Annotated in this window: 44 protein-coding genes and 1 pseudogene (1 of these 45 running past the window's edge); 34 read left to right on the top strand and 11 right to left on the bottom strand. The window is 45.8% G+C overall.

The annotated features are described in order from the left end of the window. From motB to cheZ, 11 genes are all read left to right on the top strand, one after another. On the top strand, window positions 1–237 hold the 3' portion of the coding sequence (gene motB / locus BM100_RS00215; RefSeq protein ID WP_092507045.1) for a flagellar motor protein MotB. The gene continues 777 nt to the left of window position 1, outside the view; the window shows 237 of its 1014 coding nt (coding positions 778–1014); its start codon lies beyond the left edge, outside the window; its stop codon occupies window positions 235–237. 6 nt (window positions 238–243) lie between these two features. Beyond that, complete coding sequence (gene cheA, locus BM100_RS00210; RefSeq protein ID WP_092507044.1) at window positions 244–2520, top strand: chemotaxis protein CheA; 2277 nt, start codon at window positions 244–246, stop codon at window positions 2518–2520. A gap of 105 nt (window positions 2521–2625) precedes the next feature. Next, a complete protein-coding gene (gene cheW, locus BM100_RS00205) occupies window positions 2626–3123 on the top strand; it encodes a chemotaxis protein CheW (protein WP_092507043.1) in 498 nt (165 codons plus the stop codon). A 334-nt stretch (window positions 3124–3457) separates the two neighbouring features. Further along, window positions 3458–4162: a tyrosine-type DNA invertase gene (locus BM100_RS00200; protein ID WP_280521795.1), complete on the top strand. Its 705-nt coding sequence runs from the start codon at window positions 3458–3460 to the stop codon at window positions 4160–4162. Window positions 4163–4487: 325 nt separating this feature from the next. Then, on the top strand, window positions 4488–10244 hold the full coding sequence (locus BM100_RS00195) for an inverse autotransporter beta domain-containing protein (protein WP_092507042.1): 5757 nt from the start codon (window positions 4488–4490) through the stop codon (window positions 10242–10244). A 413-nt stretch (window positions 10245–10657) separates the two neighbouring features. Continuing rightward, entirely contained in the window at window positions 10658–12361 is a 1704-nt protein-coding gene (locus BM100_RS00190) for a methyl-accepting chemotaxis protein (protein WP_092507041.1), read from the top strand. A 57-nt stretch (window positions 12362–12418) separates the two neighbouring features. Then, complete coding sequence (locus BM100_RS00185; RefSeq protein ID WP_092507040.1) at window positions 12419–14035, top strand: methyl-accepting chemotaxis protein; 1617 nt, start codon at window positions 12419–12421, stop codon at window positions 14033–14035. Between the two features lie 15 nt (window positions 14036–14050). After that, window positions 14051–14938, top strand: a complete 888-nt coding sequence (gene cheR, locus BM100_RS00180) for a protein-glutamate O-methyltransferase CheR (protein ID WP_092507039.1) — start codon at window positions 14051–14053, stop codon at window positions 14936–14938. Continuing rightward, complete coding sequence (locus tag BM100_RS00175) at window positions 14931–15983, top strand: protein-glutamate methylesterase/protein-glutamine glutaminase (RefSeq protein WP_092507038.1); 1053 nt, start codon at window positions 14931–14933, stop codon at window positions 15981–15983. The genes cheR and BM100_RS00175 overlap by 8 nt, the downstream gene beginning before the upstream one ends. Window positions 15984–16153: 170 nt before the next feature. Continuing rightward, complete coding sequence (cheY, locus tag BM100_RS00170) at window positions 16154–16543, top strand: chemotaxis response regulator CheY (RefSeq protein WP_092507037.1); 390 nt, start codon at window positions 16154–16156, stop codon at window positions 16541–16543. A gap of 9 nt (window positions 16544–16552) precedes the next feature. Beyond that, a complete protein-coding gene (gene cheZ, locus BM100_RS00165) occupies window positions 16553–17209 on the top strand; it encodes a protein phosphatase CheZ (protein ID WP_092507036.1) in 657 nt (218 codons plus the stop codon). Window positions 17210–17436: 227 nt separating this feature from the next. On the opposite strand, the gene BM100_RS00160 is transcribed toward cheZ, so the two are convergent. Beyond that, entirely contained in the window at window positions 17437–17997 is a 561-nt protein-coding gene (locus BM100_RS00160) for a recombinase family protein (protein ID WP_092507035.1), read from the bottom strand. 454 nt (window positions 17998–18451) lie between these two features. Here BM100_RS00160 and BM100_RS00155 point away from each other — a divergent pair, with 454 nt between their 5' ends. Then, entirely contained in the window at window positions 18452–19828 is a 1377-nt protein-coding gene (locus BM100_RS00155; RefSeq protein ID WP_092507034.1) for an alanine/glycine:cation symporter family protein, read from the top strand. Window positions 19829–19978: 150 nt separating this feature from the next. Here the strand turns inward: BM100_RS00155 and BM100_RS22860 are convergent, their stop codons facing one another. Next, entirely contained in the window at window positions 19979–20143 is a 165-nt protein-coding gene (locus BM100_RS22860) for a hypothetical protein (protein ID WP_169924694.1), read from the bottom strand. Between BM100_RS22860 and BM100_RS22855 the strand changes: the two genes are divergently transcribed. From BM100_RS22855 to BM100_RS00135, 5 genes are all read left to right on the top strand, one after another. After that, a complete protein-coding gene (locus BM100_RS22855; RefSeq protein ID WP_169924695.1) occupies window positions 20142–20300 on the top strand; it encodes a hypothetical protein in 159 nt (52 codons plus the stop codon). The genes BM100_RS22860 and BM100_RS22855 overlap by 2 nt on opposite strands. Before the next feature lie 125 nt (window positions 20301–20425). Beyond that, window positions 20426–21577 (top strand): flagellar biosynthesis protein FlhB, encoded by a 1152-nt coding sequence (gene flhB, locus BM100_RS00150; protein WP_092507033.1) that lies wholly within the window; start codon window positions 20426–20428, stop codon window positions 21575–21577. Next, window positions 21570–23672 (top strand): flagellar biosynthesis protein FlhA, encoded by a 2103-nt coding sequence (gene flhA, locus BM100_RS00145; protein ID WP_092507032.1) that lies wholly within the window; start codon window positions 21570–21572, stop codon window positions 23670–23672. The genes flhB and flhA overlap by 8 nt, the downstream gene beginning before the upstream one ends. A 340-nt stretch (window positions 23673–24012) precedes the next feature. Beyond that, on the top strand, window positions 24013–24702 hold the full coding sequence (locus tag BM100_RS00140; protein WP_092507031.1) for a hypothetical protein: 690 nt from the start codon (window positions 24013–24015) through the stop codon (window positions 24700–24702). After that, entirely contained in the window at window positions 24695–25102 is a 408-nt protein-coding gene (locus tag BM100_RS00135; protein WP_244590615.1) for a hypothetical protein, read from the top strand. The genes BM100_RS00140 and BM100_RS00135 overlap by 8 nt, the downstream gene beginning before the upstream one ends. On the opposite strand, the gene BM100_RS00130 is transcribed toward BM100_RS00135, so the two are convergent. The 5 genes from BM100_RS00130 to flgA form a co-directional block, all read right to left on the bottom strand. Beyond that, entirely contained in the window at window positions 25099–25578 is a 480-nt protein-coding gene (locus tag BM100_RS00130) for an Hcp family type VI secretion system effector (protein ID WP_092507029.1), read from the bottom strand. The two genes, BM100_RS00135 and BM100_RS00130, sit on opposite strands and share 4 nt — an antisense overlap. A 226-nt stretch (window positions 25579–25804) precedes the next feature. Further along, complete coding sequence (locus tag BM100_RS00125; protein ID WP_092507028.1) at window positions 25805–26002, bottom strand: hypothetical protein; 198 nt, start codon at window positions 26000–26002, stop codon at window positions 25805–25807. Window positions 26003–26171: 169 nt separating this feature from the next. After that, window positions 26172–26612 carry a flagella synthesis protein FlgN gene (locus tag BM100_RS00120; protein ID WP_092507027.1) on the bottom strand — a complete coding sequence of 147 codons (441 nt, stop codon included), beginning with the start codon at window positions 26610–26612 and terminating at the stop codon, window positions 26172–26174. Window positions 26613–26638: 26 nt separating this feature from the next. Continuing rightward, a complete protein-coding gene (flgM, locus tag BM100_RS00115; protein WP_092507026.1) occupies window positions 26639–26938 on the bottom strand; it encodes a flagellar biosynthesis anti-sigma factor FlgM in 300 nt (99 codons plus the stop codon). A 245-nt stretch (window positions 26939–27183) separates the two neighbouring features. After that, on the bottom strand, window positions 27184–27855 hold the full coding sequence (flgA, locus tag BM100_RS00110; RefSeq protein ID WP_092507025.1) for a flagellar basal body P-ring formation chaperone FlgA: 672 nt from the start codon (window positions 27853–27855) through the stop codon (window positions 27184–27186). Between the two features lie 227 nt (window positions 27856–28082). On the opposite strand from flgA, the gene flgB reads away from it, so the two are divergent. From flgB to flgL, 11 genes are all read left to right on the top strand, one after another. Further along, window positions 28083–28499: a flagellar basal body rod protein FlgB gene (flgB, locus tag BM100_RS00105; protein WP_092507024.1), complete on the top strand. Its 417-nt coding sequence runs from the start codon at window positions 28083–28085 to the stop codon at window positions 28497–28499. A 5-nt stretch (window positions 28500–28504) separates the two neighbouring features. Then, window positions 28505–28909 carry a flagellar basal body rod protein FlgC gene (flgC, locus tag BM100_RS00100; RefSeq protein ID WP_092507023.1) on the top strand — a complete coding sequence of 135 codons (405 nt, stop codon included), beginning with the start codon at window positions 28505–28507 and terminating at the stop codon, window positions 28907–28909. 13 nt (window positions 28910–28922) lie between these two features. Beyond that, entirely contained in the window at window positions 28923–29618 is a 696-nt protein-coding gene (gene flgD, locus BM100_RS00095; protein ID WP_092507022.1) for a flagellar hook assembly protein FlgD, read from the top strand. 15 nt (window positions 29619–29633) lie between these two features. Further along, a complete protein-coding gene (gene flgE, locus BM100_RS00090) occupies window positions 29634–30836 on the top strand; it encodes a flagellar hook protein FlgE (protein ID WP_092507021.1) in 1203 nt (400 codons plus the stop codon). 36 nt (window positions 30837–30872) lie between these two features. Beyond that, window positions 30873–31628 carry a flagellar basal body rod protein FlgF gene (locus BM100_RS00085; protein WP_092507020.1) on the top strand — a complete coding sequence of 252 codons (756 nt, stop codon included), beginning with the start codon at window positions 30873–30875 and terminating at the stop codon, window positions 31626–31628. A gap of 22 nt (window positions 31629–31650) precedes the next feature. Continuing rightward, complete coding sequence (gene flgG, locus BM100_RS00080) at window positions 31651–32433, top strand: flagellar basal-body rod protein FlgG (protein WP_092507019.1); 783 nt, start codon at window positions 31651–31653, stop codon at window positions 32431–32433. Window positions 32434–32635: 202 nt separating this feature from the next. After that, the gene (locus BM100_RS00075) at window positions 32636–33310 is read left to right on the top strand and encodes a flagellar basal body L-ring protein FlgH (RefSeq protein WP_175494892.1); all 675 of its coding nucleotides are present in this window, start codon (window positions 32636–32638) and stop codon (window positions 33308–33310) included. Between the two features lie 15 nt (window positions 33311–33325). Next, complete coding sequence (locus BM100_RS00070; RefSeq protein WP_169924696.1) at window positions 33326–34444, top strand: flagellar basal body P-ring protein FlgI; 1119 nt, start codon at window positions 33326–33328, stop codon at window positions 34442–34444. Further along, entirely contained in the window at window positions 34444–35409 is a 966-nt protein-coding gene (flgJ, locus tag BM100_RS00065) for a flagellar assembly peptidoglycan hydrolase FlgJ (RefSeq protein WP_092507017.1), read from the top strand. Before BM100_RS00070 ends, flgJ begins: the two co-directional genes overlap by 1 nt. 154 nt (window positions 35410–35563) lie before the next feature. Continuing rightward, window positions 35564–37204, top strand: a complete 1641-nt coding sequence (flgK, locus tag BM100_RS00060) for a flagellar hook-associated protein FlgK (RefSeq protein ID WP_092507016.1) — start codon at window positions 35564–35566, stop codon at window positions 37202–37204. 95 nt (window positions 37205–37299) lie between these two features. Further along, on the top strand, window positions 37300–38262 hold the full coding sequence (gene flgL, locus BM100_RS00055; protein ID WP_092507015.1) for a flagellar hook-associated protein FlgL: 963 nt from the start codon (window positions 37300–37302) through the stop codon (window positions 38260–38262). A 574-nt stretch (window positions 38263–38836) separates the two neighbouring features. On the opposite strand, the gene BM100_RS00050 is transcribed toward flgL, so the two are convergent. Further along, the gene (locus tag BM100_RS00050; protein ID WP_092507014.1) at window positions 38837–39025 is read right to left on the bottom strand and encodes a hypothetical protein; all 189 of its coding nucleotides are present in this window, start codon (window positions 39023–39025) and stop codon (window positions 38837–38839) included. An 835-nt stretch (window positions 39026–39860) separates the two neighbouring features. On the opposite strand from BM100_RS00050, the gene BM100_RS00045 reads away from it, so the two are divergent. Together BM100_RS00045 and BM100_RS00040 are read left to right on the top strand one after the other, a co-directional pair. After that, complete coding sequence (locus BM100_RS00045) at window positions 39861–40811, top strand: hypothetical protein (RefSeq protein ID WP_092507013.1); 951 nt, start codon at window positions 39861–39863, stop codon at window positions 40809–40811. Continuing rightward, a pseudogene (locus tag BM100_RS00040) lies at window positions 40812–41701 on the top strand (IS256 family transposase); the annotation flags it as partial. It abuts the gene before it with no gap. 84 nt (window positions 41702–41785) lie between these two features. On the opposite strand, the gene BM100_RS00035 reads toward BM100_RS00040, so the two are convergent. Beyond that, window positions 41786–42109: an antibiotic biosynthesis monooxygenase family protein gene (locus BM100_RS00035; protein WP_092507012.1), complete on the bottom strand. Its 324-nt coding sequence runs from the start codon at window positions 42107–42109 to the stop codon at window positions 41786–41788. A gap of 74 nt (window positions 42110–42183) precedes the next feature. Here BM100_RS00035 and BM100_RS00030 point away from each other — a divergent pair, with 74 nt between their 5' ends. Both BM100_RS00030 and BM100_RS00025 read left to right on the top strand, forming a co-directional pair. Further along, window positions 42184–42876, top strand: a complete 693-nt coding sequence (locus BM100_RS00030; RefSeq protein WP_092507011.1) for a winged helix-turn-helix domain-containing protein — start codon at window positions 42184–42186, stop codon at window positions 42874–42876. Further along, the gene (locus BM100_RS00025; protein WP_092507010.1) at window positions 42877–43335 is read left to right on the top strand and encodes a GNAT family N-acetyltransferase; all 459 of its coding nucleotides are present in this window, start codon (window positions 42877–42879) and stop codon (window positions 43333–43335) included. It begins immediately after the preceding gene. Between the two features lie 159 nt (window positions 43336–43494). Here BM100_RS00025 and BM100_RS00020 read toward each other — a convergent pair whose 3' ends face one another. Continuing rightward, window positions 43495–44421 carry a hypothetical protein gene (locus tag BM100_RS00020; RefSeq protein ID WP_092507009.1) on the bottom strand — a complete coding sequence of 309 codons (927 nt, stop codon included), beginning with the start codon at window positions 44419–44421 and terminating at the stop codon, window positions 43495–43497. A gap of 288 nt (window positions 44422–44709) precedes the next feature. Further along, entirely contained in the window at window positions 44710–45489 is a 780-nt protein-coding gene (locus tag BM100_RS00015) for a hypothetical protein (protein ID WP_092507008.1), read from the bottom strand. Window positions 45490–45853: 364 nt separating this feature from the next. Between BM100_RS00015 and BM100_RS00010 the strand changes: the two genes are divergently transcribed. Together BM100_RS00010 and BM100_RS00005 are read left to right on the top strand one after the other, a co-directional pair. Then, window positions 45854–47653 carry a ShlB/FhaC/HecB family hemolysin secretion/activation protein gene (locus BM100_RS00010; RefSeq protein WP_092507007.1) on the top strand — a complete coding sequence of 600 codons (1800 nt, stop codon included), beginning with the start codon at window positions 45854–45856 and terminating at the stop codon, window positions 47651–47653. 61 nt (window positions 47654–47714) lie between these two features. After that, window positions 47715–57671, top strand: a 9957-nt coding sequence (locus tag BM100_RS00005) for a two-partner secretion domain-containing protein (RefSeq protein ID WP_092507006.1), incomplete at its 3' end; no start/stop codon positions are given.

The raw sequence follows: 57671 nt of genomic DNA, 5'->3' as shown, positions 1-57671 counted from the left end.
AGTATCATTGTGCTGAATAAAGATGCAGAAAAAAGAATTGAGCAGGAAAACAGTGGCGGCAACGCCATGACAGCTAACGACAGTATGGATATGAAAGAAGTCATCAGAATGGATTCGAATGAGGGAACGCCTGCTCAGCAACCCGCCGAACAATCCCATGTGATCATAAAACATGAAATCACAGAACTGGAACAGCCGATGGTTGAACCGCAAAGTGATACTAAGATGACAGAGTAAGTAACGATGGATATGACCGCGTTTTATCAGACCTTCTTTGATGAAGCAGATGAACTGTTGGCAGATATGGAGCAGCATTTATTGCTGCTCAACGCTGATGAACCTGAGCATGAACAATTAAACGCAATATTTCGCAGCGCCCACTCCATTAAGGGGGGCGCTGCAACTTTTGGTTTCACTAAGCTGCAACAAACAACGCATGTTTTGGAGAATCTACTCGACAGTGCCAGACGTGACGAAATACGCCTGACCATTGACATTATCAACCTGTTTTTAGAAGCGAAAGACATTATGCAGCAACAATTGGATGCCTATAAAAGTTCTCAGGAGCCGGATGAAGATACATTCAATTATATCTGCGAGACATTGCGTCAACTTGCACTAGAACTACAGGAGGAAGGGCAAGAAGCAAAGCAGGCAGGAAATATCACTGAAACATCTGCAGCACCAACCGAACCCGTAATGGATGAAGTGGCAGGTGGTGTCGCAAATAAGTGTGGAAGTGATGCTGGCAGCAATATTGAAAGTGATATTAAAAGTAATATTGAGAGTGACGCTGAAAATAATGCCACGCAAGAACAGGCCGCAACAGCGCTTTCATCTACTGCCACAGAAAATGCCTCGAATGGGCGGATCCGTGTTCATTTATCTGGATTGAAAGAGCGCGAAGTTGCTTTGATGAAAGATGAATTAGCACATCTGGGGGATATTTATGATGTCGAACAAACTTCAGACAGTATTGAAGCCTCATTAATCACATCAGCGACAGAAGATGATATTACGGCAGTCTTGTGTTTTGTGGTCGAACCTGAACAGATAACATTTTTGCCGACAAATGAATCTCAGGCAGGCAGCAAGGGCACTAAAACAGAAGAAAACACGGCACCGGAACATACCGCTGCCGAAAATAAGACAGAAAGAGAAGAAGTAGCAAAAGACACCGCAAACGAGCTTTCTGCAACAAACAGCACAGAAACCCCCAATAAACCACAAACGACAGACGCTCCGAAAAAAACTGAACCACGTGAAATCGGGCGTCCGGCACCTCGCCCGGCCGCTGGATCACCGCGTCAACGGGTAGAATCATCCAGCATTCGTGTTGCTGTTGAAAAAGTTGATCAGCTTATCAATTTGGTCGGTGAATTGGTTATCACCCAATCTATGCTGGCGCAGCACTGTAATGGTCTTGAACCCACAAAACACAGCGAATTGCTGAGTTGTATGGCGCAATTGCAGCGAAATTCACGAGATTTGCAGGAATCCGTGATGTCCATTCGTATGATGCCGATGGAATATGTTTTTAGCCGTTATCCGCGTTTAGTTCGGGATTTAGCCGGAAAGCTGAATAAAAAGGTAGAACTGACATTGATAGGCAGTTCTACAGAACTGGATAAGAGTCTGATTGAACGGATTATTGACCCACTGACACACTTGGTGCGAAACAGCCTCGATCACGGTATTGAAAGCCCGGAAAAACGTCTTGCGGCCGGAAAATCGGAAACCGGTAACTTGACTCTGGCGGCTGAACATCAAGGGGGAAATATTTGCATAGAAGTGATTGATGATGGTGCAGGGTTAAATCGCGAGAAAATTCTGGCGAAAGCACAATCTCAGGGCTTGAACGTCAGTGAAAACATGAGCAATGAAGAAGTTGCCATGTTGATTTTTGCCCCTGGTTTTTCTACCGCGGAAGTTGTCACGGATGTTTCTGGTCGTGGCGTTGGCATGGATGTGGTCAAACGCAATATTCAGGATATGGGTGGACAGATCCAGATCAATTTTCAGGAAGGAAAGGGAACCGTTATCCGCATTCTGCTTCCACTGACATTGGCGATTTTGGACGGCATGTCTGTCAGGGTTAATAACGAAGTTTTCATCCTGCCATTGGGAGCTGTCGTCAGTTCGTTACAACCACAAGAAGAAGATATTTATCCGTTGGCCGGTGACGAAAAACTGTTGCAGGTGCGTGGTGAATATTTACCGCTGCTTGAACTGTATCGCATATTCGATATCCCGAATGGGGAAACCGATCCGACAAAAGGCATTGCTGTCATCGTGCAAAGTGCAGGGCGCCGTTATGCATTGCTGGTGGATAAATTGGTAGGGCAGCATCAAGTTGTGGTTAAAAATATTGAGAGCAATTACCGCAAAGTACCGGGTATTTCGGCGGCCACCATTATGGGGGATGGAAGTGTTGCGCTCATCATAGACATACCTGCTTTGCAAAAGCTCAATCATGAACAGTTGGCTATGCACAAAACGGAATCTGTGAATAACAAATAAAAGAGACCCATCGATTTCAAGCTGTCGCTCTGCCAGTATTTCTGTCGGACAGCAACAGCTTGAAAGATGAAGGGAATAGTCATCTCAAAGTAAAAAGGTAACATCATGTCAGCCGTAGAAGAATTCAATAAATTATCGGGGGAAACGACCGGAAAGGAATATCTGGTTTTCACCTTGGGTGACGAAGAATATGGAATTGAAATACTGAAAGTGCAGGAAATCCGTGGTTATGACCAAGTGACCCGGATTGCGAATACGCCGAATTTTATTAAGGGAATCACCAACTTGCGTGGGGTGATTGTACCTATTATTGATTTGAGAATTAAATTTTCACAGGAAGATGTGACATACAATGACAACACGGTTGTTATTGTCCTGAATCTGCTCAATCGAATCGTCGGAATTGTGGTTGATGGCGTATCTGATGTACTGTCCCTGAAAGAAAATCAGATTTGCCCTGCACCTGAATTTGCCGTCACTTTATCAACAGAATATTTGACGGGGCTGGGCTCTATTGATGACCGCATGCTGATTCTGGTTGATATAGAAAAACTTCTCAGCAGTGAAGAAATGGCATTGGTAGATTCCGTAGCCAAAGGCTGATTTATTGGTGCTGTTTTTGGTACCGTAGCTGCCTTGTTATAAAAACAGCAGTGCAACTCATTGATAAAGTGTCGGTTTCCTGAACGGCACTTTTTTTAGTCAGATTACGTTCATCCAGCGGAGTTTCCTGTCAAGTAATTGAGCCGGTCATATTGATTAATATGAAGTTATTGGCGTCCTTATTTTGTATCCCGATAAATGCAGAAGGGTAAAAGATCCGCTTACTCACCTTGCACTCTGCAAATAATCAACAACACTAATGAATGATTCATTACATTTTTCTATCGCTAAAGCCTGATAGAACAGGCTTCCACTACTTTCTGGAGATGAGACCATGTCTGGAGATGAAACTATGCTAAAACGCAAGTATCTGACCCAACCTGAAATCGAAATCCTGTTGCAGGAGCTGGGCAAGCAAGCGCATGCGGAAAGAAACATCTGCATGATATTTATGGGATTTATTCACGGATTTCGTGTATCTGAACTATTGAACCTGAAACTGTCAGATGTGGATTTGAATAGCCGCAGCCTGCGTGTTCAGCGCCTGAAAAACGGTTTTTCCACCATTCACCCGATGGTACAGCGTGAAATCCAATTGATTCGCCACTGGCTGGTGGAGCGGCAGCGCTATTTATCCAAGGCTCCGCCACATAAGCAAACTGATGACAATACCGAGTGGCTGTTTCTGTCCCGTAATGGGCAACGGATGTCACGTCAACAAGTCTATAAAATCATCAAGCATGCCAGCTTGAAGGCAAAATTATCGATATGCGCGAATCCGCACATGTTAAGGCATGCCTGTGGTTACGCTCTGGCGGACAATGGTGTCGATACCCGCCTGATTCAGGACTATTTGGGCCATCGAAATATTCGTCATACCGTCCGCTACACCGCGAGTAATGCGGGCCGATTTGAAACTGTCTGGGCACCAAATGAAAAACGCGCACAGTTGACAATTAGTACCCAACTGTCAACTCGATTAAAACAGCTCGCTGCAACCCTGTTTTATTTTTTCTTTCCTTTGCCAAATTCAATCTAGTACATTGATTTATATCTGTAAAATTTAGCTTATATTCAACCTCCTCAGTGTCGCCTTTCATAATTAATTTCTCCTTGATTTTTCTAATTATTTTTTTGCAATTTTCAATGCGCGATTTCGAAAGTGAAATTTACTGAATCAATCGATTCATGTTGGTCATTTTGTCTACTTTAGGTGTTTTTCTCAGTCAGATTCTCTCCAGTTGACAGTTGGGTACTAATTGTCAACTCAGCATGAGGGGAGCAACACACTCCGGGATGAGTCAATGGCACCGGAATTCATTGGATTTTGGTGAAAATAATGTTGATTCTGAAGGTAGATAAACATGCTAAAGAAACAAAACAGGCAGTGGACAGAAAAGCAGCGCCACCACCTCAAATGGGTCGCATGGGCGAATATTTTTGCCCAAGTGGCCTTTCCTGTCGCGGCGGCGTTTACTCCTGCTGTGGCAAGCGCCAAAAGTGAACATCATTCCCGGACAGACCATCGGCAGAGTGGGCAGACGCGCCCTTACCAGTTAAGTGCCGGTGAAAACGTCAAAACTGTGGCAAAGCGCCATGGCCTGACCGTCACGGAGCTAAAAAAGCTCAATCAGCAGCGGAGATTTCATAAACCGTTTGCGAAGCTGGGTGCCGGTGATGAGATTGACGTGCCGCATTCCACATCTGATCAGTTACTGGCCAACAGCCTGAAAGCGGCGTCCGATGCTTCTGCTACAGAAACGCCCAATACAGAAAACAGCACAGAGCGCTGGCTGGCAAGCACCACAACCCGAGCTGTGGGGATGCTGAAAAGCGGTAATGTGGTAGAAAACACCAAAAACCAACTGCGTGGCATGGCGGTTAGTGAAGCCAACCAAGCCGTGCAAAACTGGCTGCAACGCTACGGTAACGTCAAAATTCAGGCTAATGTGGATGATCGGGGACGGTTGGACGGCAGCCAGTTCGACATGCTGTTGCCGTTATATGATACCGCGAAGCACCTGACGTTTACCCAGTTTGGCTTGCGCCATATCGACAGCCGTACAACGGCAAACGTTGGATTGGGTCAGCGTCATTTCTTTGACGATGGCATGTTTGGTTATAACGCCTTCCTTGACCACGATATTACCCGCGACCATACCCGTTTCGGTATCGGGGCAGAATACGCCCGTGATTTTATGAAATTCGCGGCTAACGGCTATTTCCGCGCCAGTGGCTGGAAAGACGGCAAGAAATTGACTGATTATGAAGAGCGCCCGGCCAACGGTTTTGACCTGCGGGCAGAGGGCTATATGCCGACCTATCCGCAGTTGGGCGGCAAACTGACTTACGAACAGTATTTCGGCAATGAAGTCGGTTTGCTGAGTGAAGAACGACGGCAGAAAAACCCGGCCGCCTTTACCCTCGGTGTCAATTACACCCCGATTCCGCTGGTGACACTGGGACTTGATCGTCGCCAGAGCGCTTCCGGTGGCGGAGAAACCCTGTTTAATCTCGGCCTCAATTATGAAATCGGCACACCGTGGTCAAAACAGGTTGATCCAGCTGCGGTTGCCTTCAAGCGCACCCTGCAAGGCGGGCGCTATGATTTGGTCGATCGTAATAACCAGATTGTGCTGGAATACCGCAAGAAAAATCTGATCCGCCTGATGATGGAAACTCGGATTAGCGGACGCGGCGGGGCTATTATTCCGTTGAACGTGACGGTCAGTACCAAACACGGTCTGAAAGAAATTATCTGGGATACTGCCAGTTTGTTGGAGGGGGGCGGTAAACTGATCAATGCCGGTGCGCCCGTACTGGCGGATAATGCTGTAGCCAAAGCAGTCAGCGGGAGCACCCATTACCTGCTGATCCTGCCACCCTATAAGGATAAAGGGAACAACACCTATAGCCTGTCCGGTGTGGCCTATGACACGCAGGGCAATGCCTCTGAGCGGATGGAAGCCCAGATATTGGTTACGGCTTCCGCTGTTAATCCGGCGGGTTCTGGTTTTGAACCGGCTCATAAGTCTATGGTGGCGGATGGCAAAACCCAGACCGTTATCCGGTTGAAATTGACGGACAAGGATGGAAAGCCGGTCAGCGGAGCCGCAGGCAGCATTGTTCTGACAGATGACAAATCTAAACTGACCGGTGATGGCAAAGATCCGATGCTGGGCACTGAAATCAGAGAAGTGCCGGAAGGCAGCGGTATCTATGAAGCCACTGTCACTGCCGGTAATAAACACGGTAAATGGACTATCAGCCCGAAAGTCGACGGGCATGAACTGCCATCGACCGTGATTGATTTCGGCGATTCTTTAGCCAACATGATTGATACGGACAAGAGCGAATTCAAACCTGACAATGGCAATCTGAGTAAAAAAGATGACAGCACCGATATTGTCTTGCACCTGAAAGATAAAAACGGCAATCCGATTGCCGGGGCAGCAGACAAAATCAAGCTTGTGAAAGACCAGAGTGGGTTGTATGGACAGGGTGCCAACCCGACCGTAACTGACATCAAAGAAGATCCGGCCGGCAGTGGGATCTACAGGGCTAAGGTCACGGCTGAAGACAATAAAGGCACCCTGAAAATTACACCAGTGGTGGATGGCAAAGAGCTGAAACCGGCTGAGGTGACCATTGGTCAGTCACTGGCGGCGATTGTGGACCCCAAAGGCTCGGCCTTTATCCCGGCGACAAACATACTGTCGGCTGACAATGAAGACAGCACCATCATGACGCTGAAACTGAAGGACAAGAATGGGGATCCTATCAAGTATGCCAAAGACAGTATTACGTTTGAGGATAACGGGACCCAGCTGGGCGGAGGCGGGAAAAAAACACCGACCATCGGTAAAGTGTGGGAAGAGCCGGAAGGCAGTGGAATATACAAAGTGAAGGTCACGGCGGGGGATAAAACCGGTAAGTGGGAAATCACCACCAAAGTTGACGGTATACCGCTGGAGGCTCCGGCAGTCATTAACTTTGCGACCAACAAAGCCGAACTGATTGATCCGAATAAGTCTACATTTACTGCCAAAGACAGTGAGCTGCATAAAGCAGGTGACACCACGGTGATTGAAGTGGAATTGAAAGACCAGGAAGGCAACCCCATCAGTGGCATGGAAAAAGAGATCAACCTGACGCCGGATAACCGTGAACTGTATGGCACTGGTCGTATGCCGCATTACGGCGACTTCAAAGAAACTTCACCGGGCAGTGGTAAATATGTAGCGCCAGTTACCGCTGAGGATAAGAAAGGCAAATGGACATTAACACCGGACGTGTTTGGTAAACCGATAGGAAAACCGGCGACCATCACGTTTGGTAAACCACTGGCAGAGATCTTAAACCAGAATAGCCCCAAAATTGAATCGGTTGATGGCAGTTATGCTTTGCCGGCAGATGGCAACTCCAAGAAAACGCTGAAAATCACACTGGAAGATATAAATGAACAGCCCATTACTGGTGCCAAGGACAGTATTAAGGTGCATGGAAGTGGGCAGTTACAAGGAGACGGTAACGAACCGCAGATTGAGGCAGTGAAAGAAATCGGCAATGGTGAGTATGAAGTGGTGATCAAAGCGGGTCAGAAAACCGGTCCCTGGACAGTGACCACATCAATTGAAGGAACGAACAGGGCACAACCAACCAAGCTGGAGTTTGATGAAAATACTGCACCTAGCATTAACATCCAGTATCTGGAGGGGGATTTAAACATCGGAAAAACCCTGACACTCAACTATCAATTCAACAGTAATGGCAGTAATGCCACAGACCGTTCGTTTTATGTCTGGGGGGAAAGAGGTACAACCGCCGCCCGAGTCATGGAACTGGCGAAAACGGCTGGCGTGAAAGAGCCGATAACGCTGGCGCAGATAAACGGGGAAGGTCGGGTTAATGGCGACAAACCGTTAACCTACATTATTCAAGAAAGTGACCGCAATAAGGTACTGGAAGTCTCTATATTAGCAGCTAATGGTGCTAATTTACGGGCGAAAGGCCCGGAAACCCGCGTGGCAGTCTATGACCCGCAAAACCCCGGAAGGATAACCGGTGGTAACCGCAACGGGGGAGTTTCCGATCCGAATGCCATTCCAAGCATCGATAATATTGTCCTGACCGGGGAGTTAGAACTCAATAAATCGCTGATAGCGAACTATAAATTCAATGATAACGGTGGGGATGGGAGAGATAATTCTCTGTTTGTCTGGTATGACAAGGGCACGACACCCAATCCTAAGGATTTTCAGCAAGTCCCCGATGCTTTGGCAACCCTGAAGAGAGATCTGGTGAATGGAGATGCTGGGAAAACCATCGCCATTACCATTAAGCCCGTTAATGGTAAGCAAAAAGAAGGTGAAGCTAAAACCGTGGATATCAGTATGGCCGATACCAGTATCAACCAAACAACGCCCAAAGGAGGAAAACCGGGGACTATCCTTGACCCTAAAGCTGCACCCTCCATTGATAACCTCAAATTAACAGGTTTTCTATACGACTCTGGGTTCTTGAAAGCCGAATACGAATTTAAGCCTAATAACGGGCATGTGGAGGATAATTCCAGTTATTTCTGGACACGTTCTAAATCAAAAGAAGATCCTGATGGGCCAAAAGAAAATGTTCATAAGCCGGGAGCCGAAGGAGATGTGGGTAAAAACAGCATTTCAAGTGGCTCAATCTCCTCTTATGAATTAAGCGCGGAGGATAGTGGCAAGCTGTTGGAGTTTACCATCACGCCCATAAATGGTTTGGGGATAACCGGAGAGATTAAAACCCTTAATACGAAGCAGAGTGAAAATACACTGAGTGGAGGGATTAACGGTACAGTGATTGATCCGGAAAGGGGGCCCAGCATTGAGGAATTAAAAATAAAGGGTGTGCTGGAAATGGGACAAAAATTGGAAGGTTCATATAAATTTCAGCCGCATGGTAAGGATGATATGGATAAATCCATCTTCCTTTGGGGCATTAAGTATCCGGAAGATAACGTTAATTCAGTGAGGAATAGGATTAGCTCACTGGGTGGTGAACCCAAGAACCAAATCACCGACTCTGGAAATGTTCCTTCTCACACGCTGACACAAGAAGATAGCGGCCATGTTATCGAGCTTGCCGTGGAGCCACGTACCCCGCGTATGGTGAAAGGCGAAGTAAAAACTATATTGGGAAAAATGGAGGTAACAGATACGTTTGAGCAGAAAGAGCAAGGCAATGTTACTGGCGGGCATCCAGATGGTCGTATCAAAGGCATTGCCACTAGTTTCAAAATAACGCCGAGTAAAGAAGCAGAGCTTGCCGATGGTACGCTAGCGATTTTCGCTAAGAAAACGGACACTGACCCGATTAAGTTCACCATCCATACCACAGACGGTGAAAAATCCGTTGGGGGTGTACCTGTCACCATTGATATGTCTGCCCTGAACCGTCAAAAGGAAAAGCAGGAAAACGTGACGGTAAAACTGAATGGACAAGTCGGTACCTACAGTGGCCATACGGACGAGAACGGTAATCTTGTTATTAATGTTACTGATCCTGATGGTATTGGGACACGAACGAAATTGTCGATAACGGTCAACGACAGTGAAAGTAAACTTATAAAGAAATCAAAGGATGTTATCTTTACTGTGCTTACCAGTCCAAATACGGATAAAGCCAAATATTGGGGGCATATGGAACCATATATTACACTTGACGGGAAAAAATACTCGCGCCCTCAGTTAGCTACTGAGTTAGATACTGAGTTAGATACTGGAGGGTTTAGGATTATAAACCATGAAAAATGGAGTTTTGTAAAATGGAGTAAAGTAGAAAATTACTGTAGTGATAGCAGCAATAGTAGTAATAAATTTTGGAAATTACCTGTTGCAGAGGAGGTGGTAGCTATAAGTAACGCTAATCCAACTACAACCCTTTATACAGTTAACGGTTGGCCTGTTAATTGGGATCCTAAGGGTCTTCCTGTGTGGACATCTACTCTGTGGAATAAAAACGGAGGGGATAATAATAGAGAAATAGTGTCTATACCCTCTCTCGATGGGGGAAGCGCCAGTAATAATGAACCGACCGGGGGGGGGGAGTTTGCAGTCATCTGCCGGCTTCATGATGACTAAGACGGTAATGTATATTTAATTCACTTTCTGCTAATAAAATTCCCTTTTATGAAGGGAATTCATATTAATGAAAAAGTGCTGGTTTTTTTCAGCACTTTTTTAATCAAATTCCGTTCATCAAATGAAGATTACAGCCATATCAAGAACATCTTTTTCCCAGGCTCTTTCATCTGAAATCCCCCCATTTGGTTAACTGGTTTTTACTGGCAATCCTCACTTGAAACCCAACTCCCCATCCTCCATCAACCAAAAAACCTCATGCGTTCCGCTCAAACAGCCGTTTTACAATTCCGCATAAAAATTGTCCCAGATCAAAAACCCACCACATAAAATCAATTTTTATAATTACGCATAAAGTTCCCTTTAAGCCTGCCGATAACACTGGCATAGCAATCTATTACAAAAGGGAAGTCATGTTTAACCGAATGAAAATAGTGACGGGACTTATTGCAGTCATCGTACTATTTGGTGCTTTGCAGTTTATCTCCGGAGGCCTGTTCTTCAGTAACTTGAAGAAGGATACAGAAGCCTTTGATATGATGGATCAAATTCGCGAGCAGCAAAAATTACTGGACGAAAGCTGGATTAACATGCTGCAGGCCCGTAATAACCTGAACCGCATTGCTATCGTCATGATCTCAAAAGTTCAGAATGTTGAGAATGATCAGGATATGGACGATATCTGGGTAGAGGCCAGAGCCAATATTACTCGTGCGGAGCGCCGTTTTGAAAAATTTGAGAAGTTGCCAGTGTTGGCTCTCCATGATTTAGAGCGTTTCCAGCAATTGAAACAAACTCACCGTGACTACCTTAAGGCCTTGAAAGATCTGGATAGCATGCTTTCAAAGGGAAATTTCAAAGGCTTTTTTGACCAGCCAACCACTGTTTTACAGAATGCGTTTGATGCGGAATATATTTCCTATCTGAGCACGAATGACAAACTTTATGGTGAAGTCTCCGATGCGGCTGATGTCGCTTATCGCAATGTTATCATCAGCCTGATTACCATATTTGTGCTGTTGGTTGGTGTGATTACAGTAAGCTGGATCGGGTTGCGTAAGGCGTTGATTGAGCCATTGAATCATTTGCTGGACAGCATCAAGGCCTTCTCTAAAGGTGATTTGACCCAGACCATTCGCATTTCTTCTGGCAATGAAATGGGCATGTTGGCTGTCGGCCTGAGACATATGCAGGAAGAACTGATCAACACCGTCAGAAGCGTCCATCAAAGCACTGAAACCATCTATACCGGTACCAGCGAAATTGCCGCAGGTAACAATGACCTCTCTTCACGCACTGAACAGCAAGTGGCTTCATTGGAAGAAACGGCGGCCAGCATGGAAGAGCTGACGGCGACAGTAAAACAAAATGCTGATAATGCCCGCCAAGCCAGCAACCTGGCTGACAACGCCTCTGATATCGCCCGTCAGGGAGGTAAAGTGGTAGCTAATGTTGTTCAGACCATGCATGACATCGCTGACAGTTCTCGCAAAATTTCTGATATCACCGGTGTGATTGATGCCATTGCGTTCCAGACCAATATCCTTGCACTGAATGCGGCGGTAGAAGCAGCCCGTGCTGGTGAGCATGGCCGTGGTTTTGCCGTTGTAGCGGGTGAAGTACGTAATTTGGCGCAACGCAGTGCTGAAGCAGCAAAAGAAATCAAAGCGCTGATTGAAGATTCTGTCAATCGCACTGATACCGGCTCCATGCAGGTAGAAAGCGCGGGCGAAACGATGAATAAAATCGTCGATTCAGTGACTCGTGTGACCGATATCATGGGAGAAATTGCATCGGCTTCGGATGAGCAAAGTCGAGGAATTACTCAGGTCGGCGTCGCTATTTCAGAAATGGATAGAGTGACTCAACAAAACGCGTCATTGGTTGAACAGTCTGCGGCTGCGGCTGCGGCATTGGAAGAGCAGGCCAAGATACTGACCAAAGCCGTTTCGTTGTTTCAGCTACCGGAGCAGGCAGAAAGGACACAGCCTGAAAAAAGAAAACATGAAGTTTTCTTGACTAAAAAGACGTCAAATCCTCCAGCTAATAAAACGAATTCTCCTGCACTGAAAAAAAGCAGTGATGTGGAAGACCCATCCAATTGGGAAACATTCTAAAAAAATAATAGCGATAACCACGGCTGCGTTATGCAGCCGTTTAAACGAGGTGATTACATGTTAGGCAAGCTTCGCATATCAACCAGCCTGTATCTGTTATTGATGATGTTTTGTGTAATGCAAATTATTTCGAGTGGTTTGTCATTGGGAATAATTCATACTGACCAGACATATATTGAGAGAATTGATCTGGGAACGCAACGGAGAGATACCCTTGGGTTGAGCTGGGCTGCATTGTTACAAACACGTAACACTCTGAACAAAATCGCACTTGCCCAAAAAGTGGGGCAACCGAAAGATAGAATCGAAGTAATGGAAGCATTACTTAAAAGTTCTTTTAATGAAGCAGAACGAAATTTCTCCAAGTTTATTTCATTGCCTCAGGTTGGCGAAAATCAACAAAGAGATGCTTTATTGGCTGAAATAGAACGTTCTTACCAAGAATATTTTAATGCATTAAAAGAGCTGAATGATTATCTCTACAGCGGAAACTTTCCGGCTTTTCATGACCAACCTACAGAAACGTATCAGAGCCGAATGGAAGTTGCCTATAACAACTACATGAAGTACCTCAATAATAATATTGCGGATGTGGTAGCAGACGCGGCGCTTTATTACAAAACCGCTATAGCGATGTTCTTCGGCTCAATTTTAATGGTATTCATTGTTGCCCTGGCGGCTCACTGGTGGCTGAAACGCAATCTTCTCAGACCCTTCGCCAATATGAGAGCGTGTTTTCAGGATGTGGCAGATGGACGCCTGAATAAAGAAATTGCTGTCACGACCAATGATGAAATTGGGGATATATTTAAGCAGCTACGTGATATGCAAAATTCACTGATCACTTCAATTGGTGCAGTGCGTGACAATACCAACCAAATGTATGTCGGTATTCAGGAAATCACACAAGGCAATACCGACCTCTCGTCACGTACAGAAGAGCAGGCGGCCTCACTGGAAGAAACTGCGGCCAGTATGGAAGAGCTGACCGTAACGGTTAAGCAAAACGCAGAAAATGCGCGTCAGGCGAGTGAACTGGCGGTATCAGCTTCTCAGGTTGCGTCAAAAGGCGGAGAGCTGACAACCAGCGTTGTCGCCACTATGGATGAAATTACCAATAGTTCGAAAAAAATCAGCGCCATCATCAGCGTGATTGATGGTATTGCATTCCAGACCAATATTCTGGCATTGAATGCCGCAGTTGAAGCAGCCCGAGCTGGCGAACAGGGACGCGGATTCTCTGTCGTGGCCGGTGAAGTGCGCGACTTGGCACAAAGAAGTGCTGAAGCAGCAAAAGAGATAAAAGTGCTTATCGACGAATCCGTCCACCGTGTGAACCAAGGCTCAGAGCTGGTCAATCATGCAGGGCAAACGATGGATGAACTCGTTATATCAGTTAATCGAGTCACCGATCTCATGGCTGAAATTGCTGCGGCTTCTGATGAACAAAGCCGAGGGATCCACCAAGTTGCTCAGGCTGTTAGCCAAATGGATCAAGTTACGCAACAGAATGCGGCCTTGGTCGAACAATCTGCGGCGGCTGCCTCCGCACTTGAAGATAAAGCCGATATGCTAGTGAAAACAGTGACACAATTTGAACTGCCTGAAAACGCGTCACACCGGCGTCAAGGGTCTTCTGCATCAAACATGACCAATGAGTATGTTGTAGATTAAGTACACTGAGGTCAGATGAAATCCAATTTAATAGCTTCAGATACTGATGCTACAGCGCCGCTGAACTTTATGCTCCAGCGGCATGCTTTGTCAGATGCGCAATTTGAGCGCATCTGCCAGTTTATCTATCAACGAGCTGGCATTGTACTGGCAAAAAATAAACGTGAAATGGTCTATAACCGCTTAGTCAGGCGGTTACGTGTATTAGGGTTAGATAACTTTGGTCAATATTTGTCAATTCTGGAACACGATATCCATAGCGAAGAGTGGGAATTGTTCATCAACTCATTGACCACCAATCTCACGGCATTTTTCAGGGAAGCACATCATTTTCCTATTCTGGCAGCCCATGCCAGCCGGAAAAATGGTGGAACATACCGTGTTTGGAGCGCAGCCGCTTCAACAGGGGAGGAGCCATACTCAATTGCAATGACTCTGTGTGATTCACTGGGGCATAGATCAAATAGGATAAAAATCATTGGCAGCGATATTGATACCAGTGTGCTGGAAAAAGCCCGGCAAGGTGTCTATCGGCTGGAAGAATTGCAAACACTCAGCGAGAGCCAAAAGAAAAAATATTTTTTCAAAGGGGTAGGGCTTTTTGAGGGTTACGCACGCGTGCGCCCTGTGTTGGCTGATCTGGTCAGTTTTCAACATTTAAACCTGTTGGATTCTGATTGGGCGCTCGATGAGAAATTTGATGCGATATTCTGCCGCAATGTCATGATTTATTTTGACAAAAAGACGCAGGAAAGGATCTTGCGCCGTTTCGTCAACTTCTTAAAACCAGACGGTTTGCTCTTTGCGGGGCATTCCGAAAACGTCACTCAAATTAGCCGAGAGTTCTACTTGCAAGGACAGACCGTTTACGGTGTAGGTCGGGCAAGGAGGGGTCATGAATAAAATAACTGTTCTTTGTGTGGATGATTCGGCGCTGATGCGCCAAATCATGCGGGAAATTATCAATAGTCATCCTGATATGGAAGTGGTGGATTGTGCACCGGATCCATTTGTTGCCCGTGATTTAATCAAAAAACACAACCCGCAGGTATTAACGTTGGATGTTGAAATGCCTCGCATGGATGGCATTGATTTTCTTGAAAAATTAATGCGATTGCGCCCCATGCCAGTTGTGATGGTTTCTTCCCTGACAGGAAAAGGTTCAGAAATCACACTGAAAGCACTGGAATTGGGGGCGGTGGATTTTGTCACTAAACCACAGCTTGGTATCCGTGATGGCATGCTGGCTTACAGTGAATTGATTGCTGAAAAGATTCGGGCAGCGGCGCAGGCAAAAATCAGCACCATCAAAGCCGACTCTGGGGTTTCAGCTCCACTGAATTTCAAGCCACTGCTGTCCAGTGAGAAACTGATAGCCGTTGGTGCTTCGACGGGGGGAACAGAGGCAATCAAAAACCTGCTGCAACCCTTGCCGGTTACCAGTCCGGCCTTGCTGATAACACAGCATATGCCCCCAGGTTTCACACGCTCATTTGCTGAAAGACTCAATAAATTGAGCCAAATTACCGTGAAAGAAGCTGAGGATGGCGAACGTGTTTTGCCGGGCCATGCATACATTGCACCGGGCGATCGCCATATGGAACTTTGCCGCAGTGGGGCGAATTATCAAATCATGATAACTGACACCTTGCCGGTTAACCGGCATCGTCCTTCCGTTGATGTTTTATTCCGCTCTGTTGCCAGATATGCGGGGCGTAATGCCGTGGGAGTCATTCTGACCGGAATGGGCAGTGATGGTGCCGCGGGATTATTGGAAATGAAACAAGCGGGAGCCTATACCTTGGCACAAGATGAAGCCAGTTGTGTGGTCTTTGGAATGCCGCGTGCGGCTATCCAGCTAGGGGCAGTGGATGATGTGATGGATCTCCAAAAAATCAGTAAAGCGATGCTGGCCAAAATCAGCATGGGCCAATCGGTTCGTATTTAGCAGTTGTATTTGATGTTAATTTTTGCAGCACTATTTTTTTATACGTTTCGTAATGCGTTTTTGTAATCCGTTTTTATGGCGTACTTTTATAACGTATTGTTATAGCGTGTTTTTTATAACGTATTTTTATAAAAAGTGCTGCCGGACAAGTGAAATTCCAAGGAGTTTTTATGGCAAGTAAGGATCTGAGATTTTTGGTAGTCGATGACTTTTCAACTATGCGTCGAATTGTACGTAATCTACTGAAAGAGTTGGGGTTCAATAATGTAGACGAAGCGCAGGACGGTGCAGAAGCATTGACTAAACTTCGTACTGCTGAATTTGATTTCGTTATTTCTGACTGGAATATGCCAAATATTGATGGACTCGAATTGCTGAAAACAATTCGTAGTGAAGAAAAATTGGCAGCGCTGCCTGTTTTGATGGTCACGGCAGAAGCGAAAAAAGAAAACATTATTGCAGCCGCACAGGCTGGTGCCAGTGGTTATGTCGTGAAACCATTTACCGCCGCTATTTTAGAAGAGAAACTCGATAAAATATTTGAAAAATTGGGGCTCTAAGGAGACAAAATGAGTGAAAATCCAGTCATGCCGAGAGATGAGGCGATCCCAACCAGTGAAATAATCAGTCGTATCGGGCAATTAACGAGAATGTTGCGTGATAGCCTGCGTGAACTGGGATTGGATCAAACTATTGCTCAGGCGGCTGAGGCGATCCCAGATGCAAGGGAGCGATTGAATTACGTTGTCCAAATGACGGCACAGGCGGCTGAAAGAGTGCTGAACTGCGTTGAAGCAGCGCAGCCTCGTCAGAACGAATTGGAAGCATCTGCAAAATCCTTGACCGAACGTTGGGATGAGTGGTTTGCCAACCCAAAAAATGTGGATCTGACAGATGCCCGTTCACTGGTAACGGACACAAGGAATTATCTAAACCTTGTGCCTGACTATGCCTCATTTACCAATGCCCAATTACTTGAGATCATGATGGCTCAAGACTTTCAGGATCTGACTGGGCAGGTAATCAAACGGATGATGGAAGTCATTCAGGAACTGGAAAAACAATTGGTTATGGTATTAATGGAAAATATGCCCTCTGACCAGATAGCTAAAGCGAAAAAAGAGAACGATAGTCTTCTTAATGGCCCTCAAGTCAACCAAAATGGTGCAGGTGTTATTGCCAACCAAGAACAAGTTGATGATTTGCTGGATAGTTTGGGATTTTGATAACGAGTGCGAGTATTTAACGAGCTGTAGTTAGCAAGTTGTAATTAACAAATAATATTTTAATCGTAACTTTTTTATAAATAGAATATTAAAGAACAAAACTTAAAAGTTTTGTTCTCGTTTGGGTGAGTCTGGTGGCTGGCCCAAACGCCAGCCTCAATACTGTTTATTTCTCATCCTTTTGTCTCATTTTTATTTTTTATTTCTCACTTTTCATTTATCACTGTTCACTTTAATAAATTCACGGGTAAGTATTTATAAATCGTAGAAAGTGACACATTGTAAAGAATCGATAACTGCTTGCGGCTATGTCCCTTATCCAGCAATCGGGCGGCCTGTTGCCTGTCTTCTTCGGTAAATATCACTGGGCGCCCGCCAATCCGGCCTTGTTCCCGCGCTGCGGCCAAGCCGGCATTGGTTCTTTCCACAATCAACTCGCGTTCCATTTCTGCCAGTGCACTCATTACGTGGAAAAAAAATCGCCCCATTGCAGTACTGGTATCAATACTGTCAGTCAGGCTTTGAAAGTGGATCCCCCGTTCATGCAACTCAGAAATGAGGGTTACCAGATTTTTTACACTTCGCCCCAACCTATCCAATTTCCAAACAACCAAAGTATCACCGGTATGAAGATGTTTTAAGGCACGCTTCAAACCCGGACGATTAGCGGTTCTTCCGCTGATTTTATCTTCAAAAATAAATTCACAATTAATGCCGTTGAGTGCATTTCTTTGTAAATCACTATTTTGGTCATTTGTTGACACTCTGATGTAACCCACTTTTGCCACTGATAATCCTTTAATTACGTTATACATTTCGTCTTTCAAACTGCCTTTTTGTTAACTTCGCTCGCTTATCTCGGTCACCGTTTTTATAAACATACGGCTATCGATGCTCATGGGGATGTTCTCCCTTGCCGTCGCGATGCAATTTGAAATCCATTGAGTATGGAGACTATTTATTATGTAGATAATACCTATTTAATCGATACAAAAAACCATTAATTGATATTATTTCGAGATAAAAGTTTGCTGTGTGACGGCCGCAGCATAGCAAGTGATGAAATAATTATGCTTATCAACTAACTCGCTGGAACATGACCAAATCGAGTGATTTAACTCACAGTATTAATTTTTCCTGCCAGTAATAGCGAATAAGTTCTCGCTTATTTTTCAAAAATACTCTTTATTTAATTGAAATAATTTTGTTGCTAACTTGTTACGTTAAATGCCGAGGGTGTATATGGAACAGATTACACAATGGTTAGGTGCAATAAACGGGGTAGTATGGGGCATTCCAATGCTAATTGGGCTGTTGGGCATCGGTATTTTCATGCAGATCCGTCTATCCTTCTTACCCATCCGTAAATTGGGAATGGGCTTCAAACTACTTTTCCAAAAAAATGAAAAACGGGGCGAAGGCCAGATTTCACCTTTCAATGCGTTGATGACAGCGCTGTCAGCGACAATTGGAACAGGAAATATAGCGGGTGTCGCGACAGCCATTGTCATGGGCGGCCCGGGAGCACTGTTCTGGATGTGGATGACAGCCTTGGTGGGTATGGCCACAAAATATTCAGAAGCAGTGCTGGCGGTACGTTTCCGTGAAACCGACAAAAAAGGCAATTATGTTGGCGGCCCAATGTACTACATCAAGAATGGCCTTGGGAAAAAGTGGGTTTGGCTGGGAACACTGTTTGCCTTTTTCGGCAGTATTGCTGGCTTTGGCATTGGCAATACGGTACAGGCCAACTCAGTTGCAGATGTGCTGGAAAGTAATTTTGGCATTGAAAAAGCCATAACAGCGGGCATCTTGGTTATCTTGGTTGGGGCAGTGTTGATTGGTGGCATTAAGCGTATTTCTGATGTGGCCGGAAAATTAGTGCCGATTATGACCGTCGGTTACTTCGGTGCCGGGATCATTGTGCTGGCTATGAATCTTTCTGCCATTCCTGATGCCCTTGCTTTAATCATCAAATCTGCTTTCACGCCTGTCGCGGCTCAGGGTGGATTTGCGGGTGCTGCGGTCTGGGCGGCGATCCGCTTTGGTATTGCCCGTGGCATATTCTCTAACGAAGCAGGTATGGGAAGCGCCCCTATCGCTCACGCCGCAGCCAAAACCCAAAACCCGATCCGTCAGGGTTTGATTGCCATGTTGGGAACTTTCATTGACACCATTATTGTCTGCTCCGTAACCGGCTTGACCATCGTCATTACGGGTGGCTGGCTGACAGGTCAGACAGGGGCAACATTGACTGCGGCTTCTTTCTCAGCAGCGATCCCGGGAGGTAACTATATTGTTGCCGTTGCCTTGGCGATTTTCGCCTTTACAACCATTTTGGGTTGGAGCTTCTACGGTGAAAAATGTATCCAGTATTTACTGGGGCCAAAAGCCGTCGTGCCTTTCCGTATCGCCTGGATTATTGCATTGCCGATTGGTGCCACTCAGTCCTTGACTTTTGTCTGGTTGCTGGCGGATACCCTCAACGCAATGATGGCAATTCCCAACCTAATCGCAATCGCGTTGCTCAGCCCGATTGTTTACAGATTGACGAAAGACCATATTAAGGATGTCAACGCGGATAGCATTGATATTAAGCCGGTGATAAAGGCGGATTGATGTTTTTAAAAGTAATTCCTTAATATTGTAAAAACGATACATAATTTTTAAAAAACCGAGCATCAATGGCAGTAAGTGAAAGCAAGAAGTGAAAACAAAAAATAAAAAATAAGAAATGAAAAATAGGGAGTGGTGATTTCAAGCCACTTCCTATCTTTCTTTCGCGCTTTCTTTCATGCTTCCTTTCTTTCGTACTTCCTCTTTTTCACAGCTAACATAATGCAATTGGATTTTTTGCCGTTGTAACCATAATTCCCCAAATACCCCCGCAAAATTTGCAGTGTTCCCGCTATTGAATTTTTGGGCTTTTGTCATGCTTATACCCGTCGTCTTTCAAGTTACAGCTTTGTTGGCTGCGCCCACTCACCCCGGTCACCGTTCAGACAGACGGTTATCAATGCGCCCGGGGATAACTGAGAGGCTCCAGTCTCTCACCGGAGGCCAGCCTTTGGCAGAGCAAATTCGTTCCTGACGAATTTGTCATTCTCTTGCCGTCGCGCTGTATCTTGAAATCCATAGGGTTTAGCACAATTTCATTTGCACTTTTCTAAAGGCAAATTTTTTGCATGCAATAACAAATGCTCACCAAGGAAAGTCGTGGCTGAAGATAGCGATCTCGAAAAAACCGAAGAACCCACGCCCCATAAACGGGAAAAAGCCCGTAAAGAGGGGCAGATTGCGCGTTCCAAGGAACTCACCTCAATCCTGATGTTGGCGGGAGGGGTAAGCCTGCTCTGGATGAGCGGGCAGTCGATCACCCATGAACTTTCATTGATGGTGTTTGAAGGATTCAACTTCGACCACAATATGGTCAGCAACGATAAACAGATGGTGCAACAAGTCGGCCGATTGCTGAAACAGGCAGTATGGGCCTTGCTGCCCGTTTTTGCCGGGTTGGTCTTGATTGCCCTCAGTGCCCCGACTTTGATGGGAGGACTGTTATTTAGCTCCAAATCCGTCAAATTTGACCTGAAAAAACTGAATCCAATTTCAGGCCTGAAAAAGATATTCTCCATGAATGCATTGGCTGAACTATTTAAAGCCATTCTGAAAGCATCAATGGTCGGTTGCGGGGCTGCTCTGTTTATCTGGCTGAATTGGCCGGCCATGCTTAATCTGATTGCTCAACCGCCGTTGATGGCGTTGAGCGATGCCATGATGATGCTGATTTTTGCCAGCTATATTGTCTTGTTTATGTTGATACCGATGGTGGCATTTGATGTGTTGTATCAAATCCGCAGCCATCTGAAAAAATTGAGAATGACCCGTCAGGAGATCAAGGATGAATTTAAGGAGCAAGAAGGGGATCCCCATGTAAAGGCAAGAATTCGTCAACAACAGCGAGCGGCCGCGCGCAAGCGCATGATGGCGGATGTGCCGAAGGCAGATGTCATTGTCACTAACCCGACCCATTACGCCGTTGCCTTACAGTATGACAGTAAAAAAATGGGCGCCCCCAAAGTACTGGCAAAAGGGGCCGGGCTGATTGCCTTGCGCATAAAAGAAATTGGTGCGGAAAATCGTATTCCGTTACTGGAAGCGCCACCTTTGGCGAGGGCGTTGTATCGCCATGCTGAAGTCGGGGGCTTTATTCCTGCTGCGCTCTATGCTGCTGTCGCAGAAGTGCTTGCCTGGGTTTACCAATTAAAACGTTGGAAACAGGAAGGTGGCCTAAAACCGAAAACACCTGAAAATCTGCCAGTGCCGCCAGCACTGGATTTTGCTGGAGAAAATAATCGTCATGGCTAATCTGGCTTCATTACTACGTTTAACGGGAAGTCGTTTACCGGGAAACATGAAAGGTTCCGAATGGCAAATGCTTGCTGGGCCTGTTTTGATCCTTATGATCTTGTCGATGATGGTACTACCGCTGCCACCATTTCTGCTTGATCTACTCTTTACCTTCAACATTGCACTTTCCATCATGGTATTGCTGGTGGCAATGTTCACCCGCCGGACGCTGGATTTCGCTGCATTCCCGACTATTCTGCTATTTTCAACCTTATTGCGTCTGTCCCTGAACGTTGCTTCCACGCGAATTATCCTGATGGAAGGTCATACCGGTTCGGCGGCAGCCGGGCAAGTGGTGGAAGCCTTTGGTCACTTTCTTGTCGGCGGTAACTTTGCGATTGGTATCGTCGTTTTCGTCATTCTGATCCTGATTAACTTCATGGTTATCACCAAAGGTGCGGGGCGTATTGCAGAAGTGGGCGCACGCTTCGTACTGGATGGCATGCCCGGTAAACAGATGGCGATTGATGCTGACTTGAATGCCGGATTGATCGGCGAGGATGAAGCCAAGAAACGTCGTGCCGAGGTTACTCAGGAAGCTGATTTCTACGGCTCAATGGACGGTGCGAGTAAATTTGTGCGTGGTGATGCCATCGCTGGCTTAATGATACTGGTGATTAATGTCATTGGTGGATTAATCGTCGGTGTTGCCCAACATGGCCTGACTCTGGGAGATGCGGCGGAAGCTTACACATTGCTGACCATTGGTGATGGATTGGTTGCCCAGTTGCCTGCATTAATTATCTCCACTGCGGCGGGCGTTATCGTTACCCGCGTGGCGACGGATGAAGATGTCGGCCAACAAATGGTGACCCAGCTTTTCAACAACCCCAAAGTCATGATGTTGAGTGCTGGCGTACTTGGGTTGCTCGGTCTGGTGCCGGGAATGCCTAACTTTGTTTTTCTGCTGTTCACGGCGGCATTGGCGGGATTGGGCTGGTTCCTGCTGCGTAAAGATAAAAATCCGTTGATGGCGCAACATGAAGAGATGAAAGCGGTGGAAGAGCAACAACAAACCGCAGAAGCTTCATGGTCTGATGTGCAGTTGGAAGATCCACTGGGAATGGAAGTGGGCTACCGCTTGATCCCGATGGTCGATTTCCGTCAAAACGGGGAATTGCTTGGCCGTATCAGCGGCATTCGCAAGAAATTTGCGCAAGAAGTAGGGTACCTGCCTCCTGTTGTACATATTCGTGACAATTTGGAATTAGCACCGGCCAGTTACCGCATCATGATGAAAGGGGTAGAAATTGGCCGTGGTGAAGCACATCCGGGGCGTTGGCTGGCAATCAACCCGGGTGGTGCCGTGGGTGAATTGCAGGGTGATTTGACAACTGATCCGGCCTTTGGTCTGGCTGCGGTGTGGATTGATGACAGCTTAAGAGAACAGGCGCAAGTGCAGGGATACACCGTCGTTGCAGCCAGCACCGTTGTTGCAACTCACTTGAACCATTTGCTGTCCCAACACTCCAGTGAACTGTTCGGCAGACAAGAAGCCCAACAATTGTTTGAACGCGTTAGTCAGGAAATGCCAAAACTAACGGAAGATTTCATTCCTGACGTTGTCAGCCTGACAACCTTGCATAAGGTTCTGCAAAACCTGCTGGCAGAGCAAGTGCCGATCCGTGACATGCGTTCCATTATTGAAACATTGGCGGAGCATGCGCCGGTACAGAAAGATCCATATGAGTTAACCGCCATGATCCGAATCTCACTCGGCCGAGCCATCGCCCAGCAATGGTTCCCGGGAGTGGATGAAATAAAAGTCATTGGCTTGGATACCAGCCTGGAAAGATTGCTGCTTCAGGCATTGCAAAATGGCGGCGGATTAGAACCGGGCTTGGCGGAAAGCCTGGAACGTCAGGCAGCAGAGGCCTTGGAACGCCAAGAGATGCTGGGAGCGCCACCAGTATTGTTGGTCAACCATGCACTGCGCCCATTATTATCCCGTTTCCTGCGTCGCGTATTGCCACGGTTGGTGGTATTGTCCAACCTTGAAATCACTGATAATCGCCAAATCAGAATGACAGCAACGATTGGCGGGGCGAGATAATATTGGATCACGTTGTATTTTAATTCGGAATAATAAATTACAGAAAGGTGATCGATTTAATGATCACCTTTTATATTTTCAAATGACCAGATTTTCAATTTACCGGCTTCAACCTGAAATATATCTAAAAAACTCTTCATACCACGCACAGAAAACGCTAAAGAAAAAACAACGGGTTTGACATAAACTATGACAAGCTCAAAATCGTGTCTTATCGCCCAGTTCCTGATAGATGAGATTTACGCAGACCAGAGATAATTCTATGCTACTGGAAGTGATTTTCACCCGCTGCACGAAACCGTCCCTTGGCCAACGTTTTTAATCAATGGCAGGAATTATAATGACAACAAGGTCTGATATAGAAAAGGGCAGATTGATTTATACAGAGAAGTTAGGCTGGGTAGATCTGGGACATGCTAAAGGTGATGACGCCAGATTGCTTATTGCTGCAATAAATGAAGGTTCAAATAAATGTACCAGAGATGGATATTTTACAATTCGCTATGTCCAATATATGGGGAAAGGGCGTAGATATGGGACATCAATAAAAACAAGATGGCGAGTCAGGGAGGGTTTATCTACGCGCGATCAGGAAAGGGTTGCGCTGACTATTATGATGTATACAACCCATTCATTTGAATCCTATCAAGATTCATTCCTTTTTAACTGGGTAACGGACAGTGGCTATAGTGGAGAAGATTTAGTGTCTAATTTACTGGGGTTTTATCAAGCCATATATAACACGAATTATTTACCCCAGTTAGGCGCCGTTAGTAAAGAAGAGGCATTGAAACGATGGGATTACTATGGCCCTATAGGCAAATTCAAAAATAAAATATTCAAACCGTTATTATTCCCTGATCCTGAAAAATACCCCAATAATGCAAGGCCTTATCATGGTTATCTGCCTAGCTTTTTAAATCTTATATCGCCCTTTAGTGACATTAAAAAAGGTCCGGATATAATACTTCTTAGAGATAATGTGTATGTTAACATAGGTAAAGAATATGCGGGGATTGCGATTGAGTAACTTTATACGTATAGGCGTAGTTATATCTGCTCTAATTATTGGTGTTATTTTTTTTATTGCATCATTAGCGAATGTCAATTTGTCATATACAAAAAGAAATTTTATTTATTATCATGCTTTTACCTTTGATGAAATTAAGAATGTACCTTTAATTTCAAATGATTATATTATACATTATGACTCCCCTGATGGTAATAATACAATGATGAACGAAATTGTTTTTTCAAATGTAAATTTAAATAACCTAACAAAATTAATAGAATATACTGAAAGTATGGGGTTTAAAAAATACTTCGATAAGTATTGGGGTGAAGATCGCTGGTGCAAAAATGACACAACCATAAGTATAAAACAAAATGATACAGAGCATACCATTTTGTTTTTAGTTGAAAAAAATTAGAACACATTATCTTCCCTTATGCTGTAACCTGTAGTTCCGGCCGTATGATGTGTCCAGGTTATGCTATTATATGAAATGGTTATATTTTCATATGGTTGCATATCATTGTGATTAAGTGAGTTAGGATAGTGAATGGAGATATTTTTTATGGTGGCGTTGGTTAGTTTTATCGAATAAAACTTTTCCAGTCCACCAGATGCGCTGTTCCTGTATATCTCAATTTCGCATTGAAGGCTTTCGTTATTTGATATTGCAACACCTAATAATGGAGAGGATTTATCAATGGGCTTTGTGATTATTATAGGCTGATGGTTGACATTTTGTTCTCGGCTTATATCGTGATCTACAGCATAAACCAATATCTTGTCTTTATACGCTTCCTGATATTTATTCCCTATTGAATCATGAGTTGAGCATCCGGCTGATATTAGTCCCTGTTTTTTTCCATTGATGGTCATATAAATAATATTCGCCATTACTTATTTCCTTTTTCTGAAAATTTATCAGATAAAAATAAAGTATAACGATTTGTTATATCAATGCATCGATTAAATTTTAGAATACTATTAAATTAGTCTACTCATTGATCCAGTTGAATAAGGCTCCCAGTTGGGCATTAAGACGACCGATAGCATGCAGTATTTTCGTAATGGTATGCCGACATGGTATCTTATTGAGGAATAGGGGGACATTTTCAGCCAGTTAATTTTTACCGGCTTTAAGTTTCGATGCATTGGCAGACTTGGGGCGAGTTATTGTGGATCTGATGACAAGGAAAATCACATCAATCAGATTGTGTTGACGATTAATATCAGTGTGTGCTTCTTCAACAATGGATGAATGTTCAATCAGAGCGATATGTAAACTATTAGAAGAGAAATAAGGCATGCCATTAGCCATTATTTCTCATTCAATAGGTGTTAAAAACGTATGCTCGTGTTTCGATGTAATTCGAGGCTTATAGGGGACAAGCCAAACAGAACTGTCAATATTGCTTTACACAATACAAGTCCTGCACAACACGAATCTTACATAACACAATAAAAACCTGTCCAGCACGATAAAAAAATCAAACGCTTACTTTATGGCCAGATAACGCCGAGTTGCGGTGTGCCTGACCATCTGCTCCATAAAGAGAAGGGCTGTGGTGGCTTTTCAGAAAAGCAATTGCTTTACTGTTCAACTCTACATGCTGATCCAGCAGAAGGCCGTTATGCGCATTTAAATCACGGATGCGCTCAATCGTTTGGCTCATTTGCTCCCATAATACAGCCAATCTTTCATAGGCAGCATAAGGCGCATTAATTTTTAGCGTTTCATTTAAGTACTGACGTTTTCGTTCTGCGTGATCAAGCGCCGAAAGCAAAAATGTCTTTTGTTCCGTCACTCGATGTAAATGATTCGCTTCAATAAAGCCTTCACTTAATATGCGCTGCTCTTCTGCCATAGTATGAGAAAGCGAGTTTAAATGTGCGCTTTGCTGCTCGAGCAAGAGTTGAAGTTCTTCCATTTATGGCTCTTTATGATTCTGATGGTTTATTTATCATATTCCATGTTTTCAAGGGCTTCTCTGAACAGGGCATCGGCAATTTTACCGCTGTCCATTGTCAGTGTTCCCTGTGCAATGGCTTCTTTCAATTGTTGTACTTTTTGGATATCAATATCCTGACTGCTTGGCTGAACAAGCTTCTTCTGTGCTTCACTCAGTTTAACCTGTGTATCGGCGCTTTTTTCTGCGACAGCCACAGTTCTGCGAGTGCTTTGAGCACCTTCATTGGCATTCCGTTGCTGTAAAGCAGCAATAGCCAGTAGAGGTTGAGTGCGTTCAATACTCATAATCGTAATCCTTTAATCAGGCATTATTTATTTGTCTTATACCTGTCGTCTTTCAAGTTGCAGCTTTGTTGGCTACGCTCACACACCAGTCACATAGTTATCCATGCTTCAGGTGATGCCTTTCCTTGCCGTCGCGCTGCATCTTGAAATCCATCGGGTATAGGTAGCAGGCGATATACCGCTGGCATGCCTGTAAATCATGGTCTGTTGGTTATATCGGCTGGAAGAAATAAAACTTTAGCCATTTATAACATCATTTTTACACTACCATTCTCTTGAGCTTCACCAGTAATAACCTGTCCGGAGTTCAGGCGAACACGAATATTATCAAAACTCGCGGCGTTGTTAATCGCTTTTCCTTCGTAACGTACCTGAAAATGGTGCCCATCTACGGTAACGACCACATTTTGTCCGGCTTTTATTGCCCACGGACGCCGGATCATATTGCGTGTGATAAGTTGCCCGGCAGGGATATGACGAAGTGCAATACCATGTTGTATGGCCTTTTTGTTACGAATTATGTCGTTTGGCAGCTTGTCTAAAGCCCCCGTTTTAACTTGAAAATCTTTTTCTGTCAGGGTTGCATTACGATTAATTACACGCTTGGAAACCAAATAAGGGCCGGTGACGTTGACATGAACCTGAATAAAGCGTCGTTGCTGATCACATGTCACAGGAACGGAAAGATTGCCCCAATTTTTGTTACCCATTGGTGGTTGTATTTCAGGACGTTCACAAACCGGCCACTGCTGCTCAGGCGTTTTTATCTCCACTTTGACTTTATTGCCCGATGTGTGGTGGATCTGGCTGAAATAGTCATTGATCAATTGCGGTAAATTGTTCCCCCAAGCGACAGAACTGACAAAAAATAAATTAAGGAAAAAGGTAAGAAACCCGATAATTTTTAATGCCGGCATTTAACCACCTTAATCCTGTTAGCAAACCATGATTTCAAAACTTATTCAGTACCTGTTGGATGTTATTAGTGTAACGCGATTGATTATTCGTTAATGGGATAAATAGCAATCCAATTTGTTTCTATTCTTCGAATCAGCTTTTTCTTCTCCGTTTATTCTGTTAGCTGCTTGGAGCTTATCCCGGCACTGTTTTACCAATAAGTAGTCAGCAAAAACGAGGAAGGAATATGCTCGATAAATTAGATGCCGCCTTTCAATTTCGACAAGAAGCGCTGGCACTCCGCAATCAGCGGCAGGAAATTTTGTCCGCCAATATTGCCAATGCGGATACCCCTGGCTATCAGGCGCGTGATATCGATTTTGCAGCTCAGCTGAAAAAAACGATGGCACATGGCCGTGTAACGGGAAATGGAATTGGGCTGACTCTGACTTCCGATCGGCATATTCCCGTCCAACCTCAAAAGCGTCTGGAGATGGATCTGCTGTATCGGGTGCCATATCAGACGGCAATGGATGGAAATACCGTTGACATGGATATGGAACGCAGCAATTTCGCAGATAACAGTCTGAAATACCAGGCTGAACTTACTATGACGAATGCGCAGATCAAAAGCATGATGTCAGTTCTACAGTCACAAGGATAATGGGAATGTCTTTACTCAGTATTTTTGATATTGCCAGCTCTGCGCTTTCCGCTCAGTCTCAGCGGCTGAACGTCAGCGCCAGCAATATGGCGAATGCCGATAGCATTGTCGGGCCGGATGGTGAGCCTTATCGTGCCAAGCAAGTGGTTTTCCGCGTTGCCGCACCAGCGGGGCAGGAAATAGGTGGGGTTCGAGTCAGCGAAGTCGTGGATGATCCTACGCCTTTCCGTCTTGAATATAAGCCGGGTAACCCATTGGCCGATGAAAAAGGTTATGTACGTATGCCGAATGTGGATGTAGTCGGGGAAATGGTCAATACCATCTCTGCTTCCCGCAGTTATCAGGCAAACGTTGAAGTGCTTAACACCACTAAGTCCATCATGTTGAAAACGCTGACGCTGGGTCAGTAACAGGAATTCCATTATGGGTGTGACCGCTTCAATCAATGATGTATTGGATAATACTACGGTAGGCGAACTTGCTTCCCCGACAAAATCCAAGCCACAAAGCAGCGACGATATTAAAGATAATTTCTTGAATTTATTGGTCGCGCAGCTCAAGAACCAAGACCCAACCAATCCGATGCAAAATAATGAGTTAACGACTCAGCTTGCACAGATCAGCACCGTTCAGGGTGTCGAAAAACTCAATAAAACACTGGGAGCTGTTGTCGGACAGATGGACAACAATCAGGCGATGCAGACGACATTGCTGATTAACCGCGGTGTTATGGTGCCCGGCGATAAGATCCTGGTGGGTTCCAATGAAGAGAAAGTTATCAGCACAACGCCGTTTGGCTTTGAGCTGACCCGACCTGCCGATGACGTGAAAATAACCATCAAAGATAAGAGTGGTGCGGTAGTGCGGGAATTGGATATCGGTAAATTTGAGGCCGGTGTCCAGAGTTTCGTATGGGATGGCAAAGACGCAGATGGCAAGGATGTGGAAAACGGTGCTTATAGCTTCACAGTTTCCGCAAGCTATCAAAATCAAGCGTTAGTGACACTTCCGCTGAACTATGCCGTAGTCAACGGCGTAACGCGGGGTGAGGATGGCACTAAATTAGATTTAGGGCTGGCGGGTACGGTAACCATGGATAAAGTTCGTCAGATTCTTTAATTAAACGGAGGACATATGTCTTTTTCACAAGCGGTTAGTGGCTTGAATGCCGCAGCGAGTAACTTGGACGTTATTGGTAATAACATTGCAAACTCGGCTACTTTTGGCTTTAAATCCAGCTCCGCTGCTTTTGCGGATGTTTTCAGCGGCTCAAATGTGGGCTTGGGTGTTAAAGTTTCTGGCATGGTTCAGAACTTTAAAGATGGCTCAACCACCACGACTAACCGCAAGTTGGACATGGCTATCACACAAGGCGGTTTTTTCCGCATGCAGGACTCCAACGGCAATATTTTCTATTCCCGCAATGGTCAGTTCCAGATGGATGCAGACCGTAATCTGATCAATATGCAGGGCATGAAGCTGACCGGTTATCAGGCAGTCAACGGTGAAGTTCAACAAGGCGGGGCAATCGGGCCAATTACGATCCCAACCGACATGTTGGATGCAAAAGCCACGACAGAAATGAGACTGAAAGCCAACCTGAATTCAATGGAGACCGCGATCAGCGGAACAGGAACATTTGATCCCAACAAGAAAGAGACATTTAATTTCAGTGCTCCGCTTCAAGCATTCGATAGCTTGGGGAATGAGCATGATATCAATGTATTTTTCGTTAAAACAGGCGATAACAAATGGACAGTCCATGCGCTGGACAGATCTGTTGAGGGTTCTGCGCCTCAATCATTGGGTGATCTAGAATTCAGTACCAGCGGCCAAATGAAAGAGATTCCGCCATTTAAATTTAATTTAGCTGCCTTGAATGGTTCAGCTCCAGCGGACATCAACATTGATCTTAATGGCAGCAAGCAGCAGAGCATTGCGCAAAACTCTATCTCTCCACCAAAGCAAGATGGTTATGCGACCGGCCATTTCACCGACTACCGTGTTGATAATGACGGCAAAATTTACGGCCTTTACTCTAACTCCCAGACGCTGGCTTTAGGTCAGGTTGTACTGGCAAACTTCTCTAACCCTGAAGGTCTGGCTTCACAGGGCGATAACGTGTGGGCAGAATCCGGCGCATCCGGCAGTTCTGTTGTGGGTCTCGCCGGTTCAGGTAACTTCGGTAAGTTGATCAGCGGTGCGCTGGAAGCTTCTAACGTGGACATGAGCCAAGAACTGGTCAATATGATCGTCGCCCAGCGCAACTATCAATCCAACGCCCAGACCATCAAGACGCAAGACCAAATTCTGCAAACTCTGGTCAGCATGCGTTAACAGGCTCCGGCGGCCAGCTTTTTTTGGAGATAGTTTATGGATCACGTCATTTATACCGCGATGGGCGCAGCACGACAAACGCTGGAGCATCAGGCCGTTACTGCCAATAATCTGGCCAATGCGTCAACACCGGGCTTTAAAGCCCAGCTTGCTGCGCTGCGTGCTGTACCGATTGAAGGCGAAACCCTGCCAACGCGTACACTTACGGTTGCCTCCACTCCCGGCATGGATAGCCGTCAGGGGCCAATGAATTATACCTCACGTCCGCTGGACGTGGCTGTCGGACAAGGCGGCTACCTGGCGGTTCAACTTGAAGATGGAACGGAAGCCTATACCCGCAACGGCAGCATCCAGATTTCACCCGAAGGCCAACTGATGGTGCAGGGACGCATGTTAATGGGCGAAAACGGGCCGATTGATGTTCCGCCACAGGCTGAACTGACCATCGCGGCGGATGGCGCTATCTCTGCATTGATTGCCAGCGATCCGCCAACTTTGTTGGGGCAGATTGGCAAACTGAAAATCGTTAAACCGGAAGCCAACCAAGTGGTGCGGGGTGACGATGGTTTGTTCCATCTGACGCCACAGGCGCAGGAGCAGTTGGGCAATGAACTGGCGGCCAGTACAGAAGTGAAAATCATGCCGGGTGTTCTGGAAGGCAGCAATGTCAATCCGGTAGAAAGCATGGTGAACATGATAGCCAACGCGCGTCGTTTTGAGATGCAGATGAAAGTCATACACAGTTCCGATGAAAATGCACAACGGGCTAACCAAATTCTCGCTATGAGCTGAGTCGGAAACAGGGGATAAATTCATGATCCGATCTTTATGGATTGCCAAGACTGGGCTGGATGCCCAGCAAACAAATATGGATGTCATTGCCAACAACTTGGCAAACGTCAGCACCAATGGTTTTAAACGCCAGCGCGCAGTTTTTGAAGATTTGCTCTATCAAACAGAGCGTCAACCGGGAGCGATGTCATCTGAACAAACCAACCTGCCTTCAGGCTTGCAGATAGGTACAGGTGTGCGTCCGGTCGCGACTGAGCGTCTGCACAGCCAAGGTAACTTGGCTCAGACCAATAACAGCAAAGACGTCGCCATCAAGGGACAAGGTTTCTTCCAGATCCAGATGCCTGACGGCACAACAGGCTATACCCGCGATGGTTCATTCCAGGTGGATCAAAATGGTCAGTTGGTAACTGCGGGCGGCTTTCAGGTCGTTCCTGCGATCATCATTCCGGACAATGCCACCAAAATCAGCATTGCCCGTGATGGTATCGTCAGTGTGAACGTGCAGGGACAAAATGCGCCCCAGCAGGTTGGACAGTTGACGCTGACCACATTCATCAATGAAAGCGGTCTGGAAAGTGTCGGCGAGAACCTGTATCTGGAAACCAACAGTTCCGGTGTTCCGGTGGAAAATGCGCCGGGTATCAATGGTGCTGGGTTGCTTTATCAAGGTTATGTTGAAACATCTAACGTCAACGTGGCGGAAGAGCTGGTCAATATGATTCAGGTGCAACGAGCCTACGAAATCAACAGCAAAGCGGTATCAACGTCTGATCAGATGCTGCAAAAACTGACCCAGTTATAACCAAATCATGCATAGTGGGGGAACCGTTTTCCTCACTATTTTTATGATAAACATAATTTCTGCAATAAACATAAGAGCATAGAAGATGGATACAATGCCAGTTGCCGAGAACCATGCCGGAAGCCATGCTAAAGACCATATAGCTTATGACTCTGCCGGTTTACGGAAAAACCGGGGAAATAAGTGGCGTATCAGCATATCTATGGCGGTACTCACATTGTCAGCACTGACATTAGGGGGATGTGCATATATACCGCACAAACCGCTGGTGGAAGGGCAGACAACAGCAAAGCCTGCCGAAACACCCGCGCCAATGCCAAATGGCTCTGTTTTCCAAGTTGTCCAGCCGGTCTATTACGGTTACCAACCCCTGTTTGAAGACCGCCGTCCACGCAATATCGGCGATACGCTGACGATTATCCTGCAAGAAAACGTCAGTGCGAGCAAAAACTCCTCAGCCAATGCCAGCCGCAATGGAAAGACAGGTTTCACTGCCGCTTTGACCCCTCGTTTCTTACAGGGATTAATTGGCGGTGACAAAACTGATTTGGGCATGGAAGGCAACAGCGAGTTTGGCGGCAAAGGCGGAGCAAATGCCAACAACACATTCAGGGGCACTATCACTGTCACCGTGAATAGACTGCTGGCAAACGGCAATTTGCACGTGGTGGGCGAAAAACAGATCGCCATCAATCAGGGAACGGAATTCATCCGCTTCTCTGGTGTCGTGAATCCGCGCACCATCAGCGGCAACAATACCGTGAGTTCCAACCAAGTTGCGGATGCACGCATTGAGTATGTTGGCGATGGTTATATCAATGAAGCGCAGAATATGGGCTGGTTGCAGCGTTTCTTTATGAATATCTCACCGTTTTAAAAGAGGATGGTCAGGATGAAAAAATTAGTCGCCAGCCTTTTTGCATTTTTGCTGGTGTTATCCAATGGGTTTGTATCTACCAGCGCTTTTGCGGAACGTATTCGTGATTTGACGAGTATTGAAGGTGTCCGAGATAACGCATTGATCGGCTATGGTTTGGTGGTTGGATTGGATGGAACGGGTGACCAAACCATGCAGACACCTTTTACCACCCAAAGCCTGAGCAATATGCTGTCACAATTGGGGATCACCGTACCGCCCGGTACCAACATGCAGCTGAAAAACGTTGCTGCCGTCATGGTGACAGCCAAGCTGCCACCTTTTGCGCGTTCAGGGCAAGGCATTGATGTCGTGGTTTCTTCATTGGGGAATGCCAAGAGCCTGCGGGGCGGGACATTGCTGATGACGCCATTGAAAGGCGTGGATAATCAGGTCTATGCACTGGCCCAGGGAAATATTCTGGTAGGTGGCGCAGGGGCAAGTGCAGGCGGCAACAGCATTAAAATCAATCAGCTTGCAGGGGGCCGCATCTCCAATGGTGCTGTAATTGAGCGTGAATTACCGACCCAATTTGGTCAGAAAGGCACATTGAACCTGCAACTGAATGATGATGATTTTAGTCTGGCCCAGCAAATCAGTGATGCCGTCAACCGTCTGAAAGGCACAGGAACAGCAACGCCGCTGGATTCCCGTACTGTTCAGCTGCGTTTGCCGATTGAGAGCAGTGAGCAGGTTAAGTTTCTGTCTCAAGTGCAGAATCTGAATATTCGTGTTGATGCCGGTGACGCCAAAGTGATTTTCAACTCCCGCACAGGTTCGGTCGTGATGAATCGCAACGTCACGCTGGATAGCTGTGCAATTGCCCACGGCAGCCTTTCTGTTACGGTTGAGCGCCAGACAGCGGTCAATCAGCCGAATACACCGTTGGCGGGTGGAAACACAGTCGTTACCCGCAATACGGGAATTGGCATTCAGGAGCAAGGCGGAGCATTGCAGCAACTCAATGCCAGTGCGAATTTGACGCAAGTCGTGCGTGCATTGAATGCATTGGGTGCAACACCTACAGATCTCATGTCGATTTTGCAGGCGATGGAGAGCGCAGGTTGTCTGCGTGCGAAACTGGAGATTATCTAATGAACGATTTCCTGACGACGCCCAATGCGGCTTATGACGTTAATTCGCTGCATTCACTGAAAGCCAAACTGTCACAGGAACCACAACAAGGGCTACGGCAAGTAGCCCAACAACTTGAAGGCGTCTTCGTCCAGATGATGCTGAAAAGCATGCGTTCCTCGCTGCCGCAGGATGGCATATTGAGCAGCGAGCAGACACGTTTTTATACTTCGATGTACGATCAGCAAATTGCCCAAGACCTTTCCCAAAAAGGGCTGGGATTTGCTGACATGATAGTCAAACAGGTCTCCAATGCGAACACGGCGCCCAGCGAATTGGCCGGTACTCAGCCGATGCTGCTGGACAAGGAAATCCTGCATACATTACCGAAACAGGCACTGGAGCAGTTTATGCGCCGGGCCATGCCTGAAAGCTCTTCTTCAACGTTGTCCAATCGGGCAGCTGAAACCCGGTCACTGTCAATGAACAGTGCTAACTTTGTTTCCATGCTCTCTTTACCGGCACAACTGGCAAGCCAGCAAAGCGGGATACCGCATTTGTTGATCATTGCTCAGGCTGCGCTGGAATCAGGTTGGGGACAACGTGAAATTCTGACCGAAGAAGGCAAGCCAAGTCATAACCTGTTTGGGATCAAAGCGGGTAAAAATTGGAAAGGGCCTGTCACCAACATCATGACAACGGAATACATTGATGGTGAACCGAAGAAAATGCAGGACAATTTTCGGGTGTACGGCTCTTATGCCGAAGCGATAGCGGATTACACCAAATTACTGACAGAAAACCCACGTTACGCCAAAGTCGCGCAATCCACAACGGCAGAGCAGGGGGCGCATTCCTTGCAAGATGCAGGCTATGCCACCGATCCCGGTTATGCCAAAAAACTGGTATCACTGATCCAGCAGTTAAAAAATACCGGCAATCAAATGGCAAAAGCCTATTCCTCTGATTTTGATAATTTATTTTAGTTCAAGTGGCCGCTTTTAGATGACTTCACTTTAAGTGGCCACCATCGAAAACAAGGGCATATTTGCTCAAGGAACAGGGATACCTGCCGATAACTGTAACAGTGAATGACCTCCCGTCGCCGGAGGTTTAAAGAAAACGTAAAAGGATCTACACATGTCCAATAGTCTTATGAATACTGCCATGAGTGGTATTAATGCCGCGCAGGTGGCAATGGGTGTAGTAGGTAATAACATCGCCAACTCCAAAAGCGCGGACTATAACCGACAGACTACCGTAATGACGCAGAATAATGGAACCATGTCGCCTGTAGGCTTTGTGGGCAACGGAGTAGTTGTCAGCTCAATCAATCGCGAATATAGCGAATTCATCAGCCAACAATATAACTCAGCACAAACAAAGCATGCTGCCCTGAAAACTTATAACCAGCAGATCTCCAAAATTAATGATTTGCTGGCAGATAAAGACACCAGCTTGTCTAACTCTATTGAAGATTTCTTCAAAAGTTTGGGAACGGCTGAAAGCAACGCGGAAGACAGCGCAGCGAGAACAACTGTTCTGGGTAAAGCCGAAGGTCTGGTTAGCCGATTCAAGGAATCCGATGAATATCTGCGCCAGATAGATGGCAGCATCAATTCTCAAATTGAGCAAAATGTTGAAGAAATTAACAAGTACGCAGAACAAATCGCACAACTGAACAAAGAAATTACGCGTATGCGTGGCACCGGCAATGGCGAACCGCTAGCCTTGCTGGATCAGCGCGATGAAGCTGTTAACCGGTTAAACCAACTGGTCGACGTGAATGTCGTTCAGCAGGATGGTGGCGTTTATAACGTCTCATTTGGCGGTGGGACAACACTGGTCACTGGCAGTAAATCCTATCGTCTGGAAGCGATCCCCTCCAGCGCTGACGTCAGCCGCATTACTGTGGGCTACAACAACGGCACGGGCGAGACACGAGAAATTGATGAGCGGTTTATTTCTCAAGGCTCGTTGGGCGGTGCGTTGCAAGTACGTAGGGAAGTGGTGGATAAAACCCGCAATGAATTGAACCAACTGGCATTGGTGATGGCCGATCAATTCAATCAGGTACAGCATGCGGGCTTTGATCTGAACGGTGATAAGGGTATTGATTTCTTTAACTTTGACAAGCCAGAAATTGTCTCCAACAACGACAACAAAGGTACAGCCGAAATTACTGTGGAATATGCAGATACCACAAAAGTTAAAGCCAGTGATTATATCCTCAAATTTGAAGGCGGGGATTGGAAAGTCCAGCGTGTATCAGACAAGGCCATTATTCCGGTGGATAAAAAGGGCGATACGCTGGAGTTTGACGGTCTGAAAGTCACTATTGACAGTTCCAAGGCGCAAGAGAACGACAAACACACATTGAAAGCGGTCAGCAATGTCATCGCTACACTAGACATAAATCTGAAAGACTCTTCCCAGTTGGCGACCGCAGGCGCTAAAGATGGTGGCCCAAGCGATAACCGCAATGTGAAGAAATTCCTTGAATTGCAGGACAAACGTTTGGTGGATGGAAAATCCTCTTTTGCGGGTGCATATGCTTCCTTGGTCAGTAAAGTGGGTAGCGATGCAAACAAAGCTAAAGTTGGTTTTGAAGCGCAAGGGCATATCGTTGATAAACTGGGTTCAACTCGCCAATCCATTTCTGGCGTCAACATGGACGAAGAATACGGTGAACTGCAACGCTTGCAGCAGTATTATCTGGCAAACGCCCGAGTCATCCAGACTGCGACAACTTTATTTGACGCAATTTTGGGTATTCGTTAATCACCATTTAGTTGAAGACATATCCATTGGATTTCAAGTTGTCGCTGGCAAAGCTGCAACTTGAAACACGACAGGTATAAAAAAGGAATAAGATTGTGCGCGTAAGTACGAATCAACTATATAGCCAAAAAATGAATGGGATCTTCGGTGCCCAATCTAAGTGGATGAAGTCGGGTGAGCAACTCTCCAGTGGCCGTCGGGTAATTAATCCGTCTGATGATCCTCTGGCTGCTTCGCAGAACATCATGGTTTCTCAATCTGAATCGAAAAACCAACAGTTCGCCACCGCCCGCATTTTTGCCAGAAACGCCATGTCAGCCCAGTTGAGCATTACATCAAATATGGTGACAGTGACGACGAACGTGTTTGAAACATTAGTTGCAGCGGCAGATGAGCAGAGCGATCAAGATCGTGCCTCTTATGCACAGCAATTGGAAGGTTTCAAACAACAATTGTTAAATCTGGGCAATAAAACGGACGGTAATGGCCGTTATATCTTTGCGGGCTATAAGACGGATAAGCCTCCTTTTGTGGCCGGTGAAGATGGAAAAGTCAGCTATGTTGGCGGTGATGAAAAGATCACCCAAAAAGTGGATGATAACCGTTCAATGATCATTGCCCATACTGGCAGAGAAGTCTTTCTATCCCAGCCCGGCAACCCGATCAAAGAACCCGATGGAACAAATAGTGAGTCTGATGTTTTTGCGTCCATTGATATGGCAATCAAAGCACTGAAAGTTCCTTACAGCGACGCGACTGAAGAACAGAAGAATGAAGCGATGGAGCTGATGAACAAAGCTAACCGCGGAATTCGCAATAGCCTGAATAATTTCTCTTCTGCCGAAGCGGTATTGGGTTTGCAGCTTCAGGAACTGGAACAGTTGGATGCGCTGGGCAGCGAACGCAGCATATCGAATAAAGTACGTTCAGGCGAACTGGTTGATGTTGACTGGACAGCGACGATTTCCGAGTACTACCAGCAACAAGCTGCATTACAAGCCTCCTTTAAAGCCTTTACTGATTTAAAAGGCATGTCTATGTTTGAGATGTACCGCTGATTTAAATCCTTTCAGATTCAAAGTTGCAGCCGTTCGGGCTGCAACTGAGATTAAAGATCTAATTTATGGCTTGGATAAAAAATTTGTAAATGACATTAATCGTGAACCAATCTGACAGATTCCTATATAACTGTAATCTGTCATGTTAAGTCACTGCTAATATCATATAAAAAATATCCTGAATGTCTTTAACTTGTTAACTTGCTCTTTAACGATATATCAGGATCTCGGATTTATTATATATTTCCATATAAAGGTCACGGAGTTTCCTGACTGACATCATTCGGAATAGATGCTAAGTTAGGGAATAGTAAACTCGTAGTACCTCAATATGCTAGCGGGTACCTTGTCTCTGAATTCATTTTTAAGTTCTCCTGCTGATCTTGTCCTTCCTCCAGTATCCACAATTGGTAACTTTAGTATGAAAGGCCGTTTTGGGTTGTCTGGGTTTCTTAGGGCTAAAATAGATAATTCTCTTTCTAACTCCGCTACTTCAAACATTTGAGAGAAGAGGGGGGGAACATCATTTTCTCTTTTAAATTCTGTAAGTAGATGTTTTATGAATCTATATATCTTATTTTTCCTTTGCTTTAATATAGTAATTAAAAAAACCTTGGCTTTGATCTTGAGAAGTTAAGTAATCCTTAGCGTTATCAAGTACATGACCTATTTCACTATCATCTATTGCATTTAGTATGCCTATACAACAAATGGCAGAGAAAGTAGTTACATCAGTATCCTTATTCTGATAAACCTCGTCCATCCATGCTTTCCCTTATCAATTTGTTAAGAACATCTTGATCAATAATAGAAATACGCATATGGTTATCCTATAAAATAAGCACTATTAAAATATGAAAAAGCAAGTTGTAAATTAGAATTATGTAATTTAAAAAAATTAAATAAAATTTTGTAGTATATATTTAAGAATATATCAACCTTATTTAACTAAAGTTAATTTTAAGTTTCTTGCTGTTTCAAATTTAACACTAAATAACTAACGAGATAAATATGCCATTTTTTATATGTATGATCTAATCTTGTCTTTTAGGTAAACTATTTTTAGTTAACTTACCTTTCTCTTACTGCCACGATGAAACTAGAAATAAATAGAAGAAACATCATCATAATATTTCGGCGAAAAATACTTGTTTAATTTTATTATTTGTTTAAGTTATAATGTATTAGCTCTTATTATAAATTATTCATTCTTTAAAAAGAATAACACGGATGCAAAAAAAATCAATCAACAAAGCATAAACGTAGTTTATTATTATAAATTAAATGCATAATGATTTGTTTTTTATGAAAATTAATTAGTTATTTTATCGATACAAAAAATACTCATTAATAAATACAAGTTAAACAAATCTGTTATCATTGAAGATATTTAAGGCGATTTAATAAATGTTACCCTATGCTCTTCTATATTTATTTATACCCTTAGTCTTTCAAATTGCTTATTTGTTGGCTGAACCCATTCACCCCAGCTACATAGCTATTTTATGCTCCTGGGGATGAATTCCCTTTCCGTCGCGATGTAACTTGAAATCCATTGCGTATATATGATTGGTATTTAAATAGAATAGGTGAATAATATGGCTTTTAAGGAACCTTTTAGTACTGGATATAAAGTAGGCGATTTATTGTATGGGCTCGGACCTAAGAGGAGTAATTATATGGGAGTCGATGCTTTTAAAGATTTATCAGAACATAACAAGAAACGTACCGAACCTCATGCAGTTATAGATTATTATCTAACCCAAAAAGATGCAGATGCTGGAATGGATTTTACTTATGAAATAAAGCCATCAACAATGAAAAATAGAGATATAGAGACGATAAAGGAACCTTACCATAAAAGTTTTTTAAAGCATATGACGTTAAGTGAGCATGATGAAAAATATCATGATATTCCTACTGCCCCCATAGATTATGAAAAAGATGCTTACTGTGGTATGTCTGGTATGTCTGAAACTATTTACACGCACTTAGGGAGAAAGTGTAAAATGGGATTATCGTGGATATGTACGAGTAATGATAAAGAAGTTAAGGATTGCTGTGTCCATTTCATACTTGATGGTCTCAATATGGATCAAATCATTAATAAAGGGACGGAATATGGTAAGAGTATAACAGCAAGAGAGTTGAGATGGGTTTACAGGAATAGAAACGATGATAGAGTTGCTAAGAAAGTCCAATTTTGGCTGAATGACAGACAGGTTGTTCCACCTTGGGTGTCGGGTTCTCCTATATGGGAAAGTGGGAGTACATTGCATGAAATCGAAGGAGATAAAAACCACCCACAAAATAAAAAAAACATTGAGGCATGGGCGGGTTATGGAGAAAAAGTGGAGCAGAAAAAGGAACGACGTAGACAAGAAAAGGAACTACGTAGACAACTAGAAGAAGCAATGAATACTGTTGATGAACCAAATGCTAGTGATGAGTCATTTGAAATGATAGATAATGAGGATGAACCAAATGCTAATTATGAACCAAATGCTATTGATGGGCCATGGGTAGTAGTATCGAGATCGACCCGTTAGACCCTGTTTGCCCTTGGGATGAGCGACAACGATATCAGCCGGGAAATCGAAGACCTGTACGCCTTCAGTATCTCCAACGTCACCATCAGTGCAGTCACTGACAAGATCATCCCTGAACTTAAACAGTGGCAACAGCGACCACTGGACGCCATTTATCCCTTCGTCTGGCTGGATGCTATCCACTACAAGATCCGTGAGGATGGGCGCTACGTGAGCAAAGCGGTTTATACCGTATTGGCACTCAATCTTGAAGGCAAAAAAGACGTTCTGGGGCTTTATCTCTCTGACAGTGAAGGCGCTAATTTTTGGTTATCCGTGCTGACTGACCTGCAAAATCGCGGGCTGAAAGATATTCTTATTGCCTGCATTGATGGGCTGACGGGCTTCCCAGAAGCGATAAACAGCATTTACCCACAAACCGAGGTTCAGTTGTGCATCATTCACCAAATCCGCAACTCGCTCAAGTATGTGGCCTCAAAGCACCACAAGGCTTTTATGGCTGACCTGAAGCCGGTCTATCGGGCGGTCTCAAAGGAGGCGGCAGAAAGTGCACTGGACGAGTTGGACATGAAATGGGGTCAACACTATCCGGTTGTCATCCAGAGCTGGCGTCGTAAATGGGCAATCTGTCGGCTTACTTCCGCTATCCGGAGACTATCCGCAAGGTTATTTACACGACGAACGCTATCGAGTCGGTACACCGTCAGTTCAGAAAACTGACGAAAACAAAGGGCGCGTTCCCGAACGAAAACAGCTTGCTAAAACTGCTTTATCTGGGGCTTCTCAATGCCCAGGAAAAGTGGACGATGCCAATCCAAAGCTGGAACCTGACGCTATCTCAGCTATGTATTTACTTTGAAGGGCGTCTGGATAATGTGATAACGTTATAAACGGCTAAATTATCGTGACACAGAATACTGAACGCCCTCTTACGGGAGATTGATTTTATTCATTTCTTTATATACCTACCTCCTTCACGTCGGCATTTCCTCCCTATCATACATCCCATAATCCCGAATAATGGCGGTAACCCGCAGCCGATAATCTGCAAAAACGCCATTGCGTCCTAATAGTTGTGCTTCCTGGTGTTGGACAGTATTTCTCCACTGCTGTATCGATTCTTCGTCACGCCAGTAGGAGAGTGAAAGGTATTTATTATTTTTATTCAGGCTTTGAAAGCGTTCAACGGAAATAAATCCGGGAATATTGTCTAACAACGGCCTGAGTGCAGCCGCAGTATCAAAATATTGTGCGTTTTGGTTTTCTGCGATCTCAACTTCAAATATGACAGCGAGCATCATTGTCTCCTTGCAGGGTAAGAAACCTTAAGTTATCTTGCTGAAATCATAATCACTTCGTTGGTTATCAAAGTATGTATGAATTTAGCCTTGAAGAAAAAGTGGCAACAACGGCGGCATTGCTGGCTGATCGCACCCGTGCCCGTATGCTGTTTTTAATGATGGATGGACGGGCTTATACCGCGACAGAACTGAGTGCTGCTGCTGATGTCACGCCATCAACAACTAGCGCCCATCTGAATCGTCTGACAGAAGAAGAACTAATCATCTGTGTCAAACAGGGACGGCATCGTTATTTTAAGATCCACAGGGCAGAAGTCGCAGAATTGCTGGAAAATATGATGCGTTTTGCCCATGACGGGCAAGCAGATATTGCCCGGATTTCAACACCAAAATCATTGCGTTTATTCCGAACCTGTTATGACCATATGGCAGGGGAAATCGCGGTCAAAATCCACAATAGCTTGTTGGTGAACAATTGGATGACAGAGCATTACGAATTAACGCCGGACGGCAAGGATTTTTTGTTTTCCCTTGGGGTAAATTATGCAGAAAAAACGTCCACACGGAGGAAATTCGCTTGCTCCTGCCTTGATTGGAGTGAACGGCATTTTCACCTCGGTGGCGTTTTAGGGGCAGCCTTACTTGATACGTTTTTAAAGAAAAAATGGGCCATCAGGCAATTAGATAGCCGAGAGTTAGTCTTAACCGGATCAGGAAAACGGATACTTGAACAGCGATTTAAGATAAATGAAAGGAGAAAATAAATGAGCGATAAACTTTTGCATCATGTCATCCTGCGTCCCATTGAATTGGAAAATGATATAGACGCAGTGATTGATATTTGGTTTTCAGCGTCAATTAAAAGCCATGACTTTATTCCTGTAACCTATTGGGAATCAGGCAAACAAGAGATGAAAGACGTTTATCTTCCTCAAGCAGAAACCATGATTGCAACTGTTGATAATCAAGTTGTCGGCTTTATTAGCCTGGTTGACGATGTGATAGCGGCTATTTTCGTCTCTCCTGATTTCCAAAGGAAAAAAATAGGCGCCCGTTTACTTGACCATGCTTTTTCATCCCGCAATAGCTTGCTGCTCCAAGTTTATGCAAAAAATATACAAGCCAGAAATTTTTACACGCAAAAAGGTTTCATTGAGGATGAAATGGGGATGGATGAACATACCGGGGAAATGGATATCACTATGGTTTGGCATCGCCCATAAAATAGATACACTTGTCTTTCAAACTGCCTCTCACCGGAGGCCAGCTTTTGACTGTTCAAATTCGTTCCCTTGCCGCCGCGATGCAATTTGAAATCCATTGCGTATGGCTAAAAAGCAAAGAAAATCATGATATGGTGATAAGCCACCATATCATGCAATTTATAATTGAATGCCGCAGTAGCCGGATAAAATCAGTTCCCATTCCTGTTGGGCAAACCAGCTTTGGGTATTGCCATCGTAATGCATTTCATCGGGAATAAAGACACCATATTCAGAAGGGATCCCCGTGTAATTGGGTGAATTTCTCGCATCGACCAGAGTACGGTGTTGAGGATCGGTGGCAATAACATCGTTAATGGCTTCATTCACATAGCTGGTATTAAGGGGATCGAATGCAACTGAAAGAGGGTAATATAGCCGCCACGGAACAGAGTGAGAACCAATGGCATGATTAATTCCTGTGATGATGCGGGTAAAGTTTATCTCTGCTGCCTTGGCTGCCTCCAAACTTTCTGTTTCTGCCTCCCATTGGTTCCAATGCACAGCTAAAATCCGCGGATTCTTGCCCATCTTACGTAATGATTTGATGGCCATGCGTAACGTTCTTATTGCCCGGGGATAGAGAGATTCCACATCGTTAGGATCACGCTCTGGTGCCCAGCGGTTATCCGGAGGATTACCCAAATACATTCCTTGCCCGCCATAACCCATCAGAATCACATAAAGGTTTGGTAAATTCAGTGTATTGCCTTGATCAATGTGATCTTGCCAGAATTTAGCGAAACGATTGGCGGCATTGTAGGGATGGTCTTGATTACCACGCGGCAAACCGACAGGTGCGCCAATATTGGCATTGCCAAAGCTGGTTAATCCAGTCCAATTAATCGTAGTAAAATTGATGCTGTAGACTTCCGGCAACGATAAGGTAAAAACATTGCTCAGACCTTGGATGATCCTCTCATCCGGTAGCAATTGTGTACCGTGACCATAACTGTTGGACTGCCCAAGAACGATAAAAAGCGGCGCATCATTGGCTTCCCATGACAGCTTTTGTATTTTGGGAGAGTGAGGCGGTTTATGAGTCATCAGTTTCCCCTTAATATATTAATTATGAGATAGTGCGCTCCTTGCAAAATGCTTTATACATAGTTAACCAATCCTATTAATGTGACTTAGTTTAAAACAGGCATTAAATGGCCTTTGCTATCCTGATTATATGTACTGAAATTAAAATTTAAATAATGTTTTTTCTCAATCAGAACATAATAATGTTATTTGATTTTTTAGTTTGTTTTACTCGCTGATAAAATTAGTTAATCAATTAATAATTAGTTTAGTGATAAGGAGAAGATGAAATGTATTAATTTTGGCAAATCAAATCAAATTGCATATTGAACTTGAATGACTGTTTTTTGTTTTAGTCTTTCCATCTGGATATAAGATGATAATTTCATCAATGTTTTTTTTACTTTCCTGTATTGCCATATAATTATAGAAACCTAATGGAGAATAATTTAAATTTTCATTATATTTTGTTTTGGTGCGTTCTATAAGAACTGTTTTTCCTTTGGCGTTCCATTCTGCCATTCTGAATTTCCAAGCATTATTATAATCGTGGGCTGGGCATACGATATTCGCCCAAGGATCGCAAACCCAAGCGCCTTTTGGAAATTCATTTGGGTTATATTTTTCGCCTATTGTTCGCTGCGGTAAGATATAACTTGGCGGGCAGATAAGTACAAATACATGGTTATAGGGTTTATTGGTTACAATGAGTTGTAGACTCAACAATGAGGTTAATTTGGATAAATCAATATCAGGTGGATAGAATAACTGACAAAGTCTTTGCTTGTATGTTTTTATAAAATGTTGCAAAACAAAAATGGATAAGAAAAAGCAATTTCCGACTAAATTTCTGCTTCTTTCTGAAATAAGTTCATTGTATATTTTTTCGCTAGAATATCTTATTATTAATAATTCCTCTTGTAGCTTCCTGAAGCTATTGACTCGACGTTCCATCTCCTTTTCTGTGTAAGGCTTTCTTTTCTCTTTAGGTAATATATTTATATCATAATAACTTATATTATGTGATTTGCCCTTAAATATCGATTGTGCTTCTCGCATAGTATTTTGCAAAATTTGTTCAATGGTCATTTTCGAATCCTCTTTGTGAATGATTAAATGTTTTTGTTTAGTGTTATTTTGGGTATTCGTTGTGATTTGGAATTTCTTTATATTACCGTTTTCTATATTGTTATCCTAATAGATGAGTTTTTTAATTAATGAATCTTATGGCAATGTTGAGATGGTAAGATAAGTTTTTTTGAGTTTGATGTAGTAACAACACTAAACAATAACCATTTTGTTCACTTATTATGGCTAATTAGCCAGATTTTGCATCTTTTTGATTGATTTGTGATCGGTTTGATTGAAAGTAAAATGATATTAACCATAATCACCCACCTAACCATACCACCATTTAATATTAAGAATATTTAAATATTCTATTGGTCTAATGATGCCAAAAATAACTTCCCGCAACATAATCGCCGGACTGGCCGGATGGTCTATATTCGCCGTTTATCCCGTGCAGGCTGATGATCAATCTTTTACTCATCAAAAACTGCAACAACAGATAATAGAACCACGTTTGGATGTTAATACATCCTCGGTGAGGGGTGCTGTACCTTTTTCCGATAATTCGGTAGACAGTGCGGCGGCTCTTGATGCGAAAGAACAACTCAGGCAGCAGGAAAGGCAGCAAGCTCTGCAGCAGCAACAAACACCTGACGTTGATGTTCGTCTTACACGCCCCGATGTGCAGTTGTCTGATTATCCTGCTAACGAAAATCCCTGCTTTACTATTAACACGTTGCGTTTGGAAGGTGATTCAGCTCACCGTTTTCAGTGGGCACTGGATGCGGCAGAGGATGCCAAGGGGCACTGTCTGGGCGGGCAGGGAATTTTGCAGGTCAGCAACAAAGTGCAGAATGCTATTCTGGCAAAAGGTTATGTTACTACCCGTGTAATGGTGCAAGAGCAAGATCTGACCGGAGGTGTATTAACGTTGACTGTTCAACCCGGTCGCATTGCTGACATCCGCTTTAATGAGGCGACCTCCTGGCGTGGGCGTTTATGGAATGCGATGCCAGCCGCACCCGGAGATATTCTGAACCTGCGCGATATCGAGCAGGCATTGGAAAATTTCAAACGAGTGCCCAATGTTGAGGCCGATATTAAAATCGAGCCGGGCCAGCAGGAGGCAACCAGTGACCTGCTGGTCAGTTGGAAAGAAGGTCGACCGTTCCGGCTTAGTCTGGGGTTTGATGACAGCGGGGCTGAAAGTACAGGTCGCTATTTGGGATCTGCGACTCTGGCTATTGATGCCCCTTTTGCCCAGAACGATCTGTTCTATGCCAACATCGGCAAGGATCTTTTTGATCATGGCCCCTTCGGTAACCGCTCCCGTACCATTAACTATATCTTCCCCTTTGGTTATTGGACTTTTTCTGCAAACTACAACGACTATACCTACCACCAGAATATAGCCAATGCCAACGAAATACTGTCTTACAGTGGCAAGAGTGAAAATGCGCAATTCAGCGCGTCCCGGCTGTTATTTCGCAACCAATCCCATAAAACGACCCTCAATATGCGGGTTTTTCGCCGCCATTCCACCAATACGGTGGGAAGCATCGAGATAGAACAGCAACGCCGCCGTACTGCTGGCTGGGAGTTAGGGCTCAGTCAGCGCAGCTATCTCGGCAATGTCACACTGGATGCCAGCATCAACTGGAAGCGGGGTACTGGTGCATTTGGTGCGCTGAGGGCACCTGAAGAAGCCTATCACGGCGGCAGTGCCCGCACCGGAATTGTACAAGGCGATGTCAGCTTGAATATGCCTTTTAAGTGGGGCGAACAGCCTTGGCGTTATAACACGAAAATGCGCTGGCAGTGGAGCGCGAATCCGTTGACACCGCAGGATCGAATGACTATTGCCGGACGTTATACCGTGCGTGGGTTTGACGGCGAGCAGTCGCTATCGGGTGAAAAAGGGCTGCTTTGGCGTAATGAGCTGGCCTGGAATGTGTTGTCGCATGGGCACGAACTTTATTGGGCTGTGGATTATGGCCGTGTGGATGGACCGGGTACCCGTCATCTCGTCGGGCATCAATTGGCTGGGGGAGCCTTGGGAGTACGAGGTACGTTGTGGAACAGGTTCAGTTATGACCTGTTTGCCGGCGTGCCATTTTACAAGCCAAAGAGTTTTCATACTCCGGGTGTGAGCGGTGGTTTCAGCATCAATCTGGAAATCTAATGACCTGCCGTCTTTATCGCAGGGTCATGTTGTTCTTATTTATTTAGTCGGAACATGATTTATGAACAAACAGTGTTATAGCCTCATTTACAGTCGCACGCACGGTGAGTTGCGTGTTGTATCAGAATTAGCTCGCAGCTGTAGTACCGCACCAGGTCAACGCCGTGGTACAGGGGGATCACGCTTGTGGGTGACGGTGCGCCGCGCGGTTTGGTTGCTGGGGGCTGCACTGTTTGCCGGGCAGGCATTGGCTGATGGTATTATCGCTGACAGGCAGGCAGCTTCTGCCCAACGCCCGGAAGTAATAACAACCCAGAATGGCCTGCCACAGGTCAATATCAATGCGCCTAACCAGGCTGGGATATCACATAATCCCTATCAACAGTTTGATGTTGACAAGCGGGGAGCCATCCTCAACAACTCGGCAGTGATGACCTCTACCCAACTGGCGGGAATGATACAAGGCAACCCCCGCCTCGATCCGAATAAGGCACCGGCAAGGTTCATTATTAATGAGGTCAATAGTGATAAACCCAGCCAGCTACAGGGGTTTCTGGAAGTGGCTGGTGGCCGAGCTCAGGTGATTGTAGCTAACCCGTCGGGAATAGTGTGCAACGGGTGCGGCACTATCAATGCCGGGCGCATGACTTTGACGACCGGCAAACCGCAACTGAACGCAGATGGCAGCCTGGCTGGATATCAGGTTGAGCGCGGTATGGTGAGCATTGAAGGCGGCGGGCTCAATGGTGATCCTCGTCATGATACCGGATATGTCGATATTCTGGCGCGGGCAGTGAAGGTCAATGCAGGTATCTGGGCTAAAGAGGAACTCGCCGTGGTGGCGGGGCGCAATCACATCAGTTCGGACGGCAAGACAGTGACACCGTTGAGCCCTGACAGCAAGGCTCCTGAATTGGCGATAGATATGGGACAGATGGGGGGCATGTACAGTGGCCATATCCGCATGATAGGTACCGAAGCGGGTGTTGGCGTACGTAATAAGGGAGGGCACCTGCAGGCTGGGAAAACATTGACAGTCAGCAGCGAAGGAAAGCTTAGTTGGCAATCGAACACGCAGCAGGCTGTCACTCAAGCTGGAGGAAACATCAACATTGCTGCCCGAGATGACATTGAACATCATGGCAAATTGCATAGTGGAGAACAGCTTACCATACAAAGTCGCCAAGGTAGTGTTAAGCAGTCCGGCACGTTGGCGGCGGCTGGTGATATCCAGCTCACGTCTGCGCGAGACATTCAGAGCAGTGGACACTTGCTGGCAGGCAGCGATATCAACAGTACACTGACACATGAAGCAAATTTAACACTGACAAGTCAGGGAAATATCCAAGCAAGCGGCAGCCTGCTGAGTAAACGTGATGTCAATTTGACTGGTCAGCGGGTGGATATCAGCCAAAGCCGGCTGGCGTCTGATCGCGCTGTGATTACGGCACAAGCCGGCGGTGTTGGCTTGCGACAGACGAAAGTTGACAGCCGACATTTTGCCGTGAAGACCAAGGGCAATATTGAGGCACTGCAAGCAGAGGTACGAGCCGGCCGCTGGAACATTGATGGCAATAATCTGTTCAACAAAAAATCTGTTTGGTCTCAGGTTGATGCAGGAGAAAGCCGTTTTGCACTGACTGGCGCACTTGATAATACTGAAGGTACCATTGAAGCCAAGCAACTTAGCTTCAATGTCGGTTCTTTGAATAATCAGCAAGGGCAATTGGTGGCGCTCGACAATACTGAGCAACACTGGCAGGTGAAAGAGCAGCTGAACAATACCGATGGTACGGTGGGTAGTAACGGCAGTCTGCAACTTGATGTTGGGCGTCTGAATAACCAACATGGCACATTGAAGAGCCAGTCAGATTTACACGTTGAGTCGAGGGGCGATATCAAGAACAGCTCTGAGGGCAAATTATTGTCCGGCAAAACACTGACTTTAAAGGCTAGTGGCAGCGTAGATAACCAATCCGGGGAGATAAAAGGCGAGCATCTAGCAATGACTGCACAGCGCCTGAACAATACCAAAGGTAAGGCCATCAGCAAGGGACGTTTGATGCTTGACAGCCAGCAACAGGTTGATAACCAGTACGGGCTGCTTGAAGCCGGTGACGCACTGGATATTCGCACCAAAGGCAAGCTGGATAACCGCAGCGGGATAGCACAAGGCGGCAAACAGATTGATATTTTTGCCCGTCACATCGATAACAGTGCTGGTAAGGTGTTGGCTGAACACACATTGACCGTCAATGCAGGTGACAGTATCAATAACCAGCGCGGTACATTGCAGAGCCAGTCAGCATTGCATGTCACATCGGGTGCCGACATCCAAAACGGTCAGGGCAAACTGCTGGCTGTAAAAGAGTTGACTCTGAAGGCAGGTGGTAAAGTCGATAACCAGTCCGGTAATATCCAAGGCGAACACCTGCAACTGACAGCACAAAGCCTGAACAATACCAAAGGCAAGGCTGTCAGCAAAGGACGCTTGCAGCTTGACAGCCGGCAACAGGTTGATAATCAGCACGGACTTATTCAGACCGATGATGTGTTGGATATCAGCACTGACGGCAAGTGGGATAACCGCAGTGGCACCACACAAGGCGGCAAGCAGGTGAAAATCTCAGCCAGCCACATTGATAACAGCGACGGGAAACTGTCGGCTGGTCAGTTGCTGACATTGCATGCTTCGGACAGTATCGAGAATCGGTCCGGTGATATCCAAGGTGAAAACTTACAATTGACGGCACCACGCTTGGACAATACGAAGGGAAAAATCGTCAGCAAAGGACACCTGCTGCTTGATAATCACCAGGCGATTGACAATCAGTTCGGGCTGCTTGAAGCCGGTGGCGCGCTGGATATTCGTACCAAAGGCAAGCTGGATAACCGCAGCGGGATAGCACAAGGCGGCAAACAGGTTGATATTTCTGTCCACCACATCGATAACAGCGTTGGTAAGGTGTTGGCTGAACACACATTGACCGTCAATGCAGGTGACAGCATCAATAACCAGCGCGGTACATTGCAGAGCCAGTCAGCATTGCATGTCACGTCGGGTGCCGATCTCCAAAACGGTCAGGGCAAACTGCTGGCTGTAAAAGAGTTGACTCTGAAGGCAGGTGGTAAAGCCGATAACCAGTCCGGTAATATCCAAGGCGAACACCTGCAACTGACAGTACAAAGCCTGAACAATACCAAAGGCAAGGCTGTCAGCAAAGGACGTTTGCAGCTTGACAGCCGGCAACAGGTTGATAATCAGCACGGACTCATTCAGACCGATGATGTGTTGGATATCAGCACTGACGGCAAGTGGGATAACCGCAGTGGCACCACACAAGGCGGCAAGCAGGTGAAAATCTCAGCCAGCCACATTGATAACAGCGACGGGAAACTGTCGGCTGGTCAGTTGCTGACATTGCATGCTTCGGACAGTATCGAGAATCGGTCCGGTGATATCCAAGGTGAAAGCTTACAATTGACGGCACCACGCTTGGACAATACGAAGGGGAAAATCGTCAGCAAAGGGCACCTACTGCTTGATAATCACCAGGCGATTGACAATCAGCACGGGCTGCTTGAAGCCGGTGACGCGCTGGATATTCGCACCAAAGGCAAGCTGGATAACCGCAGCGGGATAGCACAAGGTGGTAAACAGGTTGATATTTCCGCTCATCATATTGATAACAGTGATGGTCAGGTATTGGCCGAACATGCGCTGACCGTCAATGCAGGTGACAGTATCAATAACCAGCGCGGTACATTGCAGAGCCAGTCAGCATTGCATGTCACGTTGGGTGCCGATATCCAAAACGGTCAGGGCAAACTGCTGGCTGTAAAAGAGCTGACTCTGAAGGCAGGTGGTAAAGTCGATAATCAGTCCGGTGACATCCAAGGTGAAAACCTGAAGATGACGGCACAAAATCTGAATAATACAAAAGGCAATATAGTCAGCACAGGGCATTTTGAGCTCGACATGGAGAAAGGGATTGAGAATCAGAATGGACTTATTGAGGCGGCTAATACACTGGATATTCGTACTCGGAGCAATTGGGATAACCATAACGGAATAGCACAAGGCGGTAAGAAAGTTATCGTCTCCGCGCATCACCTTGATAATACAGCCGGTAAACTCCAATCAGGAGGCGATCTGACGCTTAAAAGCCTAGGTAAAGTCATTAATCAATCGGGCACTTTGACGGCAAAGAAAGGGCTGAGTTGGCAAGGGGAAGCGGATAGTTCACTGAATAATGACGCAGGTTGGTTATTTAGTGAAGGAGTGATGTCACTGAAGGGCGGGCAGCTAACCAACCGCCAGAAAGGGGAAATTCTGGGTAAACAGGGATTGACGTTGGATTTGACAGGCAGTTGGGATAACCAAAGCGGGAAAATAGCTAGCAACGGACACACTAAAATAAGTGCTCTGGAACTACTTAACTCGCAGGGAGAAATTCAGGTATTAAACTCGCTGGACATGCAGTTCACTCAAGCACTGAATAACAATAAAGGTCATATCTTCAGCAAACTAGCGCAATCCTTGCGTGCGAAAAACATTCTCAATTCTCAGGGGTGGATAGGCTCTCAAAGCAGTTGGTCCGCCTCGGGCGAACAGTTTGACAACAGCAAAGGCAGCGTGTTGAGCTTGCATGATGCAACACTGACTGTGAGTACGCTGGACAACCAAAAAGGCACATTACAATCAGCGAAGGCGCTGAAGCTGAGTGTTACGCAGGATATCGATAATCAGGCCGGTAAAATCAGCGCTCAGGGACGACTGGATGTACACGGCACCACCGAAGATATAGCCGCTGGCAAATTGAATAATGCAGGTGGGCAATTGCTCACCGGCGGCGATCTCATAGTGAAAGCTAAGAGCCTGAATAATACATCCGGCGGCCTGATTGATAGCCAGAAAAAAATACAACTGACCTTGAGCGAAGCGCTGGATAACCATAAAGGTAAACTGAGAAGCAGTGAAGGCATGCAGCTAAATGCTCAGTCACTGGCAAATAAAATGGGTTCGATAGACAGCAAACAGCAACTTGGGTTGAGTATTGTGGGCCTGTTGAACAATATTCAGGGAACAGTGAGAAGTAACGGAGATCAATCGATATCAGCCGGACAGATCAATAATCAGAAAGGCGTGTTCAGCAGTCAGGGGAAACTCGATCTTACCACGGTTCAGTTTGATAACCCGGAAGGTACGGTTATTAGCCAAGGTAATGGTTCTTACCGCATTAATGAACTCAACAACAAGAAGGGCAAGATCCACAGTGGTGGTACACTGACATTCAATGGTAAACAAATACACAACCAAGCCGGAGAGCTGATATCAACTGGGGATATGTGGCTCGACAGCACTCAACTCAATAATAATGAAAAAGGAAAAATCACGAGCCAGAATGCGCTGGTTGTGCAGAGCGATCAGCTGAACAACAGCCAAGGCGGATTATTATTGGGGACTACGCGCACCGAAGTCACAGCCAGTAAACTGGACAACACCCAAGGGCGTTTGCAAAGCGCCGGTACCCTGACACTATCTAACCTCACTCGGTTGAATAACCAGCAAGGGTATATCCTAGCTAACAAATCGCTCGATATTAACACGGGCACATCTTCCATGCTGGCATTGCTCAATCAGCGCGGTCTGGTTCAAAGTGGAAATCAGCTTACTGCCAATACTCTGTCCATGAATAATGAAGGTGGAACATTACTTAGCCAGAAAGGACTGACGCTTACGGTACAGCAGGATTACACCCATCGTGTGGGTGATACGTTGAGCAGTAACGGCGCGTTGATTTTCTCTGTCGGCGGGAAACTCACTAATGAGGCTGATTGGTTGCTGCCGGGGAATTTGACTGTAAACAGTACCCATTTCACTAACGTGGGGACGTTAGTCGGAAAAGTGTTGAAGCTGACAACCGGCACGCTGCTTAACCAAAACCGTCTGGAAGCCGACAGCATGACGCTGACCAGCGACAAGCTGGACAATACCAATACGATCATGAGTGATGGCATTACGGTGCGTAGTCGTTTGATTGATAACCATGGAAAAGATGCTGTCATCGCTGCGACTGAACGCATGGATTTGCACGCCGGTGAGCACCTGATCAACCGTGATGGGAGTTTGATTTACAGCGCCGGCAACCTATATCTAAGCAGTGATGACTTGATTGAAAACCGAGCGAGCCGTATTGAGGCGGATGGGGATGGATGGGTCACAGCCAAGCGACTGAATAATCTGCGTGAAGGGCTTAAAATTGAGCGTGAAGCGGAAAAAAACGATATCAAATGGCACGGCTACAACTATTACTGGCGTTCTTACGGGGGAGGGATGAATTTTGACCCAACGACTATAGCGCCGACTACCCAACGCCTAACGTTCAACGATGATACGGCCGTGGAAAACAACATATATGGCACCTTATCGGATATTGATGCAGCCAATAAACGTGCACAGGTACGGGTCAAGGATAACAAAGGGCAACTGCGTAAGTTATGGGTGAATTATCTGGCACTGACACCGAGTCACGATGGCAGTTACGACATGACGTTTTATGAGACACGCGGCCATCGTCAGGGTATGTCATTTATTCTGATGAAAATTTATCCACCAACACCTTATCACAATACCATCTGGCGCGAGCATAACCGAGGGCGAATTGAGCAGTGGGATCCGAAGGAACATCTCGACATTGCCAATATTCCCTTTGTAAACGACTACAACAACTTCCGTGAACGTTCGTCAACGGGCACAGTAACACGGGATAAATTGGTGTCAGAAGGTATCGCAGCACATATTCTGGCGGGCGGCAAAATGGTTTTGAATATCACGGATGAATTGCTTAATGATGCCAGTACCGTCAGTGCTAACGGAGATTTATCAGTAAAAGGCGATGGCAAAATCACCAATAAGGGCTATTCAGTGAACGAACGCCGTCAGGAACTCCTTGTTGACCACTACGATCAGGATGCCCGGCATTGGTATCCGACACACAACACTGATGAAACCACAGCATTGGCTACCATTGATGCGATTATAAGCGGGAACGGTAATGTCACCATCGGTGGGGCACATCTGGAAAATACGACGGTCAATCAGGCGCAAATCAGCGTTGTTGAAGCCGCTCAAAAGGCGGCGGAAGCTGAGCGTGTGGAATGGGAGCGCAATCCGCTGGCGGTGACAGTGGATGATGTGACATGGCAAGCGAAGGATGCGAAGCTGGAGTCGCTCAAGGAATTGCTCACACCACTCAAGCGCAAACTCACATCTACTGATCAATCATCCATTTCGGACGATCAATTACTTACGCTACTCAAGCGAACACTTACGTCAGTTGATCAACCTCTTATATCGGATGATCAATTACTCTCGTTATTCAAGCGAGAACTTACATCGGTAGATAAACCACTTACTCCAGCCGAGCTGGCTCTGACCAATAAGCAACGACTCGATAAAGTGGGCACATCTGTTCCCAATAACGGCCTGTTCCGGCAACATCCGGCAGAAGGAAGCCCTTATCTGGTGGTGACTGATGAGCGCTTTACCAGCCGAACTCGCTTTATCAGCAGCGATTACTTGTTGCAGCAGGTGAAGTATGACCCTGCGCAGGTACATAAACGACTGGGTGATGGTTTCTATGAACAACGATTAGTGCGTGAGCAGATGCTCAAACTGACGGGGCGTCCCTCCGTACGCGGCGAAGATGCAATGGCACAATATCAGGCCCTGATGAACAATGGTGCCAGCGTAGCACAAGACTTTCATCTGGTACCGGGCGTGGCGTTGACACCAGCACAGATTGCGGCGCTGCAGCAGGATATTGTCTGGCTGGTGAGTGAGACAGTGGATACTGCAACTGGTCCACAAACAGTATGGGTTCCCAAAGTCTATCTGGCCAATACCACATTGCGGCTCACTGGCGATGGCGCTCTGATTGCCGGAGGCAACCTACAGCTATCAGCGAACAGCCTTAATAATTCCGGCAATCTGTTTGCCGACCGAGCACTGAACATTGACGCGTCTCAATTCCTGCACCAAAGCGGAGAGATTCGTGCAGACAGTATTGACGTACAGGCGGACAGCCTGAAGATGAGTACTAATCTTCAGGATGCACTGCGTCAAGCATCAATGAGTGCCCGCGAACTTAGCCTCAAAGGTGGAGATATTCAGCTGCAAGGTGCGAAACTTAATGCCAAGCAAAATCTCAATCTGCATGCGCGCAACAATCTGGATATCACCGCAGCCAAAAGCAGCAAAACGGGTAGTTTTGAGGTCATCTCAGGAGCCATGGGTAACCGAACCAGTGACGGCATAGAAGAGGCTGGAAAACGTATGGCGCAAGTCAGCGGTGAATGGCAACAGGCGTTGGGCAGTACATTGAACGCAGGTGGCAATCTGAACCTGACCGCCGGACAGGATATTACCCTGAAAGGAAGCCAAGTCAAAGCGGAAGGCTCCGCCCGGTTGCAGGCGGGTGGTAATGTGAATTTACTGGCTGAAACCACTACCAACAACACACACTTGGAAGCCAACAGCAACACTTCATCGGTGAGTAACAGCCGTGAGGAAGAGAGATTGCATCTCAGTACACTGAGTGGTGGCAAAGGTGTGGCTATTCAGGCGGGAAAAAATCTGACAGCGGAAGGAGCTCAGGTTGACAGCCAGTACGGCAGCATTGGGTTGAGCGCCCAATCGGTGACTATCAAAGATGCTCGTCAGCGCGTGGCGGATCAGGACAGCGAGAGCAAGCGCGAGGGCAGTAAAAAAAGCCAGCGGGAAATGGAAACCGTCAGCAATAATGTGGTGGGAAGTACTTTCAGCGGACGTGACGGTATTTCGATTACGGCCAGTGAAGGTGATATCACGGTTACCGGCAGTACACTGCACAGTGAACAAGGTGAACTGACATTGCAGGCGAAAAAGGACATTACGCTCAATAGCGCCACTGAAAGTGACTACCTATTCTCGGAATCCCGTTCGGAGAAACGAGGTTTTCTGTCAACCAGCAAGACCCACACAGTACAGAAAGACCATGTCACCCGTGAGAAGGGTACCTTGCTTAGTGGTGACAGTATCAGTATTACGGCAGGCAATGACCTTGCTGTGAGTGGTTCGGCAATAGTTGGTGATAAGGATGTGACTCTGCAGGCGGGTAATAACGTAGACATCACTGCTGCTACCGAAACCCAGACCCACTATTTGCTGGAAGAGCAGAAAAAAAGCGGGTTGCTCAGCAGCGGTGGCATTGGTTTCACCGTGGGCAGTAAATCCACTCGCCATGAAGTCAATGAAAACGGCACGACGCAAAGTCAGAGCGTTAGCACGGTGGGCAGCAACCAAGGCGATGTGAGCATCACTGCGGGTAACCAAGTACATGTCAGTGGCGCTGATCTGGTGGCAAGTAAGGATCTCAGCATTACCGGTGACAGCGTGCAGATCGATCCGGGGTATGACAAGCGTACTCGGGAAGAAACGTTCGAGTCGAAACAGTCTGGTTTGACATTGGCACTGTCTGGCTCGGTGGGCAGTGCGCTCAATACCGCGGTTAGCACGGCACAACAGGCCAGAAAAGAGAGTGACGGGAGGCTGAAAGCACTGAAAGGCACGCAGGCTGCATTATCTGGTGCTCAAAGCTATCAGGCATACCAGCTCAGTGAAGCGAATTCAGCCAAGGCGGACGCTATTAACCAAGCGGGCGGTGATGCAAAAAAACCAGATGATGTCATTGGCATTCAGCTCTCATACGGCAGTCAGGCGTCGAAATCCGACACCCGGGTGGATACCACCGATTCACAGGGCAGTAACTTGAATGCAGGGCGGGACATCCGTATCATCGCTACCGGGGATAAGGCGGAGAAAAACAGCGGCAATATCCATATTCAGGGCAGTGGCCTGAAAGCGGGGCATGATGTTGCACTGGACGCGAAACAGGATATCGTCCTTGAATCTGCGGAAAATACCCAGACTACCCGTGGCAAAAACAGCAGTCAGGGCGGCAGCGTGGGCGTTGGG

It is taken from the genome of Xenorhabdus mauleonii (genome assembly GCF_900113945.1).
Lineage (GTDB): Bacteria > Pseudomonadota > Gammaproteobacteria > Enterobacterales > Enterobacteriaceae > Xenorhabdus > Xenorhabdus mauleonii.
The sequence above is the reverse complement of the archived record's forward strand: the minus strand, read 5'-3'. Positions and strand labels throughout refer to the sequence as shown.

What these genes read in the sequence shown, in the direction of transcription:
- BM100_RS00015 (WP_092507008.1), bottom strand. Translation starts at nt 45,489, where the DNA reads ATGACCATTGAACAAATTTTGCAAAATACTATGCGAGAAGCACAATCG.
- cheZ (WP_092507036.1), top strand. Translation starts at nt 16,553, where the DNA reads ATGAGTGAAAATCCAGTCATGCCGAGAGATGAGGCGATCCCAACCAGT.
- BM100_RS00195 (WP_092507042.1), top strand. Translation starts at nt 4,488, where the DNA reads ATGCTAAAGAAACAAAACAGGCAGTGGACAGAAAAGCAGCGCCACCAC.
- BM100_RS00120 (WP_092507027.1), bottom strand. Translation starts at nt 26,612, where the DNA reads ATGGAAGAACTTCAACTCTTGCTCGAGCAGCAAAGCGCACATTTAAAC.
- BM100_RS00020 (WP_092507009.1), bottom strand. Translation starts at nt 44,421, where the DNA reads ATGACTCATAAACCGCCTCACTCTCCCAAAATACAAAAGCTGTCATGG.
- BM100_RS00175 (WP_092507038.1), top strand. Translation starts at nt 14,931, where the DNA reads ATGAATAAAATAACTGTTCTTTGTGTGGATGATTCGGCGCTGATGCGC.
- BM100_RS00010 (WP_092507007.1), top strand. Translation starts at nt 45,854, where the DNA reads ATGCCAAAAATAACTTCCCGCAACATAATCGCCGGACTGGCCGGATGG.
- flgK (WP_092507016.1), top strand. Translation starts at nt 35,564, where the DNA reads ATGTCCAATAGTCTTATGAATACTGCCATGAGTGGTATTAATGCCGCG.
- flgC (WP_092507023.1), top strand. Translation starts at nt 28,505, where the DNA reads ATGTCTTTACTCAGTATTTTTGATATTGCCAGCTCTGCGCTTTCCGCT.
- flgB (WP_092507024.1), top strand. Translation starts at nt 28,083, where the DNA reads ATGCTCGATAAATTAGATGCCGCCTTTCAATTTCGACAAGAAGCGCTG.
- BM100_RS00185 (WP_092507040.1), top strand. Translation starts at nt 12,419, where the DNA reads ATGTTAGGCAAGCTTCGCATATCAACCAGCCTGTATCTGTTATTGATG.
- BM100_RS00155 (WP_092507034.1), top strand. Translation starts at nt 18,452, where the DNA reads ATGGAACAGATTACACAATGGTTAGGTGCAATAAACGGGGTAGTATGG.
- BM100_RS00130 (WP_092507029.1), bottom strand. Translation starts at nt 25,578, where the DNA reads ATGGCGAATATTATTTATATGACCATCAATGGAAAAAAACAGGGACTA.
- flgG (WP_092507019.1), top strand. Translation starts at nt 31,651, where the DNA reads ATGATCCGATCTTTATGGATTGCCAAGACTGGGCTGGATGCCCAGCAA.
- BM100_RS00190 (WP_092507041.1), top strand. Translation starts at nt 10,658, where the DNA reads ATGTTTAACCGAATGAAAATAGTGACGGGACTTATTGCAGTCATCGTA.
- BM100_RS00070 (WP_169924696.1), top strand. Translation starts at nt 33,326, where the DNA reads ATGAAAAAATTAGTCGCCAGCCTTTTTGCATTTTTGCTGGTGTTATCC.
- BM100_RS00050 (WP_092507014.1), bottom strand. Translation starts at nt 39,025, where the DNA reads ATGGACGAGGTTTATCAGAATAAGGATACTGATGTAACTACTTTCTCT.
- BM100_RS00035 (WP_092507012.1), bottom strand. Translation starts at nt 42,109, where the DNA reads ATGCTCGCTGTCATATTTGAAGTTGAGATCGCAGAAAACCAAAACGCA.
- cheY (WP_092507037.1), top strand. Translation starts at nt 16,154, where the DNA reads ATGGCAAGTAAGGATCTGAGATTTTTGGTAGTCGATGACTTTTCAACT.
- BM100_RS22860 (WP_169924694.1), bottom strand. Translation starts at nt 20,143, where the DNA reads ATGACAAAAGCCCAAAAATTCAATAGCGGGAACACTGCAAATTTTGCG.
- BM100_RS00140 (WP_092507031.1), top strand. Translation starts at nt 24,013, where the DNA reads ATGACAACAAGGTCTGATATAGAAAAGGGCAGATTGATTTATACAGAG.
- BM100_RS00045 (WP_092507013.1), top strand. Translation starts at nt 39,861, where the DNA reads ATGGCTTTTAAGGAACCTTTTAGTACTGGATATAAAGTAGGCGATTTA.
- cheA (WP_092507044.1), top strand. Translation starts at nt 244, where the DNA reads ATGGATATGACCGCGTTTTATCAGACCTTCTTTGATGAAGCAGATGAA.
- flgD (WP_092507022.1), top strand. Translation starts at nt 28,923, where the DNA reads ATGGGTGTGACCGCTTCAATCAATGATGTATTGGATAATACTACGGTA.
- BM100_RS00200 (WP_280521795.1), top strand. Translation starts at nt 3,458, where the DNA reads ATGTCTGGAGATGAAACTATGCTAAAACGCAAGTATCTGACCCAACCT.
- BM100_RS00030 (WP_092507011.1), top strand. Translation starts at nt 42,184, where the DNA reads ATGTATGAATTTAGCCTTGAAGAAAAAGTGGCAACAACGGCGGCATTG.
- cheW (WP_092507043.1), top strand. Translation starts at nt 2,626, where the DNA reads ATGTCAGCCGTAGAAGAATTCAATAAATTATCGGGGGAAACGACCGGA.
- flgE (WP_092507021.1), top strand. Translation starts at nt 29,634, where the DNA reads ATGTCTTTTTCACAAGCGGTTAGTGGCTTGAATGCCGCAGCGAGTAAC.
- BM100_RS00125 (WP_092507028.1), bottom strand. Translation starts at nt 26,002, where the DNA reads ATGGCTAATGGCATGCCTTATTTCTCTTCTAATAGTTTACATATCGCT.
- BM100_RS00085 (WP_092507020.1), top strand. Translation starts at nt 30,873, where the DNA reads ATGGATCACGTCATTTATACCGCGATGGGCGCAGCACGACAAACGCTG.
- flgM (WP_092507026.1), bottom strand. Translation starts at nt 26,938, where the DNA reads ATGAGTATTGAACGCACTCAACCTCTACTGGCTATTGCTGCTTTACAG.
- flhA (WP_092507032.1), top strand. Translation starts at nt 21,570, where the DNA reads ATGGCTAATCTGGCTTCATTACTACGTTTAACGGGAAGTCGTTTACCG.
- BM100_RS22855 (WP_169924695.1), top strand. Translation starts at nt 20,142, where the DNA reads ATGCTTATACCCGTCGTCTTTCAAGTTACAGCTTTGTTGGCTGCGCCC.
- cheR (WP_092507039.1), top strand. Translation starts at nt 14,051, where the DNA reads ATGAAATCCAATTTAATAGCTTCAGATACTGATGCTACAGCGCCGCTG.
- flgJ (WP_092507017.1), top strand. Translation starts at nt 34,444, where the DNA reads ATGAACGATTTCCTGACGACGCCCAATGCGGCTTATGACGTTAATTCG.
- flgA (WP_092507025.1), bottom strand. Translation starts at nt 27,855, where the DNA reads ATGCCGGCATTAAAAATTATCGGGTTTCTTACCTTTTTCCTTAATTTA.
- BM100_RS00075 (WP_175494892.1), top strand. Translation starts at nt 32,636, where the DNA reads ATGGCGGTACTCACATTGTCAGCACTGACATTAGGGGGATGTGCATAT.
- BM100_RS00025 (WP_092507010.1), top strand. Translation starts at nt 42,877, where the DNA reads ATGAGCGATAAACTTTTGCATCATGTCATCCTGCGTCCCATTGAATTG.